Source organism: Altericroceibacterium indicum, assembly GCF_009828105.1.
GTDB lineage: Bacteria > Pseudomonadota > Alphaproteobacteria > Sphingomonadales > Sphingomonadaceae > Altericroceibacterium > Altericroceibacterium indicum.
On record NZ_WTYQ01000006.1, the window covers coordinates 115344 to 162631 of the forward strand.

Sequence of the window (47288 nt, forward strand, 5' to 3'; positions counted from 1 at the left end):
TATAGTCGAGGAGGCTTTCATGGTCGACAAGATCGCAGAGCCGGGCACGATCTTCCAATATTCCACGCTCAATACCAATCTGCTGGGCTGGATATTGGAAAGAGCCACCGGAAAGCCAATCGATCAATATATGAGTGAGCGGATATGGGTTCCGCTGGGCGCACAAGCGGACGGTTTTTTCCTCACTGATGGCCCTCCCGGCGTAGGCCGTTCCACCAATGGCATGGGTTTCAATGCAACGCTGAGGGATTATGCCCGTCTCGGGCAGATGATGCTGCATGAAGGGCGCGTTGGCGAGCGCCAGATCATTTCCCCGGAATGGGTACGGACATCGACTGTTACCACGGGGCCAGAACCTGTTTCAGCCGATGAACACTGGGGCTATCGATACCAATGGTGGACACTGGCCGATTCCAACGCCTACATGGCGATCGGACTCCAGGGCCAGTTCATTTATGTCGATCCAGACACCCAGACAGTGGTCGTGAAATTGAGCTACCTTCCCCTGGCCACTGCCGAGGCTGGTTATCTGGAAAGTGAAGCTTTCTTCCGCGCCGTATCGAACTGGGAGCCGACCAGGCCCTAGAACGGTTTTATGAGGGGCGAGACAGCGGCCTCATGCTGTCTCGCTGTCTCGCCAGAACGATGCCCTATCACTCGACCACGAAATAATGGATGCGGTTGGCACCGGGGATCTTCTCAGCCACACCGACGAAAACGTGACGGGCCATCCAGTCATGTGGCCCTTCGGGTACGTCGAATTTGGGCGTGACGCGCATATAATATTCGTGCGGCTCTGCTGGCTCGTTACGCGCCATGCGTTCAGCCACTTCCTCGGTATATGCCCAGCGATAGCCACGGTTCTGCATGTAGATCACCGTTCCATCATCCAGTTCGAGCATATAGCGAGCATCGAAATCGAGCACCCCATCGGGGCGCTGCAAGGGCCAGTCACCGCCGCTCATGGGGATGACTCTGCCCGTAATGCCCGGGCCTTCGATCGTCCCGTCCAGGGCATACACCCCTGCCCGTGTTGCGCCCTGAGATGTCGGCTTGAGCCAATATGGCTTCCCAAGCGTCAGCGCGATGGAGAAAGCAAAGCGAAATTGCGGAGTAAAAACCTGCCAGTCAGTCATTCAGAAATTCCCATCCATATCCGGGGTTGCAGCATATTGCTTGATTAATCATATATTGTGCTGCATGAAGGTTGCAAGCGCAATGGCGCGATAAAGCTGCCTGGCTGGCGAAGGAGAATGAGACTGTGCATGATGACCAATCGCTGGATCTGAAATTCGAACATGCGTTTGACATTCGCATCAATTTCGATCGCCGGTGGGACACGGGTGCCATTCACGATGGGGGCCCCAACCACGGTTACACCTCAATCGGGGAAAACTCGCTCGTAAGCGGCCCCAGACTGACAGGAAAACTGGTCGATTACAGCGGTGCCGACTGGCCTGTGATGCGGACCGACGGTGTTGTTGAACTCAACGCACATTACATGATCGAGGCCGATGACGGCGCGCTCATCTACATCCGCAATCTGGGTTACGTGCATGGCAAGCTTGAACGACCGGGCAAGGAAGCCATCGGGTCATATTTCCGTTGTACACCCTATTTCCGAGCCCCTGACGGCCCTCATGAATGGCTCAACCGAACGGTCATTGTGGGCGTCGGACAACGCAGGCCACAGATCGGCCCGGACGGCGAACCCGACCATTCGATTTTCCGTTACTACGCCGTATTGTGAACAGCTTTCCTGAACTTCCGCACAGGCCGCATGGTCACGATGAAGAACTGTCTTTCAACATGCCCTTTAACTGCGTTCCGATCCGCATCAGAAGATCATCCAGCGTGGCGCGTTCATCAGCAGACAGATCGCACAGCAGATCTTCATGGAAACCGCTCCGCCGTTTTTGCGTCTCACGATACTGCACCCGGCCTGCATCGGTGAGCGAAACGATGGAAGCACGCCTGTCAGCAGGGTTTCTCTTTCGTTCTAGCAGCCCCCTGCCCACCAGAGACGTGACGGCACGGCTCACTTCCGCAAAATCCACCCAGGCGAGTTCAGCAACCTGGCCCGCAGTGCCTCCGTCCGGCATTGTCGCAAACCGGGCAAGAACCCGCCATTCAGCATAGGTCAGCTCATCCTGTTCCAGCAATTGGCGTATTGTCAGCCGGTCCATGATCTTCGCAAGCAGGCCGATCCGGAAGGTAGGGTAATCCAATCGATCCATTTTCCAGCCCGCCAGCTCGGTGGCCGCATTTCCTGTAGCCTGCGCAGCTGTGCCAGCCTCGTTTTTGGCCGAACCGGTTTTCTTCGATGTCACCATTTCTTGTCCCGATGCGGCAGCCCCAACTGCCATTCACGTTCATTTTGCCGATAGTCGTTTCTGATGCAATGTTTCACCTGCCGCGCAATGACAACAGGAAATCGCTTGCCTTCGCCAATTCGCTTGATTAATCAAGTTTTGGCAATAATCACTCAAGCAGGCGCAGTCCGAACCGGACACTTGCGTGGAACAGGTTAGCAATGAACTTTCCCGATACACCCAATTTCTCCGGCAATTTCGCACCTTCGGGCGTTGAAGCGGATGTTGCCCATCTGCCTGTCATCGACGGGGCCGTACCGCCCGCTCTTGATGGCTCATTCTTCCGCGTTGCTCCCGATCCGCAATTCCCGCCGCTGGCGGGTGACGACATCTGGTTCAACGGCGATGGCATGGTCACCCGCATTCGTTTCAAAGACGGCAACGTTTCCTTGCAGCAGCGCTGGGCGCGGACTGAAAAGTTCACGGCAGAACGCGAAGCCGGACGCGCCTTGTTCGGCGCTTACCGCAATCCGCTGACCGACGATGCCAGCGTGACAGGCAAGGTGCGCAGCACAGCCAATACAAATGTTGTTCTTCACGCAGGCAAACTGCTGGCTTTGAAGGAAGACAGCCCGCCTGTCTGGATGGACCCGGAAACGCTGGAAACGATCGATCCGGTTTACGATTTCGGCGGCCGCATGACATCGGAAACCTTTACAGCCCACCCGAAAATCGATGCACGAACCGGGGAAATGCTGGCCTTTGGCTACGCTGCCAAGGGCCTGTGCACCCGAGACATGGTTTTCTATGTCATTAATGCAGTCGGAGAAATCGACCACGAAGTGTGGTTCGAAATTCCCTATTATTGCATGATGCACGACTTTGGTTTCACCGACGATTACGTCGTTTTTCACGTCGTTCCGATCGTGGGATCATGGGAGAGGCTTGAATCCGGATTGCCGCATTTCGGATTTGATCGCGCGCGGCCTGTTCATCTTGGTATTTTGCCACGTCGTGGGCAGGCAGAAGACATTCGCTGGTTCAGCGCGCCGACCTGCTTTGCCAGCCATGTAATGAATGCTCATAATGTCGGCACCAAGGTGCATTTCGATGTGCCCATGGCATCGGGCAACATGTTTCCATTTTTCCCCGACACCGAAGGGGCCCCCTTCAATCCGGTCGAGGCTGCCGCCTGCATGACACGCTGGAGCGTCGATATGGCGGCCAATAGCGATGATATCGCCATGACCCCTCTGTCCGATCTGGTTGGTGAGTTCCCCCGCATCGATGATCGGTTTGCCGGTCAGGCCAACCGCTATGGCTGGCAGTTGGTGCAGGATCAGACGAAGCCGGTCGATTTGCCCGGCATTCGCAGCGCGACCGGCATGATGATGAATACCATTGCCCGGCTCGACCTCGAAACAGGAGCTACAGAAACCTACTGGGTCGGCCCGGCAAGCTCGCTTCAGGAACCCGCCTTCATCCCTCGCCCCGGCTCCACCGAAGAGGGCGATGGCTATCTGGTGGTGGTTGAAAACAGGCTTGCGGAGCAGGCGTCACGTTTGCTGCTGCTCGATGCCATGGCCCTGTCGAAGGGACCGATTGCTACGATCGCCATGCCCTTCCGCCTCCGGCAAGGTCTGCATGGCAATTGGGCACCTGCCAGCGCCTTTGCTGCGATCGAGGCCTGACCCTGACATATTCTATTTTGCGAAAGCGACAGATGCCAAATACACACCCAACCCCCTACCCTCGCCTCGGCATGTATATTGCTGGTGAATGGATAGAACAATCCACCCGCACGCACCGCATTGTTAATCCAGCCAATGGCGATACGCTGGGCGAACTTCCGCTCGCTGAAGCAGCCGATCTCGATCGCGCTCTCGATGCAGCGGAGCGCGGGTTTCGGCACTGGCGCAAGACGCCCGTCGGTGAGCGAGCCCATGTGCTGCATGAAGCCGCGCGCCTGCTGCGTGAACGCATCGACCAGATCGCAACTTTTGCCACGCTGGAAGAAGGCAAGACTCTGGCTGAAACCCGTATCGAAACGCTGGCATGTGCCAATCTGTTCGATTTCTATGCAGAAGAAGCCAAGCGAAACTATGGCCGCGTGCTGGTCCGGCCGAGCGGAACGCGCTCGCTGGTGATGCATGAACCAGTCGGGCCTGTCGCGGCCTTTGCACCGTGGAATTTCCCAATCCACAATCCGGGCCGCAAGCTCGGGGCACCAATCGCAGCCGGCTGCTCGGTCATTCTCAAACCGGCTGAGGAAACACCGGCTTCGGCCATGGCCGTGGTGCAGGCCCTCATCGACGCGGGATGCCCCGGCGATGTCGTGCAACTGGTTTTTGGCGTTCCCGACGAGGTATCCCGCCACCTGCTTGCCAGCCCGATCATACGCAAGGTCAGCTTTACCGGCTCGACGGTGGTCGGAAAGCATCTGGTCAAGCTCGCCGCTGACACGATGAAACGGACCACCATGGAGCTGGGTGGGCACGCCCCTGTGATTATCTTTGATGATTGCGACCTTGAACGAACGGTCGAAACATTGGCTATCGGGAAGTCACGCAATGCAGGCCAGGTCTGCGTTTCGCCCACGCGTTTCTATATGCAGGACGCCATTCACGATCGCTTTATCGACGCCTTCACAAAGCGCTTTTCTGCCCTGCGCCTCGGTAGTGGGCTGGAGCCGTCGACCGAAATGGGGCCGCTTGCCAATGACAGACGCCTGAATGCCGTATCAACGCTCGTGGCCGATGCTGTGCAATCAGGCGCGACCCTGCTGTGCGGCGGGGAAACGTTCGGCACACAAGGGTTCTTCTGGAAGCCAACAGTGCTGGCAGACACACCTTTGAGCGCCCGTGTGATGCATGAAGAACCGTTCGGGCCGATTGTCGTCACCTCCCGCTTCAGCGATTTTGACGAGGCCATAGATCAGGCCAACCGCCTGCCCTACGGCCTCGCGGCCTTCGCCTTCACCGAAAATGCGCGTCAGGCCAATCTGGTCGGCGACGCATTGGAAGCAGGGATGGTGGGCATCAATACCACAGGGCTGGCCGCAGCAGATGCGCCTTTTGGCGGTGTAAAACAGAGCGGACATGGTGCAGAAGACGGCCCCGAAGGATTGGCCGCCTGTCTGGTCACCAAAACAATCCATCAGATCTGACGAAACCAACGAAACGAGGGTGAGGCCATCACCCCGCAACCCCGATCAGGGGTGGTCACATGAGAGGAAATACCGCGATGATGCCGAAGACATTCGATATTCAGGGGTTTGTCGATGAGCAGAAGCTGCGGCCAATCCATTTCCTGGTCCTGATCCTGTGCTTCATGGTGATGTTCAGCGACGGGTTCGATATCTTCATGATCGGCAAGATCGCCCCTGCCATTGCCGAAGGTTTCGATGTTGCTCCGGCGTCCATGACCATTGTCATCCTGCTACAACAGATCGGACTGGCTCTGGGTGCCTTCCTGATCAGTCCGCTTGGCGACATCTATGGCCGGAAAAGAATGCTGGTCATCTCCTTTGCATTGTTCGGCGCATTGACAGTGGCGACCGCATTCGCGCCTTCGATCCTGATCATGGCCATCATGCGCGGTGTGGCGGGCCTGTTTCTGGCCAGCGTGCTTCCCATGGCCGTTGCATTGGTTGCTGAATTCACACCGAAAAAGAGCCGCGCAACTTTTATTGCTGTGGGCATGGCCGGATATAGTCTGGGCAATGTCGCCGGGGCCGTCACCGCGCTTCTGGTGCCTGATTTCGGGTGGCAAAGCGGCTTCTGGGTAGGCGGTATGATGCCACTCATCCTGATACCTGCCATGATTGCCTTCCTTCCGGAATCCCTTGCCTACCGGGTCAACAGAGATCCGCATGATGCCAAAATTCCCCTGACGATCGCAAAAATTGCCCCCGAAATCGAACTCACCGGAACAGAGACCTTTATCGGTCAAAGCCATCGCAAAACCGGGGCGCGACCCAGCCCACTGGAACTGATCCGCGATGGCCGGGCCCGGACCACCGCTATCCTGTTCACTACCTGCTTCTTTTCCATGGGAACGATCGCCCTGCTCGCAGCATGGCTGCCAAGCTTTTTCCTACAAATGGCGGGCATTTCGATTCAGGATTTCGCCCTGTCTGCGATGGTCGGCCTGCTGGGAGGGATTTTCGGAATGCTGACAATTGGCACCCTTCTGGATCGCCTGCACCCGACTCTGCCGATCCCTTTCTTCTTCACGGGCTATGCCATTGCCATCGTCTCCCTGAGTCAGGTTCCATTCCATAGCCCCTTCTTCATTCCGACCCTGTTCCTGATGGCTATGTTCCAGGGCGGCGGACAGGCCGGGCTGAACATGGTTATGGCCCGCGTTTACCCGCCCTTTGTGCGCAGCACCGGAATTGGCTGGGCTGGTGGTGCCGGGCGCATTGGCGGGGTCATCCTGCCTTTGTTCGGCGGGTTTGCGCTCACCTCAGCTTACAGCCTTCAGTTAACTTTGATGCTGGTGGCGCTGGCCCCGATCATGGTTGCGATTCTGGTGCTGTTTCTGCGGCCTGTAGAAACCCCACCAGCCCCGCGCTGAAGCACATGGCTGGTCGCTATAGATGACAGGATGTGGACCTTTCGCTAATTCACTTGATTAATCATATAATTCTTGACCATATCCCCTTCTCAAAATAATCAGTCATCATACCGATTAAAAAGTCGGACTCGGAAACCGAGACTATAAAAACGTGGGAGAGATAGAATGGGCACTTACAAAACCGTACTGATCGCATCATCTGCAATGGCTTTAAGCACGGCTCTGCCATCAGCAGTCTATGCCCAAGCAATGGATGAGCAGGACACTGCATCCGAGAACACCGAGACCGCCGATCAACCCGAATGGGAGATCGTCGTCACGGCTACCCGGAAAAATCAATTGCTCAGCAAGGTGCCCATCAGTGTCGCAGCCTTTTCGCAGGAGTCCATGGATCGCCAAGGCGTCAAGAACATCGCTGACATTGCCCGGCTCACCCCCGGCCTCAGCTTTACCGGCGGCACTTTCGGCAGCGACACCAGCACGAATATCGCTATCCGCGGCGTGTCATCTTCCTCGGGTGCGGCCACCACCGGCATCTATATCAACGATTCTGCAATCCAGATCCGATCCAACCCCCAAACCGCCTTTGGCACGGCATTCCCGCGCATATTCGACCTCGAACGTGTCGAGGTGCTGCGCGGCCCGCAAGGCACACTTTTTGGTGCCGGTGCACAGGGCGGCGTAGTCCGGTTCATTACCCCCAAACCCAACCTTGACCACACTTCCGCCTATGCCCGTGCAGAAGTTGCAACCACTAAAGGGGGCGATGCCAGCTATGAAGGTGGCGCGGCTTTGGGCTTGCCTCTTGTCGACGGTCGGATCGGGATGCGGGTTAGTGCCTATTATCGCAAGGATGGTGGCTGGGTGGATCGCCGGCCCTTCAATGTCGCCACGCCTGACAGCACCGAGTTTTATAAGAATGTTAACGCATCCGATACCGTGGCCTTGCGAGGGGCGCTATCGTTCCAACTGACGGATACGGTGAACATCCTGCCATCCCTCTATTACCAGCGTGTGCGAGGGGACGATTCAGGCACCTTATGGGGCAATTTGACTGATGCAGATGCCGGACAATTTGTGAACGGATATTCGCTGGCACAGACATTCAATGACCGCTTCTTCTTGCCCAGCCTCAATGCCACTGTGGATCTTGGCAATGTCGAACTGGCTTCAGTAACCTCATGGTTTGACCGCGACGGAACAAGTTCACCAGATTACACGAGCCTCAACACCAGTTTCATTTTCGGTACACCCTACCCCTTCCTTCCGGGCTGGAAAGTGCCGGGAACCGTATCGGCACGGCAGAAGGTTTTTTCCCAGGAAATTCGCCTTTCATCGAACAACAGTGGTGCCCCGATCCGCTGGACGGTTGGCGGCTATTTCAGCAAAGCCCACCAGATCGAAGACTTCAAGATCGAAGACCAATTTACCGGGAAGATCATCCCTATCGAAGCAGTGTTCGGCATTGGCCTGACAGACGGCAAGTATATTTTCACCTCGGCCAATGACACTGTCGACAAGCAATGGGCTGCCTTTGCTCAGGTTGATGTGGACCTGCTCGAAGGCCTCACCGCTACGCTTGGCGCACGATACAGCGACACGACTTTCGATTATCGCCGCGATGTCGGCGGCCCCCTCAACTATACCGGCAGTGGGCCCGAAACCACGACGACGACCGGCGTTCAGAAGTCCAGGCCCTTCACACCTAAATTTGGCCTGACCTACGATATTAACGATGGCAATATGGTCTACGCATCTGCCGCCAAGGGCTTCCGTGGCGGTGGCGTCAATCCGCCGCTCTTCGCCAGTTGCGAAATCCAGGACGCCCCGGCCACCTTCGATCCTGATACGACCTGGAGTTTCGAGCTTGGTGCCAAGAACAAACTGTTCGGTGGTGCCCTGCGCACCGATGCCAGTGTCTTTTATATCAAATGGGACAATATCCAGCAGTTCGTACTGGCAGGATGTGCCGGCAATGGTTTCCGCGACAACATTGGCGCTGCCACCAGCAAGGGCTTTGACATGCAGTTTTCACTGCGCGCCACTGACAATCTGCAGTTGAGCGGCTCGCTTGGCTATGTTGACGCCAAACTCACCAAAACCGTGGTGGTCAATGATGTGGTGTTTGCCCGTGACGGAGATTCGCTTGAAGGATCACCGTGGCAGCTTTCCGGCAATGTGGATTACACGCTGCCGCTGAACAGTTTTGGGGAAGCCTATATCCACGCGGACGCGCGCTATAACAGCCACAATAACGGCAAGCGCGCGATGTATGATGATCCTGCTGCATCAGGCTATGATCCGACATTGCGGTTCGACCCGGCAGTGACCGAGGTCAATATGAGAGTTGGCCTTCGCAAAGGGGATATCGATGCGTCGGTATTCGTGAACAATTTGCTCAATGCAGCGCCGCTGCTGGGGAAAAATCGAGATACCGACACCTCCCCGCTTTATTACTATCGGACATTGCGCCCCCGGACCGTCGGCCTGACCGTGAGCTATCGCTATTAATCTGAAGAGGGAGGGCAGACATGCGCTTGCTGGTCAATCCTCATGTCTGCCCCCCTCTTCGCATTTCCGCATCCCCTGTGTCACATTACCGATACCGGAATTTGTGGAGAAAAATGGCATCATGAATGGACAGGACCCGACTTCGATGGAGGCTCTCTATCAGCGCCCCGGTTTCATCATCAGGCGTGCCCACCAGATCGTGCTCGCATTGTTTGATGAAGAAGCCGCAGAGCTTGGCCTTACGACCACCCAATATAGCGTGTTGCACACTTTGCGGGCGAGGCCGGGCATAAACCAGATGGGGCTTTGCGAATTGATCGGAATAGATCGCTCTACGGCCACCATGGTTCTGCGCCTGCTGGAAAGGAACGGGCTTGTGGAGCGCCGGCAAAGCGAAAAAGACCGACGCCGCAATACGCTGATGCTCACCAGCGCAGGGGAGGATCTGCTGATCCGCGCAGCCCCCTTGTCCAAAGCCATTTCGGAACGGATGCGTGAAGTACTCAGTGAAGAAGAGTTGAGCCAACTCAGCCGCCTGCTTGGGCAATTTGTTCAGTCTTTCAACCACCGTGTGCGCAACCCCCTGCTCCCCGATACAGCAGCGGGCCAGATCCCTTCGCGCGCTTCACCATCCTGACTGCATGAGATGTTCATTCCCTCAAGCGGCGTACTGGCGAGATATTTGCATGACCAAGATTTTTTCTGACTCAATTTGTCGGCACCTGCCGGAGAGGTTTTGATGACAACCACTTTTTCTGCCCCAGTTCTCATTGTAGGCGCTGGCCCGGTCGGCCTTTGCCTGGCCCTCGATCTTGCTGGCCGTGGGATCAATTCGATTATCGCTGAACGCAATCCTGCGGGCGCGAATGATACGGTCCGCTGCAATCACGTCTCGTCACGAACCATGGAGACATTCCGGCGACTGGGATTTGCCGATGAAGTTCGCGCCGTCGGGTTGCCGGACGATTATCCCAATGATGTGGTCGTGCGCACCAGAGCCACCGGCCGTGAATTGACCCGCATTCCCATCCCATGCCGCCGCGACCGGTTCACCGTTACCGACGTTCCCGATGGCTGGTGGCCCACGCCCGAACCACCGCACCGCGTAAACCAGCTATTCTTCGAACCGATCCTGTTCGAACGAGCACAGGCCAATCCGCATATCAGCATCCTCAACGATCTTGATGTTCAAAACGTCACCCAGGACACGGGTCAGGTCCATGCCCAGGCGACCGATCTCAAGACTGGCGAACCGGTCCATCTGACAGGGCAGTTCCTGATCGGCTGCGATGGCGGGGCCTCCAGCATTCGCCGTCAGATCGGGGCAAAACTGGAAGGCGATGCGGTCATCCAGCAAGTGCAATCGACCTATTTTCGCGCGCCTGAACTGCTCAAATCCATCCCCACTGAACGGGCCTGGATGAGCTATCTCTATATTGGCGAGCGGGCCGGGAATCTGGTGGCGATTGACGGGGTCGAGACCTGGCTGCTCCATAATTACCTGCTGCCGGATGAGCCGGATTTTGACGCTGTTGATCGCGACAAATGCCTGCGTGCCCTGCTCGGAGTTGATGAGAGCTTCGAATATGAAGTGCTGCGCCAGGAAGACTGGACTGGACGCCGGCTCGTGGCCGACCGTTTCCGGCAGGACCGGGTCTTCATCTGTGGAGATTCTGCCCATATCTGGGTGCCTTACGCCGGATATGGAATGAATACCGGCATTGCCGATGCCATGAACCTGTCCTGGTTGCTGGCCGCTCACCTCAATGGATGGGGCTCGCAGAACATCCTCGATGCCTATGAAGCGGAGCGCTGGCCTATTACCGATCAGGTATCGCGCTTCGCGATGAACCACGCCCAGAAGGCGATTTCAGAACGGATCAACATCCCCCTCGAAATCGACGATGATGGCCCCGAAGGCGAGGTGCTACGTGCCAAAATCGGCAAGGATTCCTATGAATTGCATGTCCAGCAATTTGCCTGCGCTGGCCTGAACTTCGGCTATTTCTATCCCGCATCGCCCCTGATTGCTTATGATGACGGCGAGGCACCTTCCTACACGATCAATGAATATACACCCTCGACCGTGCCCGGTTGCCGGACACCGCATCTGTGGCTGCCCGGGGGGCACTCCCTGTATGACCAGCTCGGGCCAGAATACACGCTGCTGCGCTTCGATCGCGAGATTGATATTGCGCCACTGCAACAGGCGGCGAGTGCGGCGAATGTTCCTCTTTCTGTGCTGGATATAGAGGTGAGCGAACTACCCGAACCCTATTGTCACACGCTGCTGCTGAACCGGCCGGATCATCATGTGGCGTGGCGCGGCAATGCTCTGCCCGACAGGCCGGAAGAGCTGATCGCCCTCATAACCGGCGCAGGCTCACCCAAACAGTAACAGGCACCGTCCCCATTGGCAGCAACCGCAAAATAGCGGCACCTTTGGGCATTCTTGGAGAGGAAACATCAATGCAAGTTGGACGACGAAATTTCTTGGCAGGCCTCACTGCCCCGATCTTACTGGGAAGTACGGGATGCACCACGTCGCGCCTTCTTGCAGATGGTGGGGCAACGACTATGGCCCGCACTCGCTATGGCCCGGTTATCGGCAAAGTCGAACAGGGCGCACTGGCCTTCAAGGGCATTCCATATGGGGCACCGACCAGCGGGAGCGGCCGGTTCATGCCCCCTACGCCCCCGCAGCCATGGAGCACCCCGCTGCGCGCCTTCGATTATGGGCCGACTGCCCCGCAGAGCGATCCGCAAGACGCTCTGGAATCGGGAGCTGCCGACGCCCGCGAAAGCGAAGATTGCCTGACCCTCAATGTCTGGACTCCCTCCCTCAACGATCAGCGCAAACGCCCGGTCATGGTCTGGCTCCACGGCGGCGGCCTGTGGCGCTTGTCGGCAGCGGGAGACTATCAGGCAGGAACGCATCTGGCAGCCCATAGCGATGTTGTCATGGTCAGCCCCAATCACCGGCTCAACGTGTTGGCTCACGCTTATCTCGACGAATATGATCCAGCTTTTGCAGGGTCCTCCAGTGCAGGAATGCTCGATCTGGTGCTGGCGCTCAAATGGGTGCGCGACAATATCGAGGAATTTGGCGGTGATCCGGACAATGTGACTATTTTTGGCCAGTCCGGCGGGGGACAGAAAGTGTCCTTCCTGATGGCGATGCCCGCCGCGGCAGGCCTGTTCCATAAGGCCATCATCCAGAGCGGCCCGGCCCCGCTTGCGCTTGAAAAACCCTATGCCCGTGAATTAAGCGCAAGATTGCTCACTTTACTGGACATTCCGAAGAACCGGGTGCGCGATATTCAGAATGTGCCGCTTGATGCGATCATGCGGGCCTATTACCAGATTTTTGAAGAGCTGGGCGGCTTCGGTGTCATGGGAGTGATTCAGGATTTCGCTCCGGTCGTCGATGATGTGGCGCTGCCGCAGCATCCCTTCTGGAACGGGGCCTCCCCCCTATCGCGCGATGTTCCGCTGATGATCGGCTGCACCCGCACCGAAATGACCGAGTATTTCCTGGCCAGCAACCCCGGCGCGGCCAAGCGGGATTTTGCGGCAGTGACTGCTCAGCTGGAGCCTGTTTTTGGCATGCAGGCACCCGCAGTCGTGGCCCACTATCGCGCCACCCACCCCACAGCGAGCCCGTGGGAAGTGGATGCACTGATCCGGTCCGACTGGCCAACCCGGCTGTTCACCCAACGCATTGCAGATGAGCAGGTCAAATTGGGGGGCGCACCGGTCTGGATGTACCGGATGGACTGGCAGACGACTGCGCGTGACGGATTGTTAATGTCGCCCCACGCAATTGACATCCCCTTCGTGCTGGACACGGTCGGCACCGAACCGGTCGAGCCCGGTCAGTTGGCCGAACAGCAGCGTATGATGCAGCAGATGAACAATGCGTGGGTGTCCTTTGCCCGCAACGGCAATCCGCAAAACAAATATATTCCACCATGGCAGCCCTATAATTCCACGTCGCGGCCAACGATGATCTTCAATCTGCACAGCCACATGGCCAACGATCCAGACGGATCAGATCTTGCTTTCCTGAAAAAAGACCTCGCCAATTTAGAGGTCGTCGCGGGTGGTGTCACCCATCCCCCCGTATTGGAGAAGTCTTCATGAAACCCTTGTTCAACATGTTCGCCGGCATTCTTCTTACCGGAACCATGATGGGGGCCGCCCATGCGCAGGAAGCACAAAGCGGGCCATCGGAAGCGGTCATGAAATATCGCGAGCGGATGTTCGATGAGGCGGTGCGCCCCCTCGCCAATCGCACCATGGATCTGATGTTCAACACTGTACCGGTAGAAGCAGGCGATAAGCCCTCGCCACTGCCTGTCAGCCTCGCCCCGCTCAACTTCACCTATGAAGTGGACGGCAAGGTTCATCAGGGGAGCGATGCCATTGATAATACCTTTGCCGATGCTCTGCTCATCATAAAGCATGGCACAGTCGTCTTCGAAGGCAATTTCAACCGATCGACACCAGAGACACGGTACAATTCCTATTCCATGGCAAAATCGCTCAATGCCATCATGATCGGGCTGGCCGTAAAGGAAGGGCTGATCAGGTCAGTGACCGATCAGGTGACGCACTATATCCCCGAACTCAAAGGGACCGGATATGATGGCGTGACCATTCGGGATCTGATGGAAATGCGTTCCGGCATTGCCTGGGACGAAAATTTCTTCAAACCCGGCACCTCAGCCTACAACGCCCATGTCGCCTCCTGGGTCGAGGAACGCGCACGCTACACGGATGCTGCCCTCATCACCAAGCGGGAACATGCTCCTGGCACTTTCAATCGGTATAACAGTCTGGATGCAGGCGTCGCAGGCTGGGTGGTGGAGCGCGCCGCCGGAATACCGGTCAGCACGTTCCTGTCCACCAGACTGTGGAAACCCGCAGGGATGGAGGCCGATGCTTTTTATGTCATCGACGGCCCGCCGGGAATCGGCAGAGAGTTCACGGCCGGGGGCTTCAATGCCGTATTGCGGGATTATGGCAGGCTGGGGCTGATGATGCTAAACCACGGCCACGCAAACGGCACAGGCTTCCTGCCCGAAGGTTTCGTCGACAATCTCAGCCATGACATCACCACCGAACCGAGTGAGGATGGATTGGGATATGGCTGGTTCTGGTGGACGGTGCCAGGCACCCATGCCTTCACGGCGCTGGGTGGCGAAGGGCAATTCATCTATGTCGATCCCGATACTGATACCGTCATCGTCAAGATGAGCCACGGCCCCGTCGGGCCGGAAGCGGACCCGGTCCTGCGCGAGGAACTGGCTTTCATGGCCGCCGCATCCCAATGGGATGGCCATTAAGTCGAACGGACGACAGGCCTGATCCGGCCACCCTCAAGACCCATGATGAACGATGGCACCGGAAAGCAGCCATCGATCGCCCTCTGCTGAAAATCCTGCGATCTTGAGCAGGGGGCGATCAAAAGAAGAGCAAATAGTGCCCAGCTATGGGCAAACATGTATTGCAGCAATATTTTGTTCCCTTTTGGTGGCCGTTTCTTCATTTTCCAGCACTCTATTCAGACTCTGTTTCAAAATAGCGCGGCATACCGCTGTCAAAGGGGAATGATGATGGAAAAATCAGCCATGAACGACATGCGGTGGATACCACTTGGCGCCGCCGCGATCCTTGCTCTCGGTGTGATTGCTGGCGGCTATCTGATGGGCAATGGCTTGGTGCGGGCCAATAAAGCAGAGCGGTCCGTCACCGTGCGCGGCCTTGCGGAACGCGATGTCACGGCAGATCTCGCCACATGGACGCTGACCTATTCCGAACAGGGCATGAATCTGCAACAGGTGCAGGCCGATATTGACCGCGATACGAACACGATCCGCGCCTATTTCAAAACTCTGGGCTTTCCCGATGATGCGCTGCAACCGGCAGGTGCGGGGGTCAATCAGATGATCCAGAATGGCGTGCAGACCTATACGATCAATCAACGCCTGCAATTCCGCACGACCGATATTGCCAGGGCGCAAAAGGCTGTGGCGGATCAATTCGATCTCGTGCGTAAAGGCGTGGTGCTGCAGGAAGGCTCCGGCATGACCTACAGCTTCACCAAACTGAACGCGATCAAGCCCGAAATGGTCGCCCTTGCCACCCGTGATGCCCGCGCGGCAGCCGAACAATTCGCCAAGGACAGTGACACGGCCGTCGGCGGGATCAAGAACGCCACCCAAGGCTATTTCTCCATCAGCTCGCGCGATGGCGATCAGGCAGGCTATGGCGTGGCCGATACACCGTTCAAAAAGGTTCGGGTCGTCACCACAGTAAATTTCTATCTCGACTGACCCCGCCTCGCTGAGGCGTTGTAAAAGCCATGGCGCCTCCCCATTAGAGCGCCATGGCCCATCCTCCCCGCAGTGCAGCATCGAGCGCCTCCACCCTCTCCGGCTTCACCATCCTTTTGATGTCGGTGGCCTGTGGCGCCATGGTGGCCAACCTCTATTATGCGCAGACATTGCTGGAAATCATTGGCCCGGAAGTGGGAATGTCCACCGGGATGGCCGGGCTTATCACCACCCTCACCCAGCTGGGCTATGGGCTTGGACTGATTCTCATCGTTCCGCTGGCCGATTTATTCGAAAATCGCCGTCTGGTGCTGATCTCCACCGGGATGACGATAGTGGGCTGCCTTGGCATTGCGCTGTCCAACAACGCCGCCACTTTCCTTATCGCTTCCATCATCACCGGTGTGGGTGCCACGGGTGCGCAAGTGCTGGTGCCTTTGGCATCGCATCTCGCCGCCCCTGAACGACAGGGCCGCGTCGTGGGCACGGTGATGAGCGGGCTGCTGTTCGGGATTATGTTGTCCCGCCCGCTCGCCAGCTTTCTGGCTGGCAGTTTTGGCTGGCGGACAACCTTCTTTGCCTCATCCGCCCTGCTGGCGGTGATCGGGATTGCGCTGTTCATCGCCTGCCCCCGGCGCGAACCGGCGGGGGGCATGTCCTATCGCCGGGTTCTGGCATCAACCTTCGGCCAGCTCGCCCGTTTCAGAGTGGTGCGGATGCGGGCCTTTTATCAAGCCTCGATGTTTGCCGCTTTCAACCTGTTCTGGACGGCCGCCCCGATGACATTGATCCATGATTTCGGGCTTGGCCATACCGCTATCGGGGCTTTTGCGCTGGCGGGTGCAGGGGGCGCTCTGGTGGCACCCCTGGCCGGATGGCTGGCCGATCACCGCCTGACACGGCCTGCCAGCCTGGGTTCGCTCATTCTTCTAACCGCAGGATTCCTTCTGGCAGACTGGACCGTTGCCGCCGCCAGTATCATCGGTTTCACCATCATGGCGGTGGTGATCGATTCTGCCGTGCAGATCAATCAGATCACCGGCCAGAAACTGATCTTCTCGCTCGATCCCGAAGCCCGGGGCCGCATCAATGCCTCTTACATGGCGGTGATGTTCGTCTTTGGCGCGATGGGCTCGGTGATCGGTTCCACCAGTTTCGAAGCCGGGGGCTGGAGCCTGTCTGCTATGGTGGGCGCAGCCATCGGGCTGATAGCGATCGGTATCTATCTGCTGGCAGATAAGGGCGCGAGCGAATTGCCCGCCTGACGATTTTCTATTGCGGCGCAATTCTAGTGTCTACCCTTCGCTCTTCGCATGTGCAATATTCTCACATCGACTGCGCAAATCATCCGATGCAGGCTAGAGGAATATTGCGTGAAGCTATCTACTAAGAGCGTCGGAAAAATCTGGGGCCGCACGCAATTGCCTGCGCCTTTTGGGGATACGGGCGGACAGCGGATTGGTGAAATCTGGTTTGAACCACCTGCCGCACTGCCACAATTGCTGGGGAAGTACATTTTCACCAGCGACAAGCTTTCGGTACAGGTTCATCCCTCCGATGCACAGACGCAGGCCCTTGGACTGGGAAATCAGGGCAAGGAAGAATGCTGGCTGGTGATTGATGCTGAGCCGGGAGCAGTTCTGGGCGTTGGTTTCAAGCAGGGTCTGGATGGCAAGACCATGCGCGCCGCTGCGTTGGATGGCTCAATTGAAGATATGCTGGAATGGCATCCGGTCGAGGCGGGCGATTTCTTCTATATTCCCGCCAACACCGTTCATGCGATTGGTGGCGGAATCAGCCTGATCGAAATGCAGCAGAACAGCGATATTACCTATCGCCTATATGATTATGGCCGCCCGCGCGAATTGCATCTCGATGAAGCGGCAGCCGTGGCCCAATTGCAGCGCTATGATGAAAGTCTGCACAAGCGCATATCATTGGAAAACAGCGTTAATCTGGTGAACGGCCCCTATTTCCGGCTCGATCAGATCGCCGGGGAGCCAGGCAGGGAAACGGCGCAGCATTACACCGCGCCCTTCCTCATCATGCCGACCCGCCAACCTGTCGATGTGGCGGGTGAACAGATCATGCCGGGTGAATGTGCGCTGGCCGAAAGCCTTGATGAAATACGCTTTTCGCCAGATGGCGTTTGCCTGTTGGCCATGCCGCTGACGGCACCTGAAACACAGGGAGAGCCCTTATAATCAAAGCATACTTAGCCTTAGTATGCTTTCCATATTTGGTAAATGCGAACTCTCTGATAGTCTTGCCTTCGGGCGGGGAACGCCTGGCATCAGGAGTGTGATATTATGAAAGCGACTTGGATTATTGGTCTGGCTATTCTGGCGACTGGCATCTCGGCGTGTTCAGGCACGGAAGAAGACGCGAAGAAGAGCGTGGCGGTAAGTGATACAAGCGAGGAAGCGGCGCCTGCAACCGACATGACAGACGCTGTTCCGGCTGATGGCACGATGGCCGCAACGCCTGCGGACACGACTGCCGACACCTCTACACCAACCGACGAGCCGACACCGGCAAGCACGTAAACGCATCCGGAAATGGCAGGGTAAGCGGCGCTTGATGAACCGCTGACCCTGCCTGTGTTTCACCCCTTGCCGCGTGTCGCGGTTTTGCCGGGCTGGGAATGCTGTTCGATAAATTCGATGATCTTGCCGGCGATATCCTTGCCGGTGGCCTTTTCAATGCCTTCAAGGCCGGGCGAGCTGTTCACTTCCATAATCACCGGCCCATGATTGCTGCGGAGCAAATCCACGCCGCACACATTGAGGCCCATGCGCTTGGCCGCGCGCAAGGCGGTGGAGCGTTCTTCAGGCGTAATCTTGATCAGTTCGGCACTGCCCCCGCGGTGGAGGTTGGAGCGGAAATCATCGGCCGCCCCTGTCCGTTTCATCGAAGCGATCACCTTGCCGCCCACCACCAGCACGCGAATATCGGTGCCGCCAGCTTCCTTGATGAATTCCTGCACCAGAATATTCACATTGGCCCCGCGAAAGGCTTCGATCACGGATTTGGCTGACTTCTCAGTCTCACCCAGCACCACGCCAATGCCTTGCGTGCCTTCCAGCAGTTTGATGACCACCGGCGCCCCGCCAGCCATGCGGATCACATCGTCGGTCTGCTTGGGATCATGCGCAAAGGCCGTGACCGGCAGGCCAAGGCCGGCCTTGGCGAGGATCTGCATACTGCGCAATTTGTCGCGGCTGCGGCCAATGGCCACGCTTTCATTCAGCGGCCACACACCCATCATTTCAAACTGGCGGAGCACCGCCAGCCCGTAGAAGGTGATGGAGGCCCCGATCCGCGGGATCACCGCATCATAAACGCCCAGCTTTTCGCCATTATAATAGGCTTCCGGGCGGTGCGATGTAATGTTGAGCGTGACGCGCAAGGTGTTGAGAATATCCACCTCATGCCCGCGCGCCTGTGCCGCCTCAACCAGGCGCTGATGCGAATAGAGATTGGCGTTGCGCGCCAAAATGGCAATTTTCATGTGGCAATGCCTTTAAGGAAGCGTTCTTCCGCAGAAGAACCGCCCGAAACTAAAAAAGACCGACCCGGATCGACCACAAACCGCCGCCGCAAAGATGTTCGCCCGACCAGCAAGGGAAAAATCATGTCTGATCGGTCTGCGAGGCTGAATTCGGCCCGGAATTGCAATGCGCCCAATTGTAAATCGGTTTTGATGATCAAGCGTTCCTGCGCCTGACCATTGGAACTGGTAATCACCCGCCGTGCGACCTTGGGGGCTTCGCATTGGGAGGTGCCATGGCCGCCATCCAGGGTGAATCGCACCCAGCTTTCCCCATCGCGTTCGAACACGGCAATATCGGTTGCATGGAGCGAACTGGTTCGCGCGCCAGTATCGATCTTGGCGGGTAAATGTTTGATCCCAAAAGCTGGCAGGCCGACAAATTCGCGCCAGCCAACAAGGGTCAATCCGGAAACTGGCATCTGTGTCATTGCCAGCCTCTAACCGATTCCGCAGGCGCAGGAAAGCGAGCGCATCATGGAGAAAGGACCGGAAGCACGATCATCCACAAAAATTTCATGATCGCCTCCCTGTCATATTATTTCACGCCCATTGCGGACCTAGGTTGCAGAGAAATATGGCGCTTTATTGAAAAGCGACCAATATCGCCGGTTAAAAGAGTGCCATTTTTCGAAAGAATTTGACCGGAAACAAGACATATAGGCTGCGTTAAAGCTATAGTGGATTGTGCAATTGAGAATGGCCACCCGTCTTGGCGAAAATGCGCTTTGGCGAGCCCAGTCCAAAACGAGTATTCCAAAAGGAGAGACTAAAGATGCGTTCCCTTCTCGTCCATGTTCACAACGATAGCTGCCTTGATGCCCGGTTGAAGCTTGCGGCAGATCTGGCGCGCAGCTTTGATGGTTTCCTCACCTGCCTTCATGCCACGCCCTATGAATTCATCATGCCCAATGATGTCTATGGCACGCTGGTGACGCAGATGATCGCCAATCAGCGCAGCGATGCGGCAGAAATGCGGGCCAAGCTTTCAGCGCATTTCGAACAGAGCACCATTCCCTGGGAATGGATGGAGCAATCGGGCACGGTGGCCGCGCGGCTCTATCAGCAAGCCAGCCTGAGCGATCTGGTGATCGTGGGCGCTTGTGATGAAGAAACCGGGGAGCCGGGCTATTCCTCCCTTCCCGGTGAACTGGCGATTGAAAGCCGTGTGCCGGTGATGGTGGTCCCCACCGATTGTGCCGGCTATGTGCCTGCAAGCCCTGCGGTGGTGGCATGGAAAGGCACGCCGGAAAGCGCCCATGCCTTGCGCGCTGCCGTGCCTCTGCTGGCCAAAGCTTCATCCGTCCATCTGGTGTGCAGCGCACAGCGGGACGAGTCTGATTATGAAATTGCCCCGCAAGAAGCGCAGAATTTCCTCACCCGCCATTCCATCACCAGCACGATTGAATGGCTGGAACGGACAGAAGCCTCCGTCGCAGCAGACATCAATGCCTATGCAGCACGGATCGATGCCGGGTTGATCGTGATGGGTGCCTTTGGCCATTCGCGCTTGCGTCAGCGCGTGTTCGGCGGGGTCACGCGCAATATGCTGAGCGCGGTCGAGCGGCCTTTGTTCTTGTGCCACTAATCCGCACGACCGGCTGAAAAAGCCGGCTTCCGGCCTCGCATAAGGGGGGGCGATGGGCCGGAAGCCGGGCAGGTTTGCGCTGTCACGGCTCCCCTTGCGTGACAGCGCTTGCCTGCTGACAATGTCTTTCAGACCATCAACATGGGACGGACGGCCTGAAAGACAAAGGCATCAGTCAGACAGGGCGGCGCATCAGAAGCGCAGCCGCAATGATCCACGCAGCGTGAGCGCCACATCATCAAGCCGGTCTTCCGCCCCGACCGAACCGGTGAAGGTGTAACTGCCCGCTCCTGCCAGCGCGCTAAGGCGTGCAAACCAGCCACTATCGACCTGTTCAGGGTCCAGCGTGAATGCCTCACCTTCGGCAAAACGGGCGGTGGTGGAGCCGAGCGAACCGCTCACAATCTCACGCCAGCCCCCTTCGGTTTCGAGACGGAACCAGCTTGTCGCCTGTTTGGTCGTACCCTTGAGATCAACGCCCACCGTCATGCTGGCATTCACGCCCAATTCGTCGCTGGTGCGGTCATCAATGATGAGATCAAGCGCTTTGCCGCCACCGGTTTCGGTATAGCCGTCTTCTTTCAGGCGGATATAATCGAAGCTGACAGCCGGACGGAAGAAGAAGTAGCGCCCGCCGCCTTCGCCAGAGATGCCACCAGCAAATGTGACCAGCGTGCCATCCCAATTGCGCGACACTTCGCGGTCAATATTCTTGTCCCCTGCAACGCCGTGGAAATTGCGCCGCCCGTCAAAGTCAGCCTTGCCGACCGAGGCCCGGCTAAAGGCTGCAATGCCGCCCCATTGGCCCTGCCAGAACGCAGCCAGCTCATAGGTGTTGGAAATGACCCGATTATCATCCCCGCCGCTGGTGTAATCGTTCCACAAATAGGACGCGGAAAGACCCACAGAGCCAAAGCCGATATCCTTCTGCGCCGCTGCCGAGAACCCAAAGCCGCCGGCATCAAAGGCCGCTGTCTGGCCCTGATCCTTGTCAATATCCCACCCGGCTGCTGACACCGTGATGTCGAGGCCGCCCAGTTGATAGGTCGGGTTCATCGGATCAGCGAGCTGACGGATGAAAGCCCGCGTGCCCATGCTGATGCCCTGGAAGGCACCACCGGCATGGTCGGGCAGCATCTGGTTCACCGTATCGCGGAATTTATCGCCATCGGTAATGCCAAGAAACACCGCGCCAATATCGGCATCCTTGCCCAGAGCGGCAAAGATCGGATTATAGGCAGTGGTCTGCGAACGGTTGAAACCGAGTTCGCTCGCCGTGCGGCGCTTCACATCAACCGAAAGCTGATTGGCCGGCCCATCGGTGACGATATTCGCCTTGAAGAGGAAGGGGATGAGATCGGTATTGGTTTTCAGCTCACCTTCCCGAGCGAGATTGCCTGCCTGCACCACCAGATAGCGCCCTTCGGCATTACTGACATCGGCCAGCCTGAAGGCCAGCGTGGCATTCTTGCCGAATTTTGCATCCCCCGTCACGCTGAGCAGCGGGTTTGTGCCGGCTGCCTTATCCAGCACGACGCCCAAAGTGCCGCCTTCCGCGACATTGAGGGAACCGATGGTAGACGGGCTGCTCACGCTGAACGTGCCGCCGGTGACATTCACAGCGAGGCCCGATGCATTGACGAGCTTGCCAGCGAATATGGCGGTACCGCCAATATTCAGCACATCCGAACCGCCGCCAAAATCGGCCGTGCCACTATATTGCGAGGAGCCGGTGAGGCTTACTGTGTCAGCGCCTGCGCCAAACACCAGATTGCCCGCCATTTTGGCTTTGCCGGAGAGGTTGAGCACATTGTCGCCCGTGCCAAAATAGGCAGAGCCGGTGACAGTGCCATCGGCCACGTCAAACACATCATTGCCACTGCCAAAGCGCACATCGCCAGTGATCGAAGGCGCGGTTTTGCCTTCGGCCACTGCCGTCTGTTTCACGGTTGCGCCGCTGGTGTTGGCCGACAGGTCAATCGCCACGCTGCGCGCATCGCCTGCGCCCTTGGCGGAGATCGCCCCGCTATTTTCGACCAGCGTCACATTGCCGCTCTTGTCCGAAATGCCATAGGCTGTGCCCTTGGTGCCGGTTTCTGCCGAAATTGTTCCGCTGTTCTTGATCGTGGTGGTGCTGGAGCCGGTGTCGACCAGCAAGGCGGTGGCAATGGAACCGTCCGTATTGCCGCTCTTGGCAGTCAATGTGCCCGATACGCGAATGGTAGGAACGCTCGCGCCGCTCCCGATATGAAGCGCGGTTGCCGCAGCATTGCTGGAGGTTGCGCCGATACCGCCGCCAACGCTCATACCGCCAGCCACATTCACAGCGCCGCCGCGTCCGCCGATCTGCATACCCGTAGCGGCCACATCAGAATAGACCGCCCGGCCTTCCACCGTGCCGTTTACCACCAGGCCAAATTCATCCGCATTGCTGGCGATTTTGCCAATGGACAGCGTGCCCGTTGTGCCGCCAATCATCACCGCAGGCGCTGCGCCATAGGAAATGATGCTGGCGGCGGGCTTGGCGCTGTCGCCTTCCCCGCTGGCCCCGGCAATCATCACGCCGCCGGTCACATCGCCTTCGATGAGGAGCGCAGAGCCGCCTTGCAGCAGATCGTCCGCATCCAGCTTGGAAGTGTCGGAAGGCGGCGTCGTGTAGCGATAGCCGGTGGAGGACAATTTGCCCGTCACATTGACCGCGCCCGTTACATTGCCTGCCAGATGCACGGCCACGGCCGCTTCACCCTGCGCCGAAATCGTGCCGCCGAGTGACACATTGCCGACCACGTCTTGCGCGTGGATCGCTTCGCTGCGATCCCCGACAATCCCGATCGTGCCTGTATTGCTGACATCGCCGGTCTGCGTCCCGCCGAGCCAGATACCGCCCGAATCCTTGCCTTCCACCGTGATCGTGCCGCTATTGGAAATAGCCCCCTGATGCGCGCCTTGCGTCCGGATGCCATAGCGGTTGGAACCCACCGCCAATGGCCCGTCGAGATCGCCATCCTTATCGGTATCTTCGGGCGTGTAGCTTTCATCGATCGTGATGGTGCCCTTATTGTCGATTTTGCCATTGGTGCCGGCGGCAGCGGCAATGCCGGTACTGCCCGGATCGCCATCCTTGATGGCAATCGTGCCTTCATTGGTCACATCGTGATTGCTATCCTGCCACACGGCCACACCATCTTCGATCTTGACCGAAGCGCCCTTGGCAATGGCGATGAAATCGGGGCTGCCGCTCTTGATGGTCGAGGTGCGGATGGTTGTGGTAACCGCGCCCGAAACCGTTTCGGCCGCAGCAGGTGTGGCCAGAGCAGCAATGGCGCAAGTGGCAAGCAAATAATAACGCATGTTGGTATCCCTCCAGGTCCTTTGCCTGTCAGGACGGAGCCACGCGCCGCCAGCCTTGGTAAAAGATGAAAATTTTTGCATAGCGCGGCAGTCTGCACAAATTTCCCGATGCATTCTGAGACAAGAAGCGTAAGCTCGCCGCGCAGAAAACGAATGAAGGGTCGCCTGATATGGAATCGTTCAAACGTGACACTTTGATCAAGGTCCCCGCGATCACGCTCGGCTTCTGGATCATCAAAATATTGGCGACCACTTTCGGAGAAACCGCTGGCGACACGCTCAGCATGAGCATGAATCTGGGCTATCTCGTCAGCACTGCCATTTTTGCCGCCATTCTGGTGGTGCTGATTGCCGCCCAGATCAAAGCCAGCAGGTTCCACCCCTTCCTCTATTGGGCGACCATTATCGCCTCCACCACAGCGGGGACGACCATGGCGGATTTTGCCACCCGTTCCTTGGGAATTGGGTATCCGGGCGGCTCCCTGCTGTTGCTCACGCTGGTGCTGGTCTCGCTCATCATCTGGCATCAGGTTTTGGGGAGCATTTCGGTGGCCACCGTGCATGAACCACGGGCCGAGCTGTTTTACTGGATCACCATCACTTTTTCGCAAACGCTGGGCACCGCATTGGGAGACTGGCTGGCCGATGGTCCGCTCGGCTATGTCGGGGCAGCCGCCGTCTTCGGTGCGGCTCTGGCCGTGTTGGCGCTGCTCTATTGGCGCACTGAGGTGAGCCATGTGCTGTTGTTTTGGGCCGCCTTCATCCTCACCCGCCCGCTTGGCGCAGCGGTGGGCGATTTTCTCGATAAGCCGATTACCAATGGCGGCCTTGCATTCAGCCGCCCCATGGCTTCAACCGTGCTGATCGTGGCGATTGTGGCCCTGATCCTCATCCTCCCCCAACGCGCCGGAAAACGCGTGGCAAGGCCTGACGAAACGCTCCACTAACTCTCAAAAAGCAGCTTCAAAACCAATGCGGATGGAGCGGGGCCGTAAGGGCGTGATCTGTTCGCGGCCAATGGCGAAGGGAGTGCCAAGGGCAAAACGGTTGCCTTCTTCGTCGAGCAAATTGGTGAGGCTAAGGCTGAGGCCATACGCCCCTTTGCTCAGGCGCACAGTGACCCCGCTATCAAGGTAATTGCCCTGTTTCGCGCCCAGTTCCGGCCCCACCCCAAGGCGGGAATCGCCAATGTAACTGGCCCAGCCACGCGCCGCCAGTTCCATGCCATTGGCCAACCGGCGCGTATAATCCACGCCCACCCGGCCGGAAAAATTGGCGATATTGGGCACCTGGCTCAATCGGGCTTCGAACAATTGCCCGGTGGGTTCATCCACCCGGCTGTCATTATAGCTAAAGCCCGCATCCACCCGCCATGCGCTGGACAGGATAAAGGCCGCGTCCAGCGTGGCCGACCAGATCGTGCCATCGCCAATATTGGCCGTGCCCGGAAGCCCTGCACTATCGAGATAATCGGCCTGAATATCCTTCCAGTCGCTATAGGAAATGCTCATCCCCAGCTCCACCGGGCTGATCCCCGGCGTGCCATGGCGTGCGCCCAGTTCCAGCGTGCTGACATGATCGCTTTTGAAGCGGCTGACAAAAGCGCCCGAAACAGCAAGGCCGCCGGGCCGGAAACCTTCCTGATAGCGCAGATAAAGCGTGGTCTGATCCAGCACATTGGCGCTGAGCGAAGCAGAGGGGAGAAAAGCGTGCGAATGGCGCGCTGCCGTGACCCCGGCTTTCACCAAAGCCATCGCCAGCAGCGGATCAATGTCTTCCCCTTCGCCGGACAGGCTGGAACGGGTAATCCGCCCGCCGCCACTGGCGACAACCCCCGGCGCAAGGCGGAAACTCGCTTCGCCATAGAGCGTCGCTTCATTGATCCGGTTTTCGACCCCGGTGGTTGCCTGTTCGTCCCCCGGCGTGCCCAGAACACGGGTGAGCTTGGTGACATTATGGGTATAGCTCACCCCCAGAACCGCGCCGAAAACATCTCCCAAAGGCTTCCACACCCTTGTTTCATTGGCGATCATATCGGTGTGATTTTGCTGGGTGAACAGGCGTGGATCACCGCCCGGTTCGGTCGCGTCATAGCGTTCTTCCAGCTTCTGTCTGGTGATCCCGGTGGAAGAGCGGACATGCCATTCACCAAACTGCCCGGAAATCACCAACTGGCCCTGGCCATAGTCAGCGTCGAAACCCTCCTTCACCGCAGAAGACCGGCTGAGCGGTGGGCCACCACGATCGGCATATTGGCTATCGCGCCCGCGCGTGGTCTGGCCAAGGGCGATCCAATCCACAGTCCAGCCATCCCCTGCATCGAAGCGCAAGGCGGCACGGCCACCCAGAATATCGGTGCGATTGACATTTTTGCGCCCCAGCAGCGGCTTGTCGATATAGCCGCCACTGCTCGCCGCATCGGCGGTGATGCGCAGGGCCAGATTATCCTCATTCAGCGGCAGATTAGCGGTCAGGCTGGCGTCCCCGCTCCCCGAACCATGCTGGGTGAGCGACCCGCCCACCATAGCCGATCCACTCACTTCCCCCATTTGCGGCGCATTGGGGACGATGCGGATAATCCCGCCGAGAGATCCTGCCCCATACAGCGTGCCTTGCGGCCCTTCGAGCACTTCCACCCGTTCAATATCGGATAGGCGCAAATCAGGGTCCGGCGCATTGTAGCTCAGGCGCAAATCACCGAAATATTGCCCCACGGTGGCCTGCGTTGGCCCGGTGAAGCTGCTATCGGCAATCCCGCGAATAAACAGCTTGTTGCGGCCGGATCCCAGATGGGTGGAAGAAACGCTGGCCACCCGCTGCATGATCTTCTCGGTCCCGCCCACGCCGCCAAAGCTTAAAGCCTCACCCGAAATGATCGCCACCTGCCCCGGATAATCTTTCAGCAAACGGTCGCTTTTGCTGCCCATTACCACGATTTCGGGCTGCGGGGGAAGCGGGGCGGCTTTGGTCACGGGGGCCGGGGCCTGAGTGCGGTCGGGTCGGGAAAACAAGGGTTTGCGCCGGGCTTTCAAAGCCACAAGCCGCCACCCGGAAGACCCGGCCGGCACCGCCCTTGCATTCAGCAAACCAGCAAGCCGCTTGACCGCCTGATCGGTTGATAAAGTGCCACGAATGGCGGGAATCTGTCGTTTAGCCAGCGCGCTATCAGCCAGAACAATGCTCGTGCCCGTCTGCTGGGCCAGCACCACGGCCGCTTCTGCGCCCCGCCCTGCCGGAACATTCACCGCATGATCCCTCGCCAGCGCGGGCGTGGCGATCCCGGCAGCAGAAAGGCAGATCGGTGCGAGGAGAAATAAGCGCATGGGTCAGGGAGCCTCGATGCTCCAGCCCTCCACCGTTGGCGTGATGGTGACACCGAGCAAAGGCCCAAGGCTTTTGGGATCAGCTTTGACCGGGGCGGTCAGCACGCTGCCCGAAATGCGCCGCGTCATCATCGCAGGCGAAACATCGAATTTCTGGCCTGTAGCGCGGGTGAGATCGGCGGCAACATCGCTCAGCAACGCATCATTGAATGTCAGGCGGCCTTGCAGCCATTCGCCGACCTGCGCGGGCGGGATCGCGGCAAGCCGATAGGCAGAATCCCCAATTGCACTGGTGAGGATATGGCCGGGGGTGACATTGACCTTCTGCTCATCCGGGTTGAACTGCACCGCCCCTTCAGACACCGCCACGCTCATCCGGGCATTATCAAGCCGAACATCGAACACCGTGCCAATATCCAGCAAACGGTCTGTTCCCACCGCCACTTCAAAGGGCCGCGTTTCATCATGGGTGATGGTGAACAGCGCCTGCCCCCGCTCCAGCGTCACAAGCCGGGGATTGCTGCTGTCGAGGCGAATGGCGCTATCGCCGCCCAGCGCAATGCGGCTGCCATCGTCCACCGTCACGATGCGCGTTTCGCCGGGATCGGTTTCAATCACGCGCGGCCCGCCCGACATTTGCCACAGGCCAATGCCGCACAGCGCCGCCAGAGCCATCACCATGCCCCCGGCCAGCCAGCCCCGCCGGGATGCAATGGTCTGGCGCGGTGGGATCACCTCATCATTAGCGGCGAGCGGAACAGCCGGCAAAGCCTCCGCCGCTTCATCCACATCGGCCATCACCGCATCGTAAATTTCCGCATGGGCGGGATTGCGTTCCAGCCACTGGGTAAAGCTGTCCCAATCGGCAAAAGCGGGATCGCTCGTGCGCACAGCCCAGGCCACTGCCTCTTCGCGGATCGAATTGTCATGCGCCATATTTCGGGCCTCCTGACCATAAGACGGAGACGATGCTCTCAAGCCTCATTTAAACGCTCCTTCAGTGCCTTTAGGGTGCTGTAGGCACGCCTTAGGTCACTCTCTACCGTGCTGAGGCTGACGCCAAATTCCGCCGCGACATCGCGCTGAGGGACCCCATCCACCCGATGGCGGCGAAAGATAGCCGCAGGTCTTTCACCAAGCTTTTCAATCTCTTGGGCCACAAGAGCAGCATATTGCCGGGCCACCAACACGCGCTCGGCCGATGGCGCATCGGATATATCATGCCCGTCGCCACTGGTGGCTGCGCTCCATTCCAGATCGCGCTTTTCAGCCTGTCTGGCAGAGCGATAGCGATCGATCATCAAGCGGTTGGCCATCTGGAAAAGGTAGCTTTCCGGCGCTGCTACCGGGCCACTATGAGCCGCAGAAATCTTCAGCCACAGTTCCTGCAAGCAGTCTTCCGCCCCATCGCCTGCCCCACGCGCAGCAAAAAACCGCAGCAAACGCAAGCGGTTAGCCATGAAGGCAGCTTCGAGGCCCTGGGGGGATTGATCTTCGGACAACGGCTCAATCGGATTCGGTCACTCTCACAAACCCCCGATAGAATTTTCGTGGAGCTTCGCAAAGCCATTCGATCACTATCCGCTTCATCCGGAAAACAGGCAAAGAAAAGCCCGGCCATAAAGACCGGGCTGAAAAGTTTTGGGAGAGGATGCCTGAAAAGGCGAGTTCCTTTTGGGCCAGACAGCGTAAGACAACAAGCGCTAAAAATGCATCTGATGTTGCATTATTTTCATCATTGCCAGTGACCACAGTATCAAAAACCCCGGAATTGCGTGGGTTTTTGAGGCATCCTTTCCAAAATTGCACCCCAATAGATTTTCTCTCCTATTTCGCAAAACTGTCATAGACCGTGCCTAGCGCGTGGGGCCTGGCGATCATTGAGGGCACCATGCCAATCACCACCAAGGCAAAGAGCCCCGGCGAGCTGGAAGACTGGCCCGCCATCCGCGAAGCCATTCGCCGCTATGTCCGCACCCGCACGGGCCGCGCAGATATGGCCGATGATATCGCGCAAGATGTGCTCCTCCGGTTGATCGCCTTGCGCGAAACGCAAGCGATCGGCAGTATATTTGCTCTCGCTTTTCGCATAGCGGACAATCTGATGGTGGACACAAACCGCCGGGAAATCCGCCAATCTGGCGATCTGGATGAAGATTGGCCCTGCGATGCGCCTTCACTCGACCGGGTGCTGGATAGCCGCCGTGCGGTGGAAGTGCTCTCCTCCTGCCTGCGGCGGATGCCGCCTTTGCGCCGCGAAGTCATCATTCGCCGCCGCCTTCGCCAGGAAAGCTGCCGTGCCATCGGGAACGACCTCTCGATGAGCAGCAAAGCGGTCGAAAAACACATTACCCGTGGGCTTGTCGATCTCAGGCAAGCCTTTGAACGGGCCGGCATTGAGCCGGTGGGAGAATAGGAATGCCGCCCGAACTCTATACCGTTGATCGCATGGCCGCGATCTGGGTGGAACGGATGAGCCGGTCTGTCCTCAGCAGCGAACTGGCTGCCGAATTTGATCGCTGGATCACGACCGACCCACGCCATGTGGAAAGCTACGCGCGGATGCAGGCGCTGTGGCAATCAGATGGTTTTGAAGACGCCTTGCAGGAAGCCGGGGACTCCCCGCCCCTGCCCGCCGTTCCCAATGACAATGATCCGCTGTCATGGCTGGCCCGCCATCGCATGATGGCCAGCGCCATGGCGGCGGCGGTGCTGTGCCTGATATTCGCTGTTCCACTGGCTTCCAACCTGTTGATTGACAGGGTGCATTATGAGGCACGCAAGGGAGAAGCTCGTCAATTTGCGCTAGTTGACGGTTCCCACGTCACGCTCAGCGGAGGCGGGGTGATGGATCTGCGCCTGACTCCCTGGTCACGCGAAGTGAAGCTCGAAAAAGGCGAAGCCTTCTTCGATGTCGCTCATGAAAAGATACGGAGCTTTTCCGTCGATATGGGCACCGCGCAGGTCGAAGTTCTGGGCACCGCCTTCGACATTGACCGCAGAAGCGACGGCACCGTGGCGGTGCAGGTCTTCCGCGGGCTTGTGGGCGTTCATGCCGGAGCCGGAAGACAATGGCGATTGCCCGCAGGCACCGGGCTGGAAATTGCCGGAGACCGTGTGCGCAGCCTGCCCGAACCGATCGGCTCTGCACCAGCGTGGGTCGATGGCTGGTATGATGCGATGGATACGCCGGTCAGCCAGTTGATCGAACAGCTTAACCGTGTGTCCGCCACACGCGTTACGCTGGCCGATCCGGCGCTGGGCAACCTGTTGGTGAGCGGGCGCTATCAGATATCAAAGCCCGAAGCCGTGCTCGATGCGCTGGCCGTGACCTATAATCTCACATGGCGCAAAGCGGGCGACCATTACGCTATCTCACGGTAAACTCATGATATTTTGCATCTGCGAAGTGTCATCAAATTTACGCGGTAAAGCCATGAAAACGTAACAAAATTTATTTGTCGGGATTGGCGCTGTTTCTCCGTCTTCCCACCGAATTCACATTTCGTGTGGGGGAATATATGTACCGCTTCAATAGCCTCCGGTCCTGTGCTTCGGCACTGGCCATTATCTCTGCTGGCCTGAGCTGTGTTGCCATAGGACCGGCAGCACAAGCCGCGACATCCAGCCAATATAGCTTCGCCATTCCGGCGCAGGATCTCGCCCGGGCCTTGCAGCAATATTCGCGCATCACAGGTATGCAGGTTTCCGCCTCGCCCGATGCTTTGCGCGGCCGTCGCAGCCAGTCTGTTTCGGGTAAAATGTCTGCTTCGCAAGCATTAGCTATTATGGTCAGCGGGGCTAATGTGGAAACCAAAGTTCAGGGCAGCACGATCATCGTGCGTCCTGCGGCCATGGCCCCGCAACCGGCCAAAGCAAGCCGCACCACGCCGCCAGCACAACCAGAGCCCCAAAGCGTGACGGGCCCCACCAGTGAGGTAGATGAAAATGGCGAGATTATCGTCAATGGCTTCATTGGCGCGGTGCAAAAATCGCTCGACATCAAACGCACAAACCGCGTCGTTTCCGACACCGTATCAGCCGATGATATGGGCAAATTGCCCGCCAATAATGTCTCGGAATCACTCGCCCGCCTGCCCGGTGTGAACGCCGTGCGCGATGCCACCACCGGTGAAGGGGACCGCATCACCGTGCGCGGCCTTTCGACCGAACTCAATAATTACACCATGAATGGCGTGCGGATCGGCGGGGCCGGTTCACGCGATGATAATTTCTTTCGCGGCGTGCGCCTGTCGGTGCTTCCACCAGACGGGATCAAGGAGATCACCGTCTTCAAAACGCTGACGCCAGACCGGGATGGCGATGCGCTGGGAGGCTCCATTGATATCGAAACGCCCACGGCTTTCGATCAGGACCCGACCTATGCCCGCCTGTCGCTGGAAGGTGGCTTTCTCGACAAATATGATGACCGCAAATCAGGCCAGATTTCCGGTGCCCTCTCCCGCCAGTTCAACGACCATTGGGGCCTCTTCGTGTCAGGGAGCTGGAGCCGGAGGAAATCGCAATTTGAACAAAACGGCGTCGATGGTGATAATCAGCCCGACACCTGGTATGCAGACAGCGAAACACTGGGGTGGGACCCGAACCGCTTTGTCATGCGCGGCATGAATCTCGGCTTTGGGGAAACCGATGTGAAGCGCTGGGGCACCAATGCCAGCCTCGATTTCCGCTCTGACAATCACGATTTTCACCTTCGCGGCCAGTATAATACCTATCAGAAGGAAGAATTTCTCAACCGCCTGAACTTCCGCAACGATACCAGCAAGAACTCCGCCCGTCTGGTGCAGAAGGACAAGAGCGCCACCGATCTGCTGCAACCGGAAGACAATATCCTGCGCACGGATGAAACATTGGGCCGCATCTATGGCTATACGGTCGATCAGATCGTAGACCGCGATGGCGATGGCATCATCAGCGACGCCGACCGTTCCACCCGTTCTTATTACAGCCTGGCAGGCGGTTCAGGCAAATGGGACCCGCAGGGCTTCCGCCTCCGCCGCTTCTGGGAAGGATCGCGCGAAACCGGTAATCTGGCATCGGCCAATGTCGGCGGCGTCTCACGTCTTGGGGCCATTACGCTGGATTACGATGTCTCTTATTCGCAATCCAAAGATGATCTCGATGATGGCTATGAGCTGGAGTTCCGCTCCGACAAATATGGCTGGCGCGGCAATAAGGGCGTGTATTTCTCCAGCTCCGAAGATTCCCGCTTCCCCAAATGGCTGCTGACTGATGCGGGCATGGAAGGCGTGCAGGACCCGTCGCAATATGCCTTTAACGGGCTGGAAGGCGAAGTCGGCGGATCGAGCGAGAAATTGTGGCAGGCCCAGTTCAACACCTTGTGGGAGCCTGCTTCCGATTGGCTGGAATCGGTCAAATTTGGCGGCAAATATTACGATTCCCGCCGCAAGACCTATGAAGGCTCCTTCCTCAACCTCGATGCCGATGGAACGCTGGCGGATTTTTCCGACTTTTACGGCAAAGAGATTACCAGCCTGTTTGGCGGCACCTATAGCGGGCTTTATCGCCTCGGCACGACGATCGACAATGGCAAGATGCTGGCCGAACTCCAGCGCGCCGAAAATGGCGACAGCGAGATTTTCGAAGGTTTTGCGGTCAACCCGGCAGACTCTGTCATGTCGAATGAAGACAGCTTCAAATTCGAAGAACGGGTGCTGGCGGGCTATGTGATGGCCACCGCCCACTTCGGCAATGCCCAGCTTATCGGCGGTGTCCGGGTTGAACATACACGCAACAATATTGACGCCTGGGTAATGGATCAGGTGCAGGGCGCGCGCTTCTCCACCGACACCAGCAGCTTTACCAATATCCTGCCCTCGCTCCATCTCAACTGGACCTTGTCAAGCACCACCCTTCTGCGTGCGGCGGCATGGACCAGCTTTGCCCGGCCAGACATCGCCCGGATGAGTTCAGCACGGGAATATAGCTATAATGTCGATCCCGATGGCGATGGGGTGCAAAATCCGACCAGCGATTGGGAACTGATCGCCATCGAACAGGGCAACCCCAATCTGAAACCGCTGCGGTCGGTCAATCTGGATATGTCACTGGAACATTACGCTGGTAAATCAGGTGCTTATTCCGCCGCACTATTTTACAAACATATCAACAACTTCCTCTTCCGCTCCTCCTCCAGCAATATCCGCCATGGCACGGTGGGGGAGAATGAATCGCCCGATGGTGTGATTATCTCCATGCCCAACAATGGCGATTGGGCACAAGTTTACGGCATCGAGCTTTCGGGCCAGCAATTGCTGCATTGGTTGCCCGGTGTGTTCAGTTCGCTGGGCCTTGGCGGCAATCTGACACTGCAACGCTCCAAGGCAGTGACGGGCCTGTCATGGCATCCGGAAGGCTACACGCTGCCACTGATGGAAACACCCGAAACCATCGCCAATTTGCAGGTTTTCTGGGAGCGTGATGGCTGGGAAATCTACGGCGCGTGGAACTATCAGTCCGAATTTATGGGCGGGATCAACGACTTCGGCAACAATCCTTATGAACAGGATTACTCTTTCGTCGATCTCACCTTCCGCAAGGCGATCTTCAAGAAATCGGCTGTGTCAGTGCAGATCCAGAACCTGTTCGACAGCCATACTTATTGGAACACCGTCTCTTCCGGCAAGGGTGCGAGCCGGGCCTATATCAAGAATGGCCGCTCCATCACTTTCGGCCTCAACCTCATCTTCTGATTGCGAGCGATCCGATGAAAACACTCTCTCACCTGATGCTGGGGGCAGCGCTGATAGGCGCTGCTCTCCCCACCGCCCTTCCTGTGCCCGCATGGGCGCAGGATCAGGCAGAACCGGCGTTGGACCCTGCGTCGGTTCTGCCTGAACGGATCATCCTCAATCTGACGCAGGACACTGCGCATGAAATGGCGATCACCTGGCGTTCTGCCCCCGGCCTTCAGGGCAAGGTGCAATATGCCAGAGCCACCGCATCGCCCGATTATGTGAAAACGCCCATGATCGTGGATGCGATCACCGATGATGCCACATTGGCCGTGCGCGAAGATCCGAATTTCCATGCTGCCTATCATTCGGCCACGCTGACCGGCCTCGAACCTGCCACGGTCTACGCCTATCGCGTGGGCGATGGCACGCATTGGTCCGAATGGTTCCAGTTTCGCACCGCCAGCGCCGCGCCTGCCCCCTTCCGCTTCATCTATCTGGGGGACATGCAGAACAATGTCCTTTCAGAAGCCTCCCGCACATTGCGTATGGCTTTTCGTCATGCCGGCGATGCCGCTTTCGTGATCCATGCAGGCGATCTTATCAATCGCCATGATAGCGATAAGGAATGGGGTGAATGGTTTGCTTCGGGCGGCTTCCTCTATGCCCAGACCCCGCAAATGCCGACGCCGGGCAATCACGAATATGTAAAGGATGAAAAGGCCCGTGCCGGTTCATCCATCAATGGCCAGTGGCGCCGTCAGTTCACTTTGCCGGAGAATGGCCCACCCAGCATGGCGGATCTGGCGGAAACCAATTGGTTCACCGATTATCAGGGCCTGCGGCTGATCTCGGTCGATTCCATGCAGGTGGATCGTGATCCTGTAGCGCGCAAGGCAATCATCCAGTGGCTCGATGGATTGCTGGCGAAAAACCCCAATCACTGGACCGTGATTTTCCTCCACTTCCCGCTCTATTCCAGCGAACCGGATCGGGACAATCCCAAGGTCCGCGCCGCATTGAAGCCCTTGATCGACAAATATGGCGTTGATCTGGTGCTGCAAGGCCATGACCACGGCTATGCACGCGGAGCCATCGGCCCGGACGGCCCGGCGGCGGATGATGCCGGGTCGACCTATGCCGTATCCGTGGCAGGCCCTAAAATGTATGATGTTGCCCCACTCGCATGGGCCAAAAAGTCTGCCTCGCATACACAAGCCTATCAGGTGATCGACGTAGAGGCTGACAGGCTGACCTATCGCGCCTTCACCGCCACCGGCGCACCACTGGATGAGGTGGTTTTGCACAAGCCCTGAAGAGCCCACGGGGATGCAGGTGGCTGCTCGCATCCCCACCCTACCCTTGAGAGAAGAATTTCCTCTCAGAGGTGAGGGCCAATGTGCAAGCCTCGTCTTATGCAGGGAACAATCCAACGCATGAGGGGGCCGTTGTCATTTCAAAACCACTGCCATCGCCAGCCCGACCGGGCGATCCTCGCACGTATAACAATACCCCTGACGCTTGGAATCTTTCATTCTGTTCTTGCCTGATGGGGGTTCGCCCTCATAGGCATGAGGATATACGAGATGGAATGCGGCCGTGACGGTCGCCACCCCTGGGGGAATATAGTGACGAGCATCGTTCAAAAATGGTTCGCCATCACCTTGTGGAAGCGGATTGCTGCGGCCCTTATTTTGGGGGCCATCGTCGGCCTGATTGCAGGCGATTCCATCACCGCTATCCAATGGGTCGGTGATCTCTTTATCCGCCTGATCCGAATGCTGGTGGTACCGCTGGTTTTCGTGACACTGGTGGCAGGTGTGGTCTCCATGGATGATCCCAAACGGCTTGGCTCTATCGGGATCAAGGCTTTCGGGCTCTATCTGGTGACGACTTTGTTTGCGATTATCATCGGGATCACTGTCACCTCCATTATTCGCCCCGGTATCGGGGTGGAACTGGTGGGCATTGCCCCCAAGGGCTTTGAAGGCGAAGTCAGCCTCACCGAACGGATGCTGTCGATTGTCCCGGAAAACCCCTTTGCCGCCTTTGCACAAGCCGATGTGCTGGCAATCATCTTCTTTGCCATCATGGTGGGCGCGGGGATCTTGATGGCGGGTGACAAGGCCAAGACTCTGGGCAATCTGTTCGAAGGTGCGGCCGAAGTGATGCTCAAGATCACCCATATCGTGATGGAATGCGCACCCTTTGGCGTATTTGCCCTGATCGCGGTGGTGATGGGAACGGCCGGTGTATCGACATTCCTCAACATCTTCCTGCTGGCGATTACCGTCTATCTCGGCTGTTTCCTCCACATGCTGCTGGTTCACGGGCCGCTGGTGCGTTTTGCAGGCAGGCTGAAAATCTTCCCCTTCTTCAAGGGCATCGTCGACGCGCAATTGGTGGCCTATTCCACCTCCTCCAGTTCAGGCACCCTGCCCGTCAGCCTCTCTTGCGCAGAACATAATCTGGGCATCAGAGGCCCGGTGGCCTCCTCCATCCTGCCGCTGGGCGCGACAGTGAATATGGACGGCACCGCGCTTTATGTCGCCGCTGTCACCATTTTTGCCGCGCAGATTTTCGGCATTGATCTCAATTTCTACGATTATGCCATGATTGCGCTGACCACCACGCTGGTGTCGGTCGGCACGGCATCGGTGCCCTCAGCCTCGCTCTTCCTCCTGACCGTGGTGCTGGGCACCATCGGCGTTACCAATGAACAGACTGCGCTGATCGTGGGCTTCATCTTCCCATTTGACCGCGTGCTCGACATGATGCGCACCGTGGTAAACGTCACCGGCGACCTCGCCGTGGCCACCACCGTGGCGCGAATGGAAGACGAAATTGACGTGGACGTCTATTACACTGAAGCGGTGGAGTAATCGGCCGATCTGTTTCAACAATTGAAATAGAATTGCTCTATGGATCATGACTGTCCAATAGTTTAGCTTGCTTGAAGGCGTGTTGTTTGAATTTCAGGTGGCGCGTCTTCAATTTCGCTGAAAGACATTCATGCCTGCGCCAATTTCTCCTGAAGACAATAGCTTTCTGCAAGATACACCGGGGAGAAATGATGCACCAGGCTGGCCGCTTCGGGCCTGGGGGCTGGCTTTGCTCGGCGCTCTTATCGGGCTCGCCTTGCATGTCCTTTTGACACCAGATCGCGGCCATCCTGTTACCACCACGCGCTCAATGGCGGCAGCATTTTTCAGCGTTGCGGGGTTCATGTTCGCCGTACTGGTGGAGCGCCGCCGCATCCTTTGGAGCCTTGCCTTTGCCACTCTGAGCGGGGTCATTGTGGCCATGGCAGTTTACTGGAACGCGCCCCGGACCTTCTCCGGTCAGGATGGGTTCTGGCAGCTTGGCTGCGGATTGCTGTGCACGGCCATTGCAGCGCCCCTGTTTCAGGCATGGCGCGGCCAATACCGCAACCGGCAAGACCTTTGGCATATTCCCTATGCCACAGCCTACCAATATGCCTGGGCCAATGTGGTTCTGTGGTTTGCCGCATGGGCCTTTGTTGGTGTGACATGGCTGATGGCCTTTCTGCTGGGTGCCTTATTCCAGCTTATCGGCATCCATGCGCTCAATGATCTACTGGCGAAGGATTGGATGGTACTGGTTCTGAGTGGCGCGGCGCTCGGGGCTGCTGTCGCTCTTCTGCGCGATCGTGAACATATTCTCAGCCTGTTGCAGCGGGTGGCCACAACCGTACTCGCCGTGCTGGCGCCGGTTCTGGCATTGGGCCTCATCGCCTTCATCATCGCCCTGCCCTTCACTGGCCTCACCCCCTTGTGGGAAACCACCAAGTCCACCACCCCGATCCTTCTTGGCTGTGTGATAGGCGCGCTCTGCCTTACCAATGCTGTTATTGGGGACACGGATGAACAAGCCTCACAGCACCTCATCCTTCGCCTCAGTGCGCTGGCATTGGGCGTGGTCATGTTGCCACTCGCATTGATTGCGGCCATTTCCACCGGCAGCCGCATCCATCAATATGGCCTGACGCCAGACCGGATCTGGGCTGTGGTGTTTATCGCCATCGCTTGTGCCTATGGGCTGGCCTATCTGGTGTCCATCATAGGGGGGCGGCTCCGGGCGGCAGGCCATATTCGCCGCGCGAATTTGCGCCTTGCCATCGCCCTGTGCGGAGTGGCGTTTGTCCTTTCCACACCGTTTCTGCATTTCGGTGCCCTGTCGACAGCGGATCAGCTCGCACGCCTCAAAAATGGCACAACACCCGCCGATCAATTCGACTGGGTCGCCTTGCGCTTTGATTTTGGGAAGGCAGGCGTGGAGGCAACTCGCCGCCTCGCCAAAGAAGGCAGCACCGCTGAAATCCGCCAAGCCGCAGCAGAGGCTTTCAAGGCCAAAAATCGCTGGGAACTGCAAACGCTCCATAAGAAGTCTGCCGAACAGCCGATTGACGAAACACGCCTGAACATCCTGCCGCAGAAGGTCGACTTACCGCCTGATTTGCACAAGCAATTACAAACTTACGATGCCTGCGGATTTTCTGGCTCTTGTACGATCATCTATGAAGCGGGCAGTGCAGAGGCGATTATCGTACGAGGAACCTTTGTTCGCCTCTGGCAACGCGTGGATGGCACATGGAGAGCGGCTCCAGAACTCAATAGCTATCCCGACAGTGAGCAGGTGAAGGAAAGTGAGCAAGCTTTGGCCAAGGGTCAGTTTGAAATAAGAGATGTCACCCATCGGCAATTATTCGTGAACGGCCAGCCCGTCGGCAATTGGTTCAAATAACCCCTTCGGCCCCCAAGCCTTTTGGAGATCCCTTATGAAACCTATCCACTTCATTTCTGGCGGGCTTTTGAGCTTCGCGTTGACGCTGGCGCTCGGCCAACCGGCGCTGGCTCAGGATCACGGAGCCCAAAGCTGTGCCCCGCAAGGCTTCTTTGCCATGCCCGATTATCAGTCAGTCGAAATACATGATGATGGCCGTGTCACCTTCCGCATGTGCGCACCGGATGCGCGAGACGTCCGCGTGATCAGCAGTGATGTGGCCGAAGTGATCCCGATGGGTTTTCCTCCGGGTTCACCCGTTGGCCTCCCCATGCAGAAAGGCCCGGGCGGTTTGTGGAGCGTCACCACGGACAAGCCTTTCCCCGCCGATACCTATCGGTTTAACTTTCAGGTCGATGGGGTGCGTGTGCCCGATCCCCTGGCCACGAATTTTTCGGAAGAGCGGATCGGCGTTGATTCCGTGATGGAAGTGCCGGGGCCAGCGGGCGCTTTTCAGGCCTATCACAAGGATGTGCCGCATGGCGCGGTGAGCACGGTGCATTATTGGTCGGATACGCTCGGCACGGAACGCCGCGCGCATATCTACACTCCGCCCGGCTATATGAAGGACGCCAAAAACTATCCGGTGCTCTATCTGGTGCATGGCGCAGGCGATAGCGATGACAGTTGGACCTCGGTTGGTCATGCCAATTACATTCTTGATAATCTGATTGCCAGCGGCAAGGCCAAGCCGATGATTGTGGTCATGCCCTTTGGCCACACCCCACCCCGCAAAGGGGAGGATTTGCTGGCCAATAATGACTTCGGCAACGACATGCTGAAAGATCTGATGCCCTATGTTGCCAGCCATTATCGCACGATTGAAAATGCTGATAATCGTGCAATGGCGGGGCTTTCCATGGGCGGCGCACATACGATCCGCAATGGCATCACCCACCCGGAATTGTTCCATTATATCGGAGTGTTTTCGATGGGTCTGGGCGTTGGCGATGCAGGCGATCAGGTGACCGCTTACGAAGCGCAGAATGATGCCGCGCTAAAGAAAGCCGCAAGAGATTTGAAGCTGATGTATTATGCCATCGGCAAGGACGATTTCCTCTACGCAACTGTTGCCCCAACGCGCGGCATCTTCGATAAATATGGCATCAAATACACCTATCACGAAAGTAAAGGCGGCCACACCTGGGCCAATTGGCGGCAATATCTCAACGATTTTGCCCCTCGCCTGTTCAAATAAAGCGATCTGGCGGCGTGCCCTGTATGGGCCGCGCCGCCAGTCTTATTGGCCGATCAAATGGCGTAATATTGGCGATACCAGCGCACGAAATTGGCTACGCCTTCGGGCACGGCCGTCCGTGGAGCATAGCCGGTCAGCTCTTTCAACAAGGTGGCATCGGCCCAGGTTGCGGGCACATCGCCCGGCTGCATCGGCATCAGATTGCGTTCTGCTTTCTTGCCCACGGCTTTCTCAATCGCTTCGATGAAATCGACGAGCTGGACCGCATCGGAGTTGCCGATATTCACTACCCGGAACGGCGCCACGGGGGAAAGGCTGTCATGCGCTTTCACTTCCCCATTCTCAGGCCGCACCGGTGCCGCATCGATCAGCAGGCGGATCGCATGGACGAGATCTTCCACATAGGTGAAGTCCCGTTTCATATCGCCGTGATTATAGACGTCGATCGGCTTGCCTTCGAGGATCGCCTTGGTGAATTTGAACAATGCCATATCCGGCCGTCCCCATGGGCCATAGACCGTGAAGAAGCGGAACATGGTGATCGGCAGATCGAACAGATGGGCATAGCTATGCGCCATGCTTTCGGTCGATTTCTTGGTTGCCGCATAGAAGGACATCTGATGGTCCGCCTTGTCGGTTTCACGATAAGGCATTTCCTCATTCGCGCCATAGGCCGATGAGGTGGAGGCAAGCAGCAGATGCTTCGGCGGATGAGCGCGCGCCGCTTCCAGCAGTTCAAACGTGCCGACGATATTGCTTTCCAGATAGGAACGCGGGTTCTCAATCGAATAGCGCACGCCTGCTTGCGCCGCCAGATGCACCACCACATCGGGCTTTTCTTCAGCGAAAAGCTGCATCAAAAGACCGGGCGTTTCCACCTTGTCATGCACGCTGCGATAATCGTCGTAATTGAGGAGATTGGCTTCACGCCGTTCTTTCAATGCCACTTCATAATAATCGGACATGCAATCCAGCCCGATCACCCGCCAGCCTTCCTCCAGCAATTTGCGGCACACAAAGGAACCGATAAAACCGGCAGAACCGGTGACGAGAGCAGTAGGCATGAAGACATCCTTGGTCAAAATAAGAGAGGCGGTTTATGCTGCGACGCAGCGTAATTAACCTCGGGGATGAACTCCGGGCAAGCCCTTAAATGTTCAGAGCCCCGGTCAGATCGCCCGGCGGCGGGCCGCCAGCGGCTTTCATCGCCTCTTCACGTTCCACCAGACCCGGCAATTTCTGCAAGCCAAAGCGCCGCGTAATGAACCGCGCGATAGATCCGGTGTCATAGATCGTATGATCGACATAGCCCTTCTTCGCATGGGGTGAGACGATCACCGCCGGAATGCGGGTGCCTGGCCCCCAACGGTCGCCCTTGGGCGGGGCAACATGGTCCCACCATCCGCCATTTTCATCGAAGGTAATCACCACCAGCATCCGGTCCCACTGCGGGCTATCGCGCAGGGCATCGACCACCACCGCAATATGCCGGTCACCGGAATCCACATCGGAATAGCCGGCGTGCATGTTGAGATTGCCCTGTGGCTTATAATAGGCCACCGGCGGCAATTTACCCGCCTCGGCATCAGCAAGGAAGTGGTTGGTTCGCGCCGTGTCACCCATCCCGCCGTCGCGCAGGTGTTTTGCCCGCGCCGCCGTGCCGGGGCCGAATTGCGCATAATAGTTAAATGGCTGATGATGCGGCTGAAAATTCGGGCGGGAGGGGAAGTCATTGCTTGTGCCCTCCCCTTCCAGCGCAGCGGCCCAGCCCCCGGCATACCATGCCCAATCGACCTGCTTGGCGCTCAACATGTCACCAATGGTCTTATGTTCCTGCGGTGGGCAGGTATGCTCATCATTCCAATCCGCATAGCCGGGGCGATCCGGGTCAAGCAGATAGGTCGGCGCATAGGGCGGCAACATGGTGTTGACCGTGTAGAAATCCGGGCTGATCGTGCTGGGGCCAAACCGCGCCGGCCCATCCAGAGCGCTCGCCGGGCTGCGCGGGTCCAGCTTCAGCCGTGTGCCCTTGGGATCATTGCCTTCCAATTGGGCAATCTTGCCCTTCGCGGGGCTTTTGTTGGCATCAGGATAATAAGGCGGGCGCGCCGCGACGAGATATTGATGGTTGAGGTAAGACCCACCAAAGGCACCCATGAAGAAATTGTCGCACAAGGTGTAATCGCGCGCGATCTGCCACAGGCGGAAATTGGCGCGCATATCGCCATAACGGCCCATCACCAGCCCGCCACTATCGCCATAGGCGGCGAAATAGTCATTCTTGCCGCCATTAATCTGCATCTGATTATGGTAGAAGGCATGGACCAGGTCGCGGGTAATCAGCCCATGAGGCAGCGGATCACCTTCGGGCGTCTGCAATTCAAAAGCCGCATTGGCGATGGGCCCCAGATCATCTTCGCCAATCAGATATTCGCGATGTTCCACAGTCTGCGGGTTGGACACCAGACCGCCCCAGATTTTCGGCAGGCGGGGAAGCACGGACCCATCTCGGTCCCGCTGCGCCATACGCTCTTCCGGTAGTTCAGACAGCGGCTGCTCCAACCCCGGAAAATCCGCGAAGAGATTATTGAAACTGCGGTTTTCGGCAAAAATCACCACCACCGTGTCAATCGCCGCAGCCAGCGCCCGGTCTACTTCTTCGGCTTTTCGGGGCTTGTCCGCACTGCGTTTTGTCGCGGCTTGCGCGTCCACGGTGATGGAGGCGGCGCCCAGGGTTGCGGCAATTCCACCAAGCACCAGACGGCGCTGCGGATTGAGCGGCCCTTCTCCACCATGGGCAGTTTTGGAGGATTGGGAGGGTTTCGCCGGGGTCTGATCGTCGCTCATGTCCTACTCTTTCACTTGCTCTCCCGAATCGTGCAACCGGGAAATGCATTTTTATCTTTTACCCACACTGCGAACAGATGACTGGCCCGCCCTTTTCATCGCCAGGGGCGGATGAATTGCACACAATTTAGCACCCCAGACCGCAGGAATGTCACCCAATTTACGCCAAACTGACCTCGTATCGTATAATATATTTGATATCTTAAAAATTTGTGGCATATTTCCCTGCGTTAAAGGTTCAGATGGGGAAGCAAAATTATGTCCAAGATAAAGAAAGGGTACTTTTATAGCACTTGTGCCGCTTTCACGGTCGCTGCAGCAGCTCTTGTAACGCCAGCGGCGGCTCAGGCGCAGAATGTCGACAGTGGTGCATCCGAAGCAGATGCCATCATCGTTACCGGCACGCGCATTCAGAATCCCGGCACAGTCAGCGCCAGCCCGATTACGGCAATTGGTGCACAGGAAATTCAGCAGCAGGGCGCTGTCAGCATCGAAAACGTGCTCAACCGCATGCCGATGGTGACGCCAGATGCGAATGAAAACGTGTCCAACGGGGCAGACGGCACTGCAAAGATCAACCTTCGCAATCTTGGTTCCAACCGCAACCTCATTCTCGTCAACGGTCAGCGTCTGCTGCCAGTTCAGGCGACCGATGTGAACTTCATTCCGTCCTCCCTGGTGGAACGGATTGATGTCGTCACTGGCGGTGCCTCTGCGGTTTACGGTTCAGATGCTGTTTCGGGTGTCGTCAACTTCATCCTGAAGGACAATCTCGAAGGCGTTCACATGGACGCGCAATATGGCTTTTCCATGCATCGCAACAACAACAGCGCACGTCGTTCGTTGCTTGATGATTATGGCTATGAAAAAGCCGACAAATCACCGATCGATGGCGAGAAATTTGATGCCAATATCGCCATGGGCACCAATTTCGCCGACAACCGTGGCAATGTCACAGCCTATTTCGGCTATCGTAAAGTCAAACCGATTGTCCAGGCAGACCGCGACGTTTCGGCTTGCGCACTTGATCCCAATGCAGACCGCACCGGCTATGTCTGCGGTGGTTCCAGTAACAATGAATATGGTCTGTTTCAGCCTCTCACCGGGCCCAGTGCCGGCCTTCGGCTGAACAACACCAAGGATGGCCAGAAGACCTGGGTGCCTTATGGCAGCGACTTCACCTACAATTATGCGCCACTCAATTACTTCCAGCGTTCGGATGAACGTTTCACCGCCGGCGCCTTTGCCCACTATGAAGTGACCCCTGCCGCTGAAATCTACGGCAGCTTCATGTTCATGGATGACCACACCTATAGCCAGGTTGCACCATCCGCATTGTGGCAGGGTGAAACCTACACCATCAACTGCAACAACCCGCTGATGAGCGCATCACAAGGCCAGCAGCTTTGCGGCAGCGCTTATGGTACGGCGGCAACGCAGGATCTGTTCATCGGTTATCGCCCGGTAGCCGGTGATGCCCGCCCACGCCGCGACAGCCTGCGCCACACCGACTACCGCGTGTCCGGCGGTGTCAAAGGTGAAATTGCCGATGGCATCACCTATGACACCAATGTCCTGTATTCACGCGTGCTTTTCCAGGAAAACTACCAGAACGATATCGACCCGGCCAAAGCCAAGAACGGCCTGCTCGTGGTTGATGTGAATGGCGTTCCGACCTGCCAGTCTGTCGTGGACGGGTCCGATCCCAAATGCGTTCCGCTTGACGTGTTCGGCTATAACAACATCAGTGCAGACGCCTTCAACTATATCTACGCGCCAACCTTCACGCGCGGTGTAGATACGGAAACCGTCCTGTCTGGCAATATCAGCGCTGATCTCACCAATTATGGTATCGTCAGCCCATGGGCATCGCAGGGTATCGGTGCTGTTTTCGGGGTTGAACATCGCCGCGAAACGCTGCTGTTTGAAGCCGATGCGCTGGCTATCGCCAAGGGGACCAACAACAGCGAAGGCAAGTTTAACGTCACTGAGTTCTACACCGAAGTTCAGGTGCCGATCATTCAAGACATGCCCATGGCGGACGAGCTGACCATCACGGGTGGCTATCGTCTGTCCGACTATTCCAACCTTGCCAAGAAGGTTTCGACCTACAAAGCCGCGCTGGTCTATGCGCCGATCCCTGATCTGCGTCTGCGCGCCAGCTACAACCGGGCCATTCGCGCACCGAATATCTCGGAGCTTTACGCCGCACAATCGGTCGGCAACGTATCCGGGCAAGACCCCTGCTCCGGTTCCTCCCCCACAGCGTCGCTCGAACAATGCGTCGCCACGGGTCTCGACCCGGCACAATATGGCAGCGTGTTTGAATGCCCGGCCAACACCTGCTCTGCGCTCGGTGGCGGCAACCCTGATCTGAAGCCTGAAACGGCTGATACCTACACTGTTGGCCTCGTCCTTCAGCCCCGCGCGATCCCGCGCCTGACGCTGACGGCCGATTACTTCAACATCAAGGTAAAGGATTACATCTCCTCCGTTTCAGCAGAACTGATCATCAATCAGTGCACGGAAACGGGTGATCCTTACTTCTGCAGCCTGTTCCATCGCGATCCACGTTCGGGCGTGTTGTTTGGTGCCGAAGGCTATGTTCAGTCCACCACACAGAACACCGGTTCGCTCAAGACATCAGGTATCGATCTTGGTGCAACCTATCGCATCCCAACCGACATGGGCCAGATCGATCTCAACTTTGACGGTACCTGGCTGAATGATCTGGTCACTGAACCACTGCCCGGCCTCGGCTCTTATGATTGCAAGGGCCTGTTCGGTCCAACCTGCGGTCAGCCCAGCCCGGAATGGCGCCATCAGGCCCGGATCACCTTCTCTGATCTGAACGATCTCTATTCGATTTCGGTCAACTGGCGCTATATCGGTGGCACCAAGCTCAGCAGCAATTCTGACCAGACCTTGCTGGTGGGTAGTGATAAATACATCATCAATTCCAAGCTTCCGGCTTACAATTACTTCGACCTGACCGGATCAGCGAAGATCACCGATGCTCTGTCCATGCGGATCGGTGTGAACAATCTGTTCGACAAGGACCCGCCTGCTATTGCTCAGGGCCTGCTCAGCTCTTTCGGCAATGGCAACACCTATCCGGGCGTCTATGACGTGGCGGGCCGGTCGGTCTTCGTGGCGCTGAGTGCGGATTTCTAATCCTCTCCATCAGTTAGCCTGAAGAGACAGCGGGCGCTATTCCACCCTCCCCGGAATAGCGCCCGTTTTGTTTGGTTTCCTCAAAAATGCATGGGCAGCACTTCATCAGCCTCTGTATCGTAATGTACCCTCAGAATCAGGGCTCGTAGTGCTCTTGCTCTGCCGCCTGAAAACTGGACCATTCGCAAGTAGAGTTTTCCACCATAGGTACCCTTGGCTAGGCGGCGTGGACAAATTGGTTGACGTTGCGATGGCGGGTTGATTCAAGGCTGCCTTTTGGAGGCGGGCTTGAGTCGGGGTGATCTTACCGAAGCAGAATGGCGTGTTTTGAAGGGGTTGCTTCCGATTGATGCGTCGAACCGTGGGCGCGGACGACGTCCTGAAGAGAACCGTGCGATCATCAACGGCATTCTCTGGCGACTTCGCTGCGGCACACCCTGGCGCGACGTTCCGCCAAAATACGGCAACTGGAACACGATCTATCGGCGGTTCAGGCGATGGAGCGATGCCGGGGTTTGGGAGGCCGTGTCGGTTACACTGGCCGAGATCATGGCGGACAGCGGCCACTACAGCATCGACAGCACTACGGTTCGCGCCCATGTTTCGGCGGCGGGCGGAAAAGGGGGACTCGTCGAAGAGCTCTTGGCCGCTCGCGGGGCGGGTTCACCAGTAAACTTCACTGTCTGGCTGATGGACGAGGGCGACCGCTCGCCCTCCACCTGACAGTCGGCGAAGCCGCTGATTGCAAGGCCTATGACGCCCTGATCGCTATGGCAGACCAAACACCCAAGGCGCTACTGGCTGATAAGGGATACGATGCCGACGCCATTCGCGCCGATCTTGCCGAACGCGGTATCGAGGCCGTCATTCCCGGACGATCAAACCGCCGTGTGCCGATCGAGCACGACAGGAAACTCTACAAGCAGCGCAACCAGATCGAGCGCTTCTTCGGACGCCTCAAGATCAACCGCGCCATCGCGACACGCTATGATCAACTCG

The 47288-nt window shown here is 57.6% G+C and carries 34 protein-coding genes and 1 pseudogene (1 of these 35 only partly in view); 25 read left to right on the top strand and 10 right to left on the bottom strand.

All coding sequences use genetic code 11. From position 1 onward, the window contains the following. Window positions 1–586, top strand: the 3' end of a protein-coding gene (locus GRI39_RS13775) for a serine hydrolase domain-containing protein (protein WP_160740310.1). It extends 674 nt beyond the left edge of the window; only the last 586 of its 1260 coding nucleotides appear in the window; its start codon lies beyond the left edge, outside the window; it ends in the stop codon at window positions 584–586. A 67-nt stretch (window positions 587–653) separates the two neighbouring features. Here the strand turns inward: GRI39_RS13775 and GRI39_RS13780 are convergent, their stop codons facing one another. Then, on the bottom strand, window positions 654–1136 hold the full coding sequence (locus GRI39_RS13780; protein WP_160740311.1) for a DUF3237 family protein: 483 nt from the start codon (window positions 1134–1136) through the stop codon (window positions 654–656). Between the two features lie 125 nt (window positions 1137–1261). On the opposite strand from GRI39_RS13780, the gene GRI39_RS13785 reads away from it, so the two are divergent. Next, window positions 1262–1750 (top strand): DUF3237 family protein, encoded by a 489-nt coding sequence (locus GRI39_RS13785; RefSeq protein ID WP_160740312.1) that lies wholly within the window; start codon window positions 1262–1264, stop codon window positions 1748–1750. Between the two features lie 34 nt (window positions 1751–1784). Here the strand turns inward: GRI39_RS13785 and GRI39_RS13790 are convergent, their stop codons facing one another. Continuing rightward, entirely contained in the window at window positions 1785–2366 is a 582-nt protein-coding gene (locus GRI39_RS13790) for a MarR family winged helix-turn-helix transcriptional regulator (RefSeq protein WP_160740313.1), read from the bottom strand. Window positions 2367–2533: 167 nt separating this feature from the next. Between GRI39_RS13790 and GRI39_RS13795 the strand changes: the two genes are divergently transcribed. The 12 genes from GRI39_RS13795 (at window position 2534) to GRI39_RS13850 (ending at window position 18285) form a co-directional block, all read left to right on the top strand. Beyond that, a complete protein-coding gene (locus GRI39_RS13795; protein ID WP_160740314.1) occupies window positions 2534–4003 on the top strand; it encodes a carotenoid oxygenase family protein in 1470 nt (489 codons plus the stop codon). A gap of 32 nt (window positions 4004–4035) precedes the next feature. Next, a complete protein-coding gene (locus tag GRI39_RS13800) occupies window positions 4036–5478 on the top strand; it encodes an NAD-dependent succinate-semialdehyde dehydrogenase (protein ID WP_211371628.1) in 1443 nt (480 codons plus the stop codon). A 59-nt stretch (window positions 5479–5537) separates the two neighbouring features. After that, window positions 5538–6890 carry an MFS transporter gene (locus GRI39_RS13805; protein WP_160740315.1) on the top strand — a complete coding sequence of 451 codons (1353 nt, stop codon included), beginning with the start codon at window positions 5538–5540 and terminating at the stop codon, window positions 6888–6890. 165 nt (window positions 6891–7055) lie between these two features. Next, window positions 7056–9401: a TonB-dependent receptor gene (locus GRI39_RS13810; RefSeq protein ID WP_160740316.1), complete on the top strand. Its 2346-nt coding sequence runs from the start codon at window positions 7056–7058 to the stop codon at window positions 9399–9401. Between the two features lie 121 nt (window positions 9402–9522). Further along, window positions 9523–10038, top strand: a complete 516-nt coding sequence (locus GRI39_RS13815) for a MarR family winged helix-turn-helix transcriptional regulator (protein ID WP_160740317.1) — start codon at window positions 9523–9525, stop codon at window positions 10036–10038. A 102-nt stretch (window positions 10039–10140) separates the two neighbouring features. Further along, window positions 10141–11799: an FAD-dependent oxidoreductase gene (locus GRI39_RS13820; RefSeq protein ID WP_160740318.1), complete on the top strand. Its 1659-nt coding sequence runs from the start codon at window positions 10141–10143 to the stop codon at window positions 11797–11799. A 179-nt stretch (window positions 11800–11978) separates the two neighbouring features. After that, complete coding sequence (locus tag GRI39_RS13825) at window positions 11979–13544, top strand: carboxylesterase/lipase family protein (protein ID WP_160740319.1); 1566 nt, start codon at window positions 11979–11981, stop codon at window positions 13542–13544. After that, window positions 13541–14749 (top strand): serine hydrolase domain-containing protein, encoded by a 1209-nt coding sequence (locus GRI39_RS13830; protein ID WP_160740320.1) that lies wholly within the window; start codon window positions 13541–13543, stop codon window positions 14747–14749. The genes GRI39_RS13825 and GRI39_RS13830 overlap by 4 nt, the downstream gene beginning before the upstream one ends. A 267-nt stretch (window positions 14750–15016) precedes the next feature. After that, entirely contained in the window at window positions 15017–15739 is a 723-nt protein-coding gene (locus tag GRI39_RS13835; RefSeq protein WP_160740321.1) for an SIMPL domain-containing protein, read from the top strand. 53 nt (window positions 15740–15792) lie between these two features. Further along, entirely contained in the window at window positions 15793–17004 is a 1212-nt protein-coding gene (locus GRI39_RS13840; protein WP_160740322.1) for an MFS transporter, read from the top strand. A 108-nt stretch (window positions 17005–17112) separates the two neighbouring features. Further along, a complete protein-coding gene (locus GRI39_RS13845; protein WP_160740323.1) occupies window positions 17113–17943 on the top strand; it encodes a cupin domain-containing protein in 831 nt (276 codons plus the stop codon). Window positions 17944–18048: 105 nt separating this feature from the next. Next, window positions 18049–18285, top strand: coding sequence for a hypothetical protein (locus GRI39_RS13850; RefSeq protein WP_160740324.1), 237 nt, complete (start codon window positions 18049–18051; stop codon window positions 18283–18285). A 59-nt stretch (window positions 18286–18344) separates the two neighbouring features. On the opposite strand, the gene rimK is transcribed toward GRI39_RS13850, so the two are convergent. Together rimK and GRI39_RS13860 are read right to left on the bottom strand one after the other, a co-directional pair. Continuing rightward, window positions 18345–19250, bottom strand: coding sequence for a 30S ribosomal protein S6--L-glutamate ligase (rimK, locus tag GRI39_RS13855; protein ID WP_160740325.1), 906 nt, complete (start codon window positions 19248–19250; stop codon window positions 18345–18347). After that, window positions 19247–19720 (bottom strand): ATP-dependent zinc protease family protein, encoded by a 474-nt coding sequence (locus tag GRI39_RS13860; protein WP_160740326.1) that lies wholly within the window; start codon window positions 19718–19720, stop codon window positions 19247–19249. The genes rimK and GRI39_RS13860 overlap by 4 nt, the downstream gene beginning before the upstream one ends. A gap of 344 nt (window positions 19721–20064) precedes the next feature. Between GRI39_RS13860 and GRI39_RS13865 the strand changes: the two genes are divergently transcribed. Then, the gene (locus GRI39_RS13865) at window positions 20065–20877 is read left to right on the top strand and encodes a universal stress protein (RefSeq protein ID WP_160740327.1); all 813 of its coding nucleotides are present in this window, start codon (window positions 20065–20067) and stop codon (window positions 20875–20877) included. A 192-nt stretch (window positions 20878–21069) separates the two neighbouring features. On the opposite strand, the gene GRI39_RS13870 is transcribed toward GRI39_RS13865, so the two are convergent. Continuing rightward, window positions 21070–24228 (bottom strand): autotransporter domain-containing protein, encoded by a 3159-nt coding sequence (locus tag GRI39_RS13870; protein WP_160740328.1) that lies wholly within the window; start codon window positions 24226–24228, stop codon window positions 21070–21072. A 170-nt stretch (window positions 24229–24398) separates the two neighbouring features. Here GRI39_RS13870 and GRI39_RS13875 point away from each other — a divergent pair, with 170 nt between their 5' ends. Then, entirely contained in the window at window positions 24399–25175 is a 777-nt protein-coding gene (locus GRI39_RS13875) for a COG4705 family protein (protein ID WP_160740329.1), read from the top strand. A gap of 3 nt (window positions 25176–25178) precedes the next feature. Here the strand turns inward: GRI39_RS13875 and GRI39_RS13880 are convergent, their stop codons facing one another. The 3 genes from GRI39_RS13880 to GRI39_RS13890 are packed head-to-tail and all read right to left on the bottom strand — an operon-like array spanning window position 25179 to window position 29011. Next, the gene (locus tag GRI39_RS13880) at window positions 25179–27551 is read right to left on the bottom strand and encodes a TonB-dependent receptor (RefSeq protein ID WP_160740330.1); all 2373 of its coding nucleotides are present in this window, start codon (window positions 27549–27551) and stop codon (window positions 25179–25181) included. Between the two features lie 3 nt (window positions 27552–27554). After that, window positions 27555–28487, bottom strand: a complete 933-nt coding sequence (locus tag GRI39_RS13885; RefSeq protein WP_160740331.1) for a FecR family protein — start codon at window positions 28485–28487, stop codon at window positions 27555–27557. Window positions 28488–28525: 38 nt separating this feature from the next. After that, a complete protein-coding gene (locus GRI39_RS13890) occupies window positions 28526–29011 on the bottom strand; it encodes an RNA polymerase sigma factor (RefSeq protein WP_160740332.1) in 486 nt (161 codons plus the stop codon). A gap of 431 nt (window positions 29012–29442) precedes the next feature. Here GRI39_RS13890 and GRI39_RS13895 point away from each other — a divergent pair, with 431 nt between their 5' ends. From GRI39_RS13895 to GRI39_RS13925, 7 genes are all read left to right on the top strand, one after another. Then, window positions 29443–29967 carry an RNA polymerase sigma factor gene (locus tag GRI39_RS13895; protein ID WP_160740333.1) on the top strand — a complete coding sequence of 175 codons (525 nt, stop codon included), beginning with the start codon at window positions 29443–29445 and terminating at the stop codon, window positions 29965–29967. Between the two features lie 2 nt (window positions 29968–29969). Further along, a complete protein-coding gene (locus GRI39_RS13900) occupies window positions 29970–30935 on the top strand; it encodes a FecR family protein (RefSeq protein ID WP_160740334.1) in 966 nt (321 codons plus the stop codon). Between the two features lie 137 nt (window positions 30936–31072). Then, the gene (locus GRI39_RS13905; protein WP_160740335.1) at window positions 31073–34285 is read left to right on the top strand and encodes a TonB-dependent receptor; all 3213 of its coding nucleotides are present in this window, start codon (window positions 31073–31075) and stop codon (window positions 34283–34285) included. A gap of 14 nt (window positions 34286–34299) precedes the next feature. After that, complete coding sequence (locus GRI39_RS13910) at window positions 34300–35583, top strand: purple acid phosphatase family protein (RefSeq protein ID WP_211371629.1); 1284 nt, start codon at window positions 34300–34302, stop codon at window positions 35581–35583. 312 nt (window positions 35584–35895) lie between these two features. After that, entirely contained in the window at window positions 35896–37149 is a 1254-nt protein-coding gene (locus tag GRI39_RS13915) for a dicarboxylate/amino acid:cation symporter (RefSeq protein WP_211371630.1), read from the top strand. Between the two features lie 130 nt (window positions 37150–37279). After that, entirely contained in the window at window positions 37280–39031 is a 1752-nt protein-coding gene (locus tag GRI39_RS13920) for a DUF4153 domain-containing protein (RefSeq protein WP_160740337.1), read from the top strand. A 34-nt stretch (window positions 39032–39065) separates the two neighbouring features. Then, a complete protein-coding gene (locus GRI39_RS13925; RefSeq protein ID WP_160740338.1) occupies window positions 39066–40268 on the top strand; it encodes an alpha/beta hydrolase-fold protein in 1203 nt (400 codons plus the stop codon). A gap of 53 nt (window positions 40269–40321) precedes the next feature. Here the strand turns inward: GRI39_RS13925 and GRI39_RS13930 are convergent, their stop codons facing one another. Further along, entirely contained in the window at window positions 40322–41332 is a 1011-nt protein-coding gene (locus tag GRI39_RS13930; protein WP_160740339.1) for an NAD-dependent epimerase/dehydratase family protein, read from the bottom strand. 85 nt (window positions 41333–41417) lie between these two features. Then, window positions 41418–43115: an acid phosphatase gene (gene acpA, locus GRI39_RS13935; protein ID WP_160740340.1), complete on the bottom strand. Its 1698-nt coding sequence runs from the start codon at window positions 43113–43115 to the stop codon at window positions 41418–41420. Window positions 43116–43373: 258 nt separating this feature from the next. Between acpA and GRI39_RS13940 the strand changes: the two genes are divergently transcribed. Beyond that, entirely contained in the window at window positions 43374–46289 is a 2916-nt protein-coding gene (locus GRI39_RS13940) for a TonB-dependent receptor (protein ID WP_160740341.1), read from the top strand. Window positions 46290–46577: 288 nt separating this feature from the next. Then, a pseudogene (locus GRI39_RS14660) lies at window positions 46578–47288 on the top strand (IS5 family transposase); the annotation flags it as partial.

What these genes read in the sequence shown, in the direction of transcription:
- GRI39_RS13780 (WP_160740311.1), bottom strand. Translation starts at nt 1,136, where the DNA reads ATGACTGACTGGCAGGTTTTTACTCCGCAATTTCGCTTTGCTTTCTCC.
- GRI39_RS13790 (WP_160740313.1), bottom strand. Translation starts at nt 2,366, where the DNA reads ATGGCAGTTGGGGCTGCCGCATCGGGACAAGAAATGGTGACATCGAAG.
- GRI39_RS13795 (WP_160740314.1), top strand. Translation starts at nt 2,534, where the DNA reads ATGAACTTTCCCGATACACCCAATTTCTCCGGCAATTTCGCACCTTCG.
- GRI39_RS13800 (WP_211371628.1), top strand. Translation starts at nt 4,036, where the DNA reads ATGCCAAATACACACCCAACCCCCTACCCTCGCCTCGGCATGTATATT.
- GRI39_RS13805 (WP_160740315.1), top strand. Translation starts at nt 5,538, where the DNA reads ATGAGAGGAAATACCGCGATGATGCCGAAGACATTCGATATTCAGGGG.
- GRI39_RS13810 (WP_160740316.1), top strand. Translation starts at nt 7,056, where the DNA reads ATGGGCACTTACAAAACCGTACTGATCGCATCATCTGCAATGGCTTTA.
- GRI39_RS13815 (WP_160740317.1), top strand. Translation starts at nt 9,523, where the DNA reads ATGAATGGACAGGACCCGACTTCGATGGAGGCTCTCTATCAGCGCCCC.
- GRI39_RS13820 (WP_160740318.1), top strand. Translation starts at nt 10,141, where the DNA reads ATGACAACCACTTTTTCTGCCCCAGTTCTCATTGTAGGCGCTGGCCCG.
- GRI39_RS13825 (WP_160740319.1), top strand. Translation starts at nt 11,979, where the DNA reads ATGGCCCGCACTCGCTATGGCCCGGTTATCGGCAAAGTCGAACAGGGC.
- GRI39_RS13830 (WP_160740320.1), top strand. Translation starts at nt 13,541, where the DNA reads ATGAAACCCTTGTTCAACATGTTCGCCGGCATTCTTCTTACCGGAACC.
- GRI39_RS13835 (WP_160740321.1), top strand. Translation starts at nt 15,017, where the DNA reads ATGATGGAAAAATCAGCCATGAACGACATGCGGTGGATACCACTTGGC.
- GRI39_RS13840 (WP_160740322.1), top strand. Translation starts at nt 15,793, where the DNA reads ATGGCCCATCCTCCCCGCAGTGCAGCATCGAGCGCCTCCACCCTCTCC.
- GRI39_RS13850 (WP_160740324.1), top strand. Translation starts at nt 18,049, where the DNA reads ATGAAAGCGACTTGGATTATTGGTCTGGCTATTCTGGCGACTGGCATC.
- rimK (WP_160740325.1), bottom strand. Translation starts at nt 19,250, where the DNA reads ATGAAAATTGCCATTTTGGCGCGCAACGCCAATCTCTATTCGCATCAG.
- GRI39_RS13860 (WP_160740326.1), bottom strand. Translation starts at nt 19,720, where the DNA reads ATGACACAGATGCCAGTTTCCGGATTGACCCTTGTTGGCTGGCGCGAA.
- GRI39_RS13865 (WP_160740327.1), top strand. Translation starts at nt 20,065, where the DNA reads ATGCGTTCCCTTCTCGTCCATGTTCACAACGATAGCTGCCTTGATGCC.
- GRI39_RS13870 (WP_160740328.1), bottom strand. Translation starts at nt 24,228, where the DNA reads ATGCGTTATTATTTGCTTGCCACTTGCGCCATTGCTGCTCTGGCCACA.
- GRI39_RS13875 (WP_160740329.1), top strand. Translation starts at nt 24,399, where the DNA reads ATGGAATCGTTCAAACGTGACACTTTGATCAAGGTCCCCGCGATCACG.
- GRI39_RS13880 (WP_160740330.1), bottom strand. Translation starts at nt 27,551, where the DNA reads ATGCGCTTATTTCTCCTCGCACCGATCTGCCTTTCTGCTGCCGGGATC.
- GRI39_RS13885 (WP_160740331.1), bottom strand. Translation starts at nt 28,487, where the DNA reads ATGGCGCATGACAATTCGATCCGCGAAGAGGCAGTGGCCTGGGCTGTG.
- GRI39_RS13890 (WP_160740332.1), bottom strand. Translation starts at nt 29,011, where the DNA reads ATGGCTAACCGCTTGCGTTTGCTGCGGTTTTTTGCTGCGCGTGGGGCA.
- GRI39_RS13895 (WP_160740333.1), top strand. Translation starts at nt 29,443, where the DNA reads ATGCCAATCACCACCAAGGCAAAGAGCCCCGGCGAGCTGGAAGACTGG.
- GRI39_RS13900 (WP_160740334.1), top strand. Translation starts at nt 29,970, where the DNA reads ATGCCGCCCGAACTCTATACCGTTGATCGCATGGCCGCGATCTGGGTG.
- GRI39_RS13905 (WP_160740335.1), top strand. Translation starts at nt 31,073, where the DNA reads ATGTACCGCTTCAATAGCCTCCGGTCCTGTGCTTCGGCACTGGCCATT.
- GRI39_RS13910 (WP_211371629.1), top strand. Translation starts at nt 34,300, where the DNA reads ATGAAAACACTCTCTCACCTGATGCTGGGGGCAGCGCTGATAGGCGCT.
- GRI39_RS13920 (WP_160740337.1), top strand. Translation starts at nt 37,280, where the DNA reads ATGCCTGCGCCAATTTCTCCTGAAGACAATAGCTTTCTGCAAGATACA.
- GRI39_RS13925 (WP_160740338.1), top strand. Translation starts at nt 39,066, where the DNA reads ATGAAACCTATCCACTTCATTTCTGGCGGGCTTTTGAGCTTCGCGTTG.
- GRI39_RS13930 (WP_160740339.1), bottom strand. Translation starts at nt 41,332, where the DNA reads ATGCCTACTGCTCTCGTCACCGGTTCTGCCGGTTTTATCGGTTCCTTT.
- acpA (WP_160740340.1), bottom strand. Translation starts at nt 43,115, where the DNA reads ATGAGCGACGATCAGACCCCGGCGAAACCCTCCCAATCCTCCAAAACT.
- GRI39_RS13940 (WP_160740341.1), top strand. Translation starts at nt 43,374, where the DNA reads ATGTCCAAGATAAAGAAAGGGTACTTTTATAGCACTTGTGCCGCTTTC.